General features: G+C 46.4%; 24 protein-coding genes. 5 read left to right on the forward strand and 19 right to left on the reverse strand.

Annotated elements, in window-relative coordinates; genetic code table 11:
• Positions 1-333 precede the first annotated feature (333 nt).
• A complete protein-coding gene (locus tag H6F52_RS00965; protein WP_190531317.1) occupies positions 334-873 on the reverse strand; it encodes a retropepsin-like aspartic protease in 540 nt (179 codons plus the stop codon).
• 98 nt (positions 874-971) lie between these two features.
• Between H6F52_RS00965 and H6F52_RS00970 the strand changes: the two genes are divergently transcribed.
• A complete protein-coding gene (locus tag H6F52_RS00970) occupies positions 972-1,109 on the forward strand; it encodes a hypothetical protein (protein WP_190531319.1) in 138 nt (45 codons plus the stop codon).
• Here the strand turns inward: H6F52_RS00970 and H6F52_RS00975 are convergent.
• From H6F52_RS00975 to H6F52_RS01010, 8 genes are all read right to left on the reverse strand, one after another.
• Positions 1,102-1,944, reverse strand: a complete 843-nt coding sequence (locus tag H6F52_RS00975; RefSeq protein WP_190531321.1) for a sulfite exporter TauE/SafE family protein — start codon at positions 1,942-1,944, stop codon at positions 1,102-1,104. The two genes, H6F52_RS00970 and H6F52_RS00975, sit on opposite strands and share 8 nt — an antisense overlap.
• A 169-nt stretch (positions 1,945-2,113) precedes the next feature.
• On the reverse strand, positions 2,114-3,640 hold the full coding sequence (locus H6F52_RS00980) for a glycosyl hydrolase family 57 (protein ID WP_190531323.1): 1,527 nt from the start codon (positions 3,638-3,640) through the stop codon (positions 2,114-2,116).
• Between the two features lie 200 nt (positions 3,641-3,840).
• Positions 3,841-3,981, reverse strand: a complete 141-nt coding sequence (locus tag H6F52_RS00985; protein ID WP_190531325.1) for a hypothetical protein — start codon at positions 3,979-3,981, stop codon at positions 3,841-3,843.
• A gap of 282 nt (positions 3,982-4,263) precedes the next feature.
• The gene (locus H6F52_RS00990) at positions 4,264-5,301 is read right to left on the reverse strand and encodes an LD-carboxypeptidase (RefSeq protein WP_190531327.1); all 1,038 of its coding nucleotides are present in this window, start codon (positions 5,299-5,301) and stop codon (positions 4,264-4,266) included.
• A 15-nt stretch (positions 5,302-5,316) separates the two neighbouring features.
• Positions 5,317-5,952 (reverse strand): dihydroxyacetone kinase subunit DhaL, encoded by a 636-nt coding sequence (gene dhaL / locus H6F52_RS00995; RefSeq protein WP_190531329.1) that lies wholly within the window; start codon positions 5,950-5,952, stop codon positions 5,317-5,319.
• A 56-nt stretch (positions 5,953-6,008) separates the two neighbouring features.
• Positions 6,009-7,082, reverse strand: coding sequence for a dihydroxyacetone kinase subunit DhaK (gene dhaK, locus H6F52_RS01000; protein ID WP_190531331.1), 1,074 nt, complete (start codon positions 7,080-7,082; stop codon positions 6,009-6,011).
• A gap of 60 nt (positions 7,083-7,142) precedes the next feature.
• The gene (locus H6F52_RS01005) at positions 7,143-7,568 is read right to left on the reverse strand and encodes an HNH endonuclease (RefSeq protein WP_190531333.1); all 426 of its coding nucleotides are present in this window, start codon (positions 7,566-7,568) and stop codon (positions 7,143-7,145) included.
• 6 nt (positions 7,569-7,574) lie between these two features.
• Positions 7,575-7,979 (reverse strand): hypothetical protein, encoded by a 405-nt coding sequence (locus H6F52_RS01010; protein WP_190531335.1) that lies wholly within the window; start codon positions 7,977-7,979, stop codon positions 7,575-7,577.
• Between the two features lie 315 nt (positions 7,980-8,294).
• On the opposite strand from H6F52_RS01010, the gene H6F52_RS01015 reads away from it, so the two are divergent.
• The 4 genes from H6F52_RS01015 to H6F52_RS01030 all read left to right on the forward strand — a co-directional run bounded on the left by H6F52_RS01015 (position 8,295) and on the right by H6F52_RS01030 (position 13,750).
• The gene (locus H6F52_RS01015; RefSeq protein WP_347276175.1) at positions 8,295-9,326 is read left to right on the forward strand and encodes an iron ABC transporter permease; all 1,032 of its coding nucleotides are present in this window, start codon (positions 8,295-8,297) and stop codon (positions 9,324-9,326) included.
• Positions 9,323-10,366, forward strand: coding sequence for an iron ABC transporter permease (locus H6F52_RS01020; RefSeq protein ID WP_190531337.1), 1,044 nt, complete (start codon positions 9,323-9,325; stop codon positions 10,364-10,366). The genes H6F52_RS01015 and H6F52_RS01020 overlap by 4 nt, the downstream gene beginning before the upstream one ends.
• 8 nt (positions 10,367-10,374) lie before the next feature.
• Positions 10,375-11,208 (forward strand): ABC transporter ATP-binding protein, encoded by an 834-nt coding sequence (locus H6F52_RS01025; protein ID WP_190415802.1) that lies wholly within the window; start codon positions 10,375-10,377, stop codon positions 11,206-11,208.
• Positions 11,209-11,581: 373 nt separating this feature from the next.
• Positions 11,582-13,750, forward strand: coding sequence for an acylase (locus H6F52_RS01030; protein ID WP_190531339.1), 2,169 nt, complete (start codon positions 11,582-11,584; stop codon positions 13,748-13,750).
• 93 nt (positions 13,751-13,843) lie between these two features.
• Here the strand turns inward: H6F52_RS01030 and H6F52_RS01035 are convergent, their stop codons facing one another.
• The 10 genes from H6F52_RS01035 to H6F52_RS01080 all read right to left on the reverse strand — a co-directional run bounded on the left by H6F52_RS01035 (position 13,844) and on the right by H6F52_RS01080 (position 57,437).
• Positions 13,844-14,629 (reverse strand): thioesterase II family protein, encoded by a 786-nt coding sequence (locus H6F52_RS01035; protein ID WP_277881879.1) that lies wholly within the window; start codon positions 14,627-14,629, stop codon positions 13,844-13,846.
• Complete coding sequence (locus H6F52_RS01040; RefSeq protein WP_190531341.1) at positions 14,571-19,040, reverse strand: non-ribosomal peptide synthetase; 4,470 nt, start codon at positions 19,038-19,040, stop codon at positions 14,571-14,573. The genes H6F52_RS01035 and H6F52_RS01040 overlap by 59 nt, the downstream gene beginning before the upstream one ends.
• A 226-nt stretch (positions 19,041-19,266) precedes the next feature.
• The gene (locus H6F52_RS01045) at positions 19,267-24,939 is read right to left on the reverse strand and encodes a non-ribosomal peptide synthetase (protein ID WP_190531342.1); all 5,673 of its coding nucleotides are present in this window, start codon (positions 24,937-24,939) and stop codon (positions 19,267-19,269) included.
• The gene (locus tag H6F52_RS01050; RefSeq protein WP_242033807.1) at positions 24,936-28,295 is read right to left on the reverse strand and encodes an amino acid adenylation domain-containing protein; all 3,360 of its coding nucleotides are present in this window, start codon (positions 28,293-28,295) and stop codon (positions 24,936-24,938) included. Before H6F52_RS01050 ends, H6F52_RS01045 begins: the two co-directional genes overlap by 4 nt.
• 23 nt (positions 28,296-28,318) lie before the next feature.
• Entirely contained in the window at positions 28,319-29,368 is a 1,050-nt protein-coding gene (locus H6F52_RS01055; RefSeq protein WP_190531344.1) for a TauD/TfdA family dioxygenase, read from the reverse strand.
• 157 nt (positions 29,369-29,525) lie between these two features.
• Complete coding sequence (locus H6F52_RS01060; RefSeq protein ID WP_190531346.1) at positions 29,526-35,450, reverse strand: non-ribosomal peptide synthetase; 5,925 nt, start codon at positions 35,448-35,450, stop codon at positions 29,526-29,528.
• Positions 35,440-40,248: a non-ribosomal peptide synthetase gene (locus tag H6F52_RS01065; protein ID WP_190531349.1), complete on the reverse strand. Its 4,809-nt coding sequence runs from the start codon at positions 40,246-40,248 to the stop codon at positions 35,440-35,442. The genes H6F52_RS01060 and H6F52_RS01065 overlap by 11 nt, the downstream gene beginning before the upstream one ends.
• Before the next feature lie 3 nt (positions 40,249-40,251).
• Positions 40,252-46,926: a non-ribosomal peptide synthetase gene (locus H6F52_RS01070; RefSeq protein WP_190531352.1), complete on the reverse strand. Its 6,675-nt coding sequence runs from the start codon at positions 46,924-46,926 to the stop codon at positions 40,252-40,254.
• Positions 46,927-47,221: 295 nt separating this feature from the next.
• Complete coding sequence (locus tag H6F52_RS01075; RefSeq protein WP_190531354.1) at positions 47,222-51,853, reverse strand: type I polyketide synthase; 4,632 nt, start codon at positions 51,851-51,853, stop codon at positions 47,222-47,224.
• The gene (locus tag H6F52_RS01080; protein ID WP_190531356.1) at positions 51,846-57,437 is read right to left on the reverse strand and encodes a non-ribosomal peptide synthetase; all 5,592 of its coding nucleotides are present in this window, start codon (positions 57,435-57,437) and stop codon (positions 51,846-51,848) included. Before H6F52_RS01080 ends, H6F52_RS01075 begins: the two co-directional genes overlap by 8 nt.
• Positions 57,438-57,671 lie beyond the last annotated feature (234 nt).

The following is a 57,671-nucleotide window of genomic DNA, read 5'->3' on the forward strand; positions in this document are numbered from 1 at the left end:
TGAAGTTCGTCTGACTACTGAGCAAGTATTGACAATAATCCAGTTTGCTAAAGGTCATGAGACGGTCGAGCGCTGCCAGCAATGGAGCTACTGTACTGGTTATTCTTTGGATTGGCTAGACCCTACCTATAGCGGACTTGCGTAAGTCCTGCTCCTCCGATTGCAACCTCTACTCCAACAACAGGGGATTCATATCAACATTTCTTGGTGCAAGATGTAAGTTGACTCAAATACAAAACCTAACCCCCTTCCCTGCTAGGGAAGGAGGAATATGTCGCTACTATCACCGTGCCGAAAGAGCGATCGCTTAAAATTCAGCCTCACCGTACAATATTAGCGACGGTGGAACTCGACGACATCGCGTTTAATCGTGACATCGTAATTGCCAAAGAAGTCGTGTCCTAACAATCCCATATCTTGTTCTGGGCCAGCGATCGCAACTAGCACTTTGTTAGCGACAGCACCATCCACGGCAATTGATTGCACATAGCCGACGGGAAACTCGACTCCCACCGCACTCGCCGTATCAGCTTTAACAGTCTTCACCGGCACCACTCGCAACGCTGATGCCATCCGGCGGGTAATCATCGTGCCGCTAGCCCCGGTGTCTACAATCATCTCAAAAGTCTGCCCGCCATTAAACATGACATCAATGACGGGTGTGCCACCGGCGCGGCGTTTGATTCTGGCTTGAAAGACTCGTTTGTTCGCCTCATCGGTGCCGCAGAGACTCCCCAAGTCTATCGTTCTGCCCCCCGGTGCTACCATGAAGCAAGCCGCGTCCTGAGCCTTAGCCGCCTCTGGCACCCCCGCCACGGCTGCGTAGGAAACCAGCCCAGTTAGAGAAACTACCACGGTTAAAAATCGTTTCATCTTGCTTTCCTGTCTCATTAATTGAGCGCCCCGCAGATTGATTATTGCTCAATTCGTTAATTTCTGATGGCTGCTGAATGGTGTTACAACTCTGGCTTATGGCAAGTGCTTTTGTCGAGGGCGATCGCGCAGCTTATGAGCTTCTAGTCCGCCTCCCCTGTAGAAACGCGATTAATCGCGTCTCTACTAATGAAAAATACGGTTTAAGCTCTCTAGAGGAGTGGTACTTTATCTAGATTTGTGAAACACTCGAAACGCTGAAATATTTAAGATCACTCCTAGAGTAAGCTTTAGAGCTGACGCTGGAACGATTCCAGCCAGCATTCCTCCGATAATTGCTCCAATGACTGACCCGATACTCATGGGAGTAATCGTATTTTTCAGCGGAGAGCGATCGCGGAATGCTCCCCGGCTGGCGTATTGAATCAACCCGACTAACACAGTTGGAAAACTGATGAGCAAACTTGCTGTTCCTGCCGTCTTCATATCTACACCGAAGGCAAAAACGAGTGTGGGGATGATAATTTCACCCCCAGCTACCCCTAATAGGCTGCTAACCAGCCCAATCGCCAAACCAAACAGAATTCCGGCTAAAATACGCCAAGTCAAGGCAGCAGGTAAGAGGGCGGCTATCTGCTGAGGTAAAAAGCTCTCAACAATTAGAGCAATTCCAACTCCGACTAGCAGCACTAAGATAGTTCGCTCAAGCTGTTTATTTGACAGCCGTCCTGCCAAAGCTACGCCCAAAAAAGCCGTGATGATCGCTCCAGCAATCAAGGACAGCACCACAGGCAATAAAGGGATCGCTGAATCGAACGAGAGTGTTTTACCTCGAATTGCTAGGGATGCAGCAATTGTAATTAAGCTAACAACCAAATTCAGCGGGACAGCCTGACGGACTGAATAGCCCAGCACACCAGCCAACATAGGTAATCGAAACTCCGCACCTCCTAAACCAATTAGTCCTCCCAGTGCCCCAATAGGTACAGCATAGAGAAATGCAAGTTGGGGATGATGTCGGACAAGAGAACTTCTGTTTGTCTCTACAACGGGTGCGTTGGGCTTCTCCATCGATTTTTCCCCACTACTCTTTCACTCAGATTAGTTGAAAGATGAGGGTTTAAGTGATTGGGCAAGTACAACTAACTTACTTTTACTGACCTTCTAAATCTGGCAGCGTAAGTTGAGGTATCTCTCAACCTTGGCATCAGCCAGCACAAAATCTCGCCTTAGATTCACCTTAAAAAGTATCCTGAAGAATTGTCTCACCGCGTCGGTATATTTCACGAGCGTAGTCAGTCCAAACTCCTTGTCCCCAGTAGCGAAAACAGCTTGTTTGAAGCAAAAGATTATTCATCAGTGCCTCCCGATAGCTGGATTGTTGGGTAACAGATTCCCCAGAAGAAATCTGGCTTGATTCGGCTTCTCCTTGGAGCAATCGGTCGATTTTATCGTGAAATAAAGCACTGAGTTTATTCATCGGAGTCAAGACATTTTCATATCCCTTCACCCAACTCAGATGATTTGTCCAAGAAGCGCCATCCATGTGAAAGTTTGGATTAATCTGCTTTAATTCTGCAATCGCATTAGCAACTGCTTCGGGGGTACAATTTTCGGCGGGTACTCGCTCCCAAATTTGGTGTTGACCAATTGCTTGACAAGTTGGATAATCTTCAGGCGTGCAACCTGCGGCTTCTATGAGTTCCAAGTATTCTGTACCTGTCATTCCGACAACGCCTGTTTTTCCTCCGCCTTCATTTGCCATTTGATACCAGGCTTGGTTGAAGGCGCTAGGAAATTCATTCATCATCACGCCGCCATTTTCACCATCTCCAATCTGGGTAACAATGGGCGGTACCGAAACATTTCCTAACTGCTGCCGAGATAGGGTTTTAGCTTCGTAGTAAGGCTGCATTTGCGCCACTAATTTTGTATCGGAACCTTGAGTCTTAATCAGTGCCGTAATACTAATCGTTTCGCCATTAGAATTTCGCGCCACCAAGCGGTGAGGCAAATGCTTATAGGGCAAAGATTGACCAGTTAGGGTTTCAACAGAATGCTCTTGAACCATTAACCAACGGTATCCACATTCTTTCAGGGCTTTTACAAATTCATACAGCGTATCTGGGTGGTTGGGGAGGTGCATTTCTGGAGGAGAAAATCCTTTCACTCGCGCCAGTGCATCCCATCCAAAAATGGCTGCAAAATGATGTTGCCATGCTTGAATATGTAATTTGATATCGGGAATCGGGGTAGAAGGAACAACCGCATGACTCCACATTGTCCCCAGCCATTCTACATAAGGCTGGTAAGTGGGGTTACAGGTGATGCGCTTGAGATTTTCTAAGATGTCTCCTCGTCCCATTTGTCGCAGTCCCCAGAATAGATTCCCGGAGAAATCTAGCATGACGCGGGGATTGCAACCATTCGCAACCAATTCGGGAATAAAATCTGCCATACGGCTATAACAATAGGCAAATGGCCCTGCATTATGGTTGTCTCCTTCGTAGGGATGCTCAAACATATATTGCAGGTTGCTCTGGAGTTCGCCATTCGCCCCAGCGGGGATGGTAGGCTGGTGCATATGGAGCGCGATCGCAAATCCAGCCGTTACATCTTCTAACCGAATATTCGTAGTAGGTAAAAATACAGGGTTATCCTGGTTTACGACAGCACTAACTTCTTTTTCCCATCCGGAAATGTTAGGCAATCCATCAATTACTTCGGATAAAACGGGAAGCGTCGTTTTAGGAGATGAGGAAACCATTACAGATTGCTCTAATATTAGATGAATTTATTTAATTATTATATAAAGGATTAGTCAAATAATTATATTGTCTTTGGTACTCTAAATAGTCAAAAAGAAATTTCTTCAACCACTTACAGTACCAAAAACTATCCAAAAATCGCACTAAGATAAGGCGCGGTAAGGGAGTCGATGCTGAAAGCGATCGCTCTCAGATTGCTTTAACCTTTGGTTCGGCGAACATGATCGGAAATTCGCTGCTTGCGTTCCTCAGAGTTTTTGGGAGATGGCTTGATAAAATCTCCTGAACTACGGGATAAATGTTCCATAATTCGCTTCTTCCGGTCATCTGCACTTGCCATAATTTACCTACTAACTAAAAGTGTTATTGTGGGCTTTACTGTCTATTGTTACTAATAAATTTAAAATTCGCATCCCGCTAAGGGGTTAAACCCCTTGTTAACCGTTTTTCGTTCCAATAAATTTAATGTTAAAACTTCTACTCAGTTTTAACCAAGCTCTTGCCTCAGCAAAAGTTCTCCAAAGAAAACTGTCGGGAAATTTAGAATTTCAAACACATTCAAGTAGTATTTAGCGATTAGTCTATTTAAGCGGCAACCCGAATAAGAGCAACCTAAGCCGACTCATTTAACAGATGACTCTAACATCCGAATCGTATTCCGATTCGCATCAATTTCTACTGGCACGCCAACTGGCAAAGTAAATTTATCTTTAATATGACCAATCTGCGAACCATACCAAGCTGGAATTCCTAAAGGTTGAATGTGTTCTCTCAAGACTTGCGATAAAGTTAGGGAAGGTTGATTATCTTTGGGTTGACAATCGGTACATTGCCCAAAAATAAAACCAGAAATTTGCTCTAGAATACCGGCGAGTTTTAGCTGAGTCAGCATCCGGTCTATCCGGTAAGCTTCCTCCCCAATTTCTTCTACAAATAAGATACTTTGTCTCCAATCTGGCAGATAAGATGACCCCACCATTGCCACCAGCACTGATAAATTGCCCCCGACTAATTTTCCCCTAGCCTTTCCAGGCGTAATTATCTCTGCTTTAAAGCTAGCATTCGGGGGATTTTGCATTGTGACAGCTTCCCCATTAAATAGAATGCGTTTAACATAATCGACTGTAAACGGATTCCAAGTGGATGTGCCCACGGGGCCATGAAAAGTGACAACGCCACTTTTGGCATAAATTGCTAACAGCAGCGAAGTAATATCGCTGTAACCAATGAGGATTTTGGGAGAAGCTTGGATGAGGGGATAATTCAACAGTGGCAAAATCCGATTGCAACCCCAACCGCCACGCACAGCAACAATCGCTTTTACAGAAGCATCGGCAAACATAGCGTTTACATCAGATGCGCGATCGCGATCGCTTCCTGCCAAATAACCATAACGGTCGAGAAGATGCTTCCCTAACTTAACCTTTAACCCCAAACTTGCTAGGGTTTGCTGTACCTGTGCAATGTCTTTCGCGTCAATGGGACTAGCGGGATTAATTAATCCCACCGTATCGCCAACTTTGAGGCGGGGTGGTTTTGAGGGGGTTTTTAAAAATGGATTTGCGATCGCAATCTGCCGGAACTCAGTTGCGATCTCAGTTGCAATCGCGGAAAGCGCAACGGTTTTAAGAAACTGGCGGCGATTAATAATGAATGACAAATGACGATTAACAAATCACGACTGGCTATTGACAGTTTCCCACAGCGTCTTGAGAATCAGATAAGTAGACGTGGCACCCGGATCTTGATGACCGACACTGCGATCGCCTAAATAACTCGCCCTCCCTTTCTTCGCCACTAAGGGAATCGTCTGTTTCATCCCTTCCTCAGCGGCAGCTACGGCTTGTTGTAAGGCTTCTGGGGTGCTTGCACCAGCCTCGATAGCTTGCTGAAAAGTATCCGCAGCAGGTGATAGAGAATCCAGCATGGTTTTATCACCCAAATTCGCCTTACCCCGTTGTACAATGCCCTCTACAAACGCTTGAAAAAGCGTCACCATCTCCTCATCGGTCAGTTCCGACTTGCCTGCGACTGCCGTACTAGCCCGTAGGAACATCGTGCCATACAACGGCCCGCTGGCACCCCCGACACTGGAAATGAGCGTCATGCTGACAGTTTTGAGGATGTTGCCAATATCCTTATCTGCCACACTGGGTAGCTGAGTCGCCACTTTTTGAAAACCCCGGTTCATATTGATGCCGTGGTCAGCATCTCCAATTGCCGCGTCTAGTTCGGTTAGATAATCCTTATTTTGTTCTAAAACTACTGCTACGGCTTGCAACCATTGCAGGATTTGTTCTTTACTGACCATATTCAAAACTCTAAACTCAGACGCGATTTGTTGCGTCTCTACAACTCTAAACTCTTTTATATTCCCCACCTTAAAGCTGGTGTCTTCACGGGTGCATCCCAAAGTTGAATCATCTCATCATCTAACTTCAGTAGAGTGATGGAACATCCTTGCATATCCAAAGAGGTGATGTAAGGGCCAATCAAATTACGAACAATTTGAAGTTTTTTCTTTTCGCAGATTTCTGCTAATTTTCGATAGACAATGTACAACTCAGAAAGGGGAGTGCCGCCCATACTGTTAACAAAGGCAAGAACGCGATCGCCACTTTCAAACGCAGGGTCAATGAGTTCCTGTTCCACCCATTCTCCCTTATCTGCATCCCACTCGCGCACAGTGCGGGTGTAATCTCTGTCTTCGATGATAGAAACCGCTAGCATCTCGGTAATTTCATCGGCTGACTTCAAGGACATTCGCTGTCGTCCCGGTTCTCCGTGAATGCCGATGCCGGATTCTATTTCATCATCCCCCAAACTAAAAGTCGGGCTACCTTTGGCAGGGACGGTGCAAGAAGTCAGCGCCATTCCCATGCTATGCCCGTTGAGGTTAACTTGGCGACAGAGGTTGGCAACCTGCTTGAGATCGTAACCTTGTTGGGCAGCAGCACCGCAGATTTTTTCAGCAAGTACCGTCGCGCCGACACCCCGACGCCCTTGAGTATAAAGGCTATCTTTGACAGCGATATCATCATCAATCAAGATATTGCGTACCGGAATGTCCTCTGAGTGCGCGAGTTCTGCTGCCATCTCGAAGTTCATCACATCGCCGCTGTAATTCTTGACGATATTGAGGACACCCGCACCCCCCGTAACCAATTTGGCAGCTTCTAGCATCTGATCGGGGGTGGGAGAAGTGAAGACTTCACCCGGACAAGCCGCATCCAGCATCCCTAAACCGACAAAACCGCCATGCATCGGTTCGTGTCCGCTACCCCCCCCGGAGATGAGGGCGACTTTGCCAGGAATGGGTGCCTCGACGCGATAGATAAAGTGGGGGTCAAAGTGGACTTTAATTAAATCGGGATGCGCTGCTGCCATTCCTTCCAGGCTTTCGCGCACTACATTATCGGAGTTGTTGATGAGTTTTTTCATATCGTCTTAATTTCGCTGGGAATTAATTTTTAAGTTAATTAAATTAGCTTTTGTTCAAGATTAGTCAGTCGGAGGATGCCAACCACTGACTGCCCAACGCCTCCTAGCGGCAATGATAACTGGGTTATTCATTCGCAGACGAACAATTGTAGCCCGACCAATCACTGTAAGACCTTCAACCCTTGTGCTGTCAGGACTCCAGGCAAAATGGTCAGACCATATTTGCGTGCGTGGGTTGAAAAAAGTCACAGTTTCGCCCGTCAAAGGATCTATCGCCTCGGTTGAGTCACCCTTAAATTCATTGCATGAACGGCAAGCTAAACAAATGTTCTCAAAGCTTGTCTCTCCACCTTTAGAGACAGGCTGAATATGATCGTGCGTCATGGGAATTCCACTATTGGCTTCACTGGTTAAGCAATAGCAACAACGCCCGCGATCGCTATCCGCGATTTGATTTCGTAAACTTTCCGGTATGTATGCAGACACGATATCTTAAGGGGTTGGCACGCGATGTCCCCGCCATCGGAGTAATACTGCTGCGTGAGCTTTTTTTAACATGAAAAGGTCAGCCTCGTGCCGCAGCGCCATTAGTTCTAAGCGTTCTCCCTCTATCAGCGTACCGCTAGAATTGCCCTCAAGCAGGGTATTATATCGTTCCATCTCTACTGCTGTTTTGCGGCTATTAACAATCTGCCATAGCATCTTGTCATCAAGTTTATCCAAGGCAGCAATGTCAGCCTGAAACTCCTCTGGCACATCATCCCATTCCGGGGGGCTACCTATTTGTAAGGCATGAAGCATGACTTCTTCAACAGGGCGCTGCGTTGCATTAGCAGTATTAACTAAACGCTGATAGAGTATTTCTGGAATTTGAAGTGTAACAGTTTCAACTGCCATATCCAGCCTGGTGATGTTTTCTCAATGTTATGCCAGACTGCAACTTTAACTCACCAGGCAACTGTGGGGTTTGCCGTTGTTGAAATCTGGAATCCTTGTATAACTGGCAATTCAAGGATAATTTTCGCAAAGATATTGATAAATAATCGCAATAAGTCTAAAGTAATTTCTAGTTTCCTGGTTGAGCGCACCAAAGCGGCGATTTCTCATCGTTCCGAGGCGCTTGACGTTACGCCAGCATATTTAGGGTTGCAATAGCAATAAACAAACACAAGGCAGAAGGCATCGATAGAGTTGGCACCAATCCAGAAAATAGTGAAAAATCGGTTAATCGGGGAAGTTTTAGGATTTATACAGCCACGACCCTCTCTTCTTGTCGGCTTAATTCTGAGCCTCCTGATTCTCCTTATTTGCCTGGTCGTCAGTATTGGCTATGGTGCAGCCGACATTTCCGCAAGCACTATTTATGCAGCGTTGACAGCATTTGATGGGTCTGCGGATCACCTGATTATTCGGACAATCCGGCTACCGCGATCGCTCATCGCTATCCTGGTTGGTGCCGCAATGGCGATCGCGGGTGCGATTATGCAAGGCATCACCCGCAACCCCTTGGCTGACCCCGGAATACTGGGAATCAACGCAGGTGCGGCAATGGCAGTGGTCATCGCGGTATTTGCTTTTCAACCACCCGATTCAAGTCTCTATGCTGGGTACGCCTTTCTGGGTGCCGGTGCTGCTGCGATCGCTGTCTATTTCCTCGGTTCCTTGGGTCGCGGTGGACTCACCCCACTCAACCTCACCATCGCCGGTGCAGCGATTAGTACCTTCCTGTCTTCAGTGACAACCGGCATCCTGATTTTCAGCCAACGCACCCTTGATGAAATCCGCTTTTGGATGGCTGGATCGATTGCGGGGCGGGATTTCACGATTGTCTGGCAAGTGCTGCCCTATATCACCCTCGGACTGATATTAGCCTTCGCTTTAGGTAAACAAATCACCACCTTGAATCTCGGTGAAGATATTGCCAAAGGCTTAGGTCAACGAACCGCATGGGTAAAAGTTGCCGCTGCTTTCAGTGTCATATTACTGGCAGGCAGTGCCGTTGCCGCCGCTGGTCCGATTGGATTTATTGGTTTAGTTGTCCCCCACGTTGTCCGCTTGTTGGTTGGCGTCGATTACCGCTGGATTATGCCGTATTCTGCGGTTTTTGGAGCCATTTTACTGTTAACAGCGGATATCGGAGCCAGATTGCTGATTAAACCCCAAGAACTTCCAGTCGGAGTCATGACTGCTTTCGTGGGTGCGCCCTTGTTCGTTTATCTTGCCCGCTTCAAGGTGAAAAAATGAACAACTGGTTGGTCGTTCGTTCTAAGGCGCTTCCGGTATCCTTCCGTATCGATCGGCGTATTCCTAGTATCCTGAGTATTCTGGTCTTCGTTACCCTGGCGGCGATGGTTGTCAGTGTTTCTTACGGGGAATATCCGATTCCCATCATCTCCGTCATCAAAACCTTACTCGGACTGGAAACCGGAAACCCTGACTATCCCTTCATTATCAATACACTGCGACTGCCTAGAACCTTAGTCGCGGCTCTTGTCGGAGTGGCATTGGCGGTTTCCGGTACGATCTTGCAAGGCATTACCCGCAATCCCCTAGCAGACCCAGGCATCATCGGGATTAACGCGGGTGCAAGTCTGGCGGCGGTTAGTCTGATTGTTTTGTTTCCCAGTGTCCCGATTGCAATCTTGCCGGTGTCTGCCTTTGGGGGAGCATTAACTGTCGCTTTTCTGATTTACTTTTTGGCATGGGATAAAGGGAGTTCTCCGGTTCGCCTGATTTTGATTGGGGTCGGGATTGCCGCAGTCATCGGCGCTTTGACTAGCTTGATGGTGACATTCGGTGAGATTAATAGTGTGAGTCAGGCGTTGGTGTGGTTGGCGGGGAGTGTCTACGGTCGCAGTTGGGAGGAGGTATGGTCTGTTGCACCTTGGTTCGCGGTGTTGGTGCCCTTGGCTTTGGGGAAAGCGCGACAGCTGAATGCTTTAAATTTGGGCGATGATGTTGCCAAAGGGCTGGGTAGTTCGGTGGAATGGGAACGCGGCTGGTTACTCGCGATCGCTACCGCGTTGACGGGTGCGGCGGTGGCTACGGCTGGTACGATTAGCTTTGTTGGGTTAATGGCACCGCACATCGCACGTCAATTAGTGGGTTCAACTCATGAGGGGTTAATTCCTGTCTCGGCAACAATTGGGGCAATGATTGTAGTGGTTGCGGATTTGCTAGGGCGATCGCTATTTGCTCCGACTGAACTTCCCTGTGGTGTCATTACAGCCGCGATTGGCGCTCCTTATTTTATCTATCTGTTGGTGCAAAACCGCAAACGATGAACCCAAAGATGAACCGACTCTCCACCCGCAGGCTCACCTTGGCTTATGAAGGTGTGCCAATTATCAAAAACCTTGATTTGGCGATTCCGGAAGGGAAAATCACCGCTTTAGTGGGTGCCAACGGTTGCGGTAAGTCTACACTGCTGCGGGGTTTAGCGAGATTGCTCAAGCCACGGAACGGGACGGTTTATCTGGATGCGGCTGATTTGTTCAAGTTATCCACAAAAGAGGTCGCTAAGCAACTGGGAATTCTTCCCCAAGGGCCAGTGGCACCAGAAGGGTTAACCGTGCGAGATTTAGTAGCGCTGGGGCGTTATCCTTATCAGAACTGGTTGCAGCAGTGGTCAAAAGAAGATGAGCGGTTGGTCGCGTTAGCCTTGGCGACGACTGGGATGACCGAATTGGCAGAGCGATCGCTAGATACTCTTTCGGGTGGACAGCGACAACGCGCTTGGATTGCAATGGCGCTAGCTCAGGATACAGAGATTTTACTCTTAGATGAACCCACAACTTTCTTAGACTTGGCGCACCAAATCGAGGTGTTGGATTTGCTTTTGGAGTTGAACCAGACGCAAGGACGAACGCTGGTAATGGTGTTGCACGATTTAAACCAAGCTTGTCGCTATGCAGATTACCTAGTAGCGGTAAAAGAAGGTTGCGTTTATGCCCACGGAACCCCGATGCAGGTGATGACCGAAGAAATGGTGCGCCAAGTATTTGGGCTGGGTTGTCGCATCGTGGAAGATCCCGTAGCCGGAACACCGATGTGTATTCCGCTGGGGCGGAAGCTGAAGATAAGCCAAGAGGCTGCCTTAAAGGGCGATCGCTTTACTGGAAACTGAGGGCGTAGAAACAAGTCGCGATCGCCCTTGGCGCAAGCGAAGCTATCGCGCTTTCACTTCCGCGTGCAACTGCGCCACAACACATTAAACTTTTGCAGTTAACGAGAATAATTTTCAACTATTCGTTAGGAAAATGATGATAAAATTTTTCATCAAGTATTTGCAAATCGCCCACAGCAAATCTCCCACAAGCTGGAATGGGGCTACACAAACAAAGCCTGCTGACCCAGGCTGAATTGAGTCCGCGCAGGCGGACTTGTTTGAATAGAAGCGAAGCAACTTCTGCCCCCCTTCTAATCACACTTGTTAATACAAAAATAAAATTTGAAGCCGTATTTTTTGGTTTTTCAATTATCAATTTGCCAAAGACATAATGTTAAATTTTCTATCAGGGTGGGGTTTTATTAAAGAGCGTTTGCGTTCTCTTGATAAGTTCCAAAAAAATAGTAGGCGCTACGCAATCGGAGGTTTTAGAGGAAAATCTTTGCGAATTTTCCCATTAATATTAGGTTTCATCTTTACTCTATTTTTGGGGAGCCAGAGTCTAAGCTTACCAGCAGCCTCGACTGAAATTCTCTGGGATACCTACGGCGTACCGCATATCTACGGCAAGGATGCAGGAAGTGCATTTCGCGCCTTTGGTTGGGCGCAGATGCAAAGTCATGGCAACCTGCTGTTGCGCCTCTACGGTCAGGCACGGGGACGAAGTGCCGAATACTGGGGAGAAGAGTACCTAGAGTCAGATAAATGGGTACAAACAATGGGAATTCCCGAACGTGCCAGCGAGTGGAATGAATCGCAGAGTCCCGCTTTCCGCAGTTATCTGGATGCCTTTGCCGCAGGAATCAATGCCTATGCTAAGGAACATCCCCAACTGATTGATGATGAAGTGAAGGCGGTGCTGCCAGTCCAGCCAGTAGATATCCTGGCTCACGAACAGCGGGTGATGAATTTCACATTTATTGTGAATCCGCAGATTGTTCAAAGCCTTGCCGATAACAAATCAATGGGTTCTAATGCGTGGGCGATCGCGCCTAAGCATTCTGCAAGCGGAAACGCGATGCTACTGGCAAACCCGCACCTGCCTTGGTCAGATTTATTTGTCTGGTATGAAGCCCAGATTACCGCACCAGGAATCGATGCTTACGGGGCGACACTGGTTGGACTTCCCGTACTCGCGATCGCATTCAACAATAACCTTGGCTGGACTCACACCGTCAATACCCATGACGGGTGGGACGCTTACGAACTGCAACTAAAAGATGGCGGCTACCTCTTTGACGGGAAGGTTCAAGCCTTTGAGACAGAAAAGAAAATCTTGAAGGTAAAGCAAGATAACGGCATACGCTCAGAATCACTGGTTGTACAACGTTCTCTTCACGGCCCTGTTGTCGCAGGCAAGGAGGGAAAAGCCGTCGCGTTGCGGGTTGTGGGGCTTGAGCAGCCCGGTGCGTTGGAGCAGTGGTACTCGATGGCACGTGCCACTAAACTGCCTGAATTTGAGGCTGCCCTAAAGCGGTTGCAGATTCCGATGTTTACCGTGATGTATGCAGACCGCGAGGGGCATATCATGCACCTATTTAACGGTCAGGTGCCAATTCGCACATCTGGAGATTTTGACTACTGGGAAGGCATTATCCCTGGCGACACCTCTAAAACCTTGTGGACGAAAACTCATCCCTACCGCGATTTACCCCGTGTAATTGACCCACCTAGCGGCTGGTTGCAAAATACCAACGATCCACCGTGGACAACGACTTTCCCAGTAGCGTTAAATCCAGCAGATTTCCCATCTTACATGGCACCGCATTTCATGCACTTTCGAGCGCAACGCTCTGCAAGGATGCTGGATGAGGATAAACAAATTTCTTTTGAGGAAATGATTCAGTACAAGCACTCGACACGCATGGAACTGGCAGATCGTTTCCTGGATGATCTAATTCCCGCTGCACGGCAGTATGGAGATAAATTAGCGCGTCGAGCCGCTGATGTGCTGCAAGCTTGGGATCGAAATGCGGATGCGGATAGTCGGGGTGCGGTACTCTTTTACCTTTGGGCGGAAGAGATGGAATTCGATAATGCATTTAGTAGTCCCTGGAACGAGAAGTCCCCGCGCACCACACCCGACGGCTTGGCAGATCCTCAAAGCGCAGTTAAGGTGCTTTCTACCGCAGCAGCAAAAGTAGAGGCGGCTTATAAAGCCATAGATGTACCTTGGGGTGAAGTTTTCCGGCTGCGGTCTAATGGTGTGGATCTGCCTGCCAATGGTGGTTCTGGAGACCTTGGCATCTTCCGCGTTGTCAATTATGCCCCGACGAAAGATGGGCGCTTTCAAGCGGTTGAGGGCGATTCTTATATTGCTGCGGTCGAGTTTTCCAATCCAGTCAAGGCGATGACACTCATTAGCTACGGCAATGCAACTCAACCCAGATCGCCCCATCTTAGCGATCAGTTACCGCTAGCCGCCCGAAAACAGTTGCGTCCGGTATGGCGATCGCGTCAGGATATCGTTGCTCATTTGGATGAGCGCAAGGTATTCTGAGGCGCATTCATGAAAATAAAGGCCCTAGCATCAGTGCTAGGGCCTTTATGCTTCCAGAAGCGATCGCTCCTCATCAAAAGCGAAGTCGTGATGTTACTTTCCAACCGTGCTGATTGAGTTCAGTTCTCTAGAAAGGAATTGAAGCAGCAGGGGTTGAGCTGATTGCACAAAGAAATGGTCGCCGGGAAGCATTTGTAGCGAGAATTTAGCACTTGTCTGCTGTCGCCAAGCCTCAAGACGATCGACGCTGACTTTGACATCCTGTAAACCACCAAAAGCAGTGATAGGACACTGAAGCGGCGGTTCAGCAGCATAAACATAAGTTTCGAGAACGGCAAAATCTGCCCGCAGGATGGGCAGAAGCAGTTCCATCAGTTCCACATTCTCTAGCACTGCTTTGGGAGTCCCGTTAAGACGGCGCAGTTCCTCGATAAACGCGGGTTGTGGCAGGGAGTGGATGGGCGGCTCTTGTAGCGGGAGTTGAGGGGCGCTGCGACCGGATACAAACAGATGGACTGGACTCATCCCGTACTCTCTGCGGAGTAGACGAGCCACCTCGAAGCTGACGAGTGCCCCCATGCTGTGACCGAAGAAGGCAAATGGCTTGTCTAAGTATGGCAAAAGGGCGTGCGCGATCGCCTGCACCAGAGGTAAAGCCTGAGTAAATGGCGCTTCCAAAATCCGCTTTCCTCGTCCGGGAAGTTCGACAGCACAAACTTCGACACCCACAGGTAGACCCTGAGACCAGGTGCGAAAATTGAGCGCCCCACCACCAGCATAGGGAAAGCAGAACAGGCGCAGGCTGGAGAGAGGATTTGGCTTAGGACAATACATGATTGTTAAGGGTTGTTGCAGCGAATTCACCCACTGGGGGAGCATCCAGCAAACCGTTATCAATTAGGTAGGAAAAGTAGGGCGCAAACAACTCAGCCTCTAAGGGCGGACAAACAATAGAAGAACCGGCAAGCCCGTCTAGGGTATTCTGACAGTCAAACTGTAAAATTGCCGGAGTGGAGGCTGGTTCTTGTGATGTTGGTTGATTCATAAAATCCACTAGCGGAGACAAGGCATTTCCTGAAGATGTTTTAGCCGCCTCCAATAGTTCGCCGTGCCACTGATCGTATGAAATTTCCCGAAGGGGATAGCCAAACGAGCGAACCCAATTAATAACCTGGTTCCAATGGGCGGGATAGGGATTGACGATGTGAAAATCCTTGTTTAAGGATTCTTGCTGCTTGGATAGATAAGCGATCGCTCTACTCGCATAATCTATCGGAACTAAATTCACCATTGCATCACGCTTGGGAACGCTACCGAGTTGGATACAACCTTTTACCCATCTGAAGGTATTATCGCTTTTGTTGCAAAGCCCAGTTTGGCTATGCCAGGATATCCGTCCGGGTCTGTAAATACAGACCGGAATTCCGCGATCGCGTGCAATCGTTGCTAACTTTTCGGCAACCCATTTACTCTGAGCGTAACCAGTATCTATCACTTCCTCAGAATTGATAGAATCCTGTTCTCGAATGACCCTGACTCCAGAACCGCCCGCCGGAGAAACAGCATTAGTGCTAGAAATAAAATGCACTGGCTTAAGTTTAATTAAACTTGCCAATCTCAAAACTTCCTGAGTTCCCAGTACATTGGCAGCTTTAAGGGCAGAGTATGGGTAGGTAAAATTAACTAAGGCACCATTGTGATAGATGACATCGATTTGACTAGCCATGTCTCGAAATTGTTCATCCGAAAGCCCTAAAAGCGGTTTAGACAGCTCTCCCATAACCGGGATAATTCTGGAGCTGAAATTTTCATCCCAAAGTGAGTAAGATTCCAGGCTATTTTGTAGCCGTTCTTTCCCAGACTCTGCATTAGTAGCACGTACCAGACAATAGATATCTGCTTGTGTTTGTTGCAAAAGTTCGGAGAGTAAAAAAGCTCCTAAAAACCCAGTTGCTCCAGTCAAAAAGATGCAACTTGGTTCAGTGACTAACTCAACAGGTATAGAGTCAGGGCGAATTGTCGGATCTAGGACAGCTTCAGCGTCTAGATTTAAATTCGAGGCGGGAGAAACAAAAGGAATGACTCCCTGTTTCATTTCGATGTTTTTCCCTAAATCGGCGATGGTAGGAGCATCAAAAAAATCGCGCAAGGTCAGTTCTATCTGGAAAATTTCTCGCACCTTGGCAAGTAACTGAGGGATGAGTAAAGAGTGTCCTCCTAGGTCGAAGAAATTGTCATAAATCCCTACCTTTTCCAGTTTGAGAAGTGGAACCCAAATTCCAGCCAGTAGCTCCTCAACGCTATTGCGAGGAGCTACAAACGTATCTGTTTCGGGTTTTATTGTCTCCGGTGCTGGCAGTGCCAAACGGTCTATTTTGCCATTTGGAGTAAGCGGGAAAGCTTTCAAAACGACGAAAGCAGAAGGTACCATGTATTCCGGTAGCTTCTCTTTGAGGAAGGAACGCAGATCGTGAGTTAGTGCTGAATTTGAAACGATATAAGCCACTAAACGCTGTCCCAGTTCATCCTCTCGCAGCAAAACAATACTCTGACGTACCCCAGGAAATTGAGACAATACCGCCTCAATTTCCCCTAACTCAACCCGGAAACCCCGAATCTTCACCTGGTCGTCAATTCGTCCGAGAAACTCGATGTTTCCATCTGGTACATAGCGAGCCAAGTCTCCAGTTTTGTAAAGGCGGGATTCAGACCTCTCCCCCAACCCCTCCCCTACTAGGGGAGGAGAGCAATTCTCCCCCTTCCCTGCAAGGGAAGGGAGTTGGAGGGTTAGGTTTTGATTAAACGGGTTGGCAATAAACTTTTGCGCTGTAAGTTCCGGTCGATTCAGATAACCACGCGCCAAACCAGCACCGCCGATGTATAACTCACCCGGTACGCCAATTGGAACTGGCTGAAGATGAGCATCCAGGATATAAATCTGCGTGTTCGGGATTGGACGACCTAGAGGAACTGTTTCAGAATTACGATCCGCTTTCTGACCCGGTACCTGATAAGTAAGTACGCCTACTGTGGCTTCTGTTGGCCCGTAATGATTGAAGATTTGGCAGTCGGAAGCTAGTTTTTGAATTGTCTCAATTAAATTCCAACTTAAAGCTTCACCACCCAGAATTAATCGCTTTCTAGGTAAGATGTGTGCAGGGTTAGAAGCTGTTAGTAAAGCAGATAAGTGAGAAGGAACAATTTTGAGGCAATCAATCGGATGGTTTTGAAAGTAATTTGCCAGTGCTTCTGAGTCAGTTGCGCGTTCTTGGGAGACTATATGGAGACACCCACCCGTACACAAAGCCGGGAAAAGAACTGTATGACCTAAATCGGCAGCGAAGGTGGAAATAATGGCATAACTGGCACCTGCTGGCAAATCTAGTCTATTGATAATACCGTTGAGATAATTCAGCAGTTGTTGATGCTCAATCGCAACTCCTTTGGGTGTGCCAGTAGAACCGGAGGTGTAAATTACATAAGCGAGATTTTGCACGCTTGCCTTAGCAGGCAAATTTTGGTCACTTGCTTGAGTGATGGTATCGCCATCTGTATTCAAACAAACTATTTTTCTTGCTTCGCCGCTAAATTCATTAACCAAATCCTGCGTGGTTACAAGCACTGGCACTTGAGCATCTTGCAACATCAAGGCGAGGCGTTCTTTTGGCATTGCCGGATCTAGCGGTAGATATGCACCGCCTGCCTTGAGAATGCCTAGCATTCCCATCACCATTTCTAGAGAACGTTCAACGCAAATACCAACGACAACCTCTGGTTTAACTCCCAAATTTTGCAGGTGATGCGCTATTTTCTTGGCACGATCGTTGAGTTCGCGGTAGGTTAATTGTTGATTTTCAAATACAACGGCTATGTTGTCTGGGGTGCGTTCTGCTTGTTCTTCAAACAGTTGGTGGATGCACTTGGATTCGTAGTAATTAGTTTGAGTGTTGAATTCAACTAATAATTGGTGTCGAGAGCGATCGCTGAGTATATTTAACTCACCAACTGCTGTTTCTGGGTTGTTAGCAGCACTTTCCACTAAGGCATGAAATTGTTCCGCTAAGGATTGAATCACCTCTACACTGATAATGCTGGCATCATAGTGAAACTCTGCACTCAGCGACTCCTCTCGACGCACGCAAGAGAGTTTGACTTTGAAGCGATCGCAGCAGACGTACTGCTGGTAAATCGCAAATGATAAATCGCCAGTAGAATACGTGTTTAGCTGTTCTTCAAACTCGAAACCAAAGGGAAAGCCGGATAAGCTGGCAGTGCTAATATCTTCCCGACAGAAATACTCTTGCCAGTTATCGGCATCACTTACAGACTGCTGAACTTGCTGTACGATTTCACTAAATCTCAAGCTGTCTTCTAGATGAGTGCGAAGCGGTAAAAATTTGGCAAACAGTCCTAGCGATGGCTCTAATTCTTCATATTTTCGACCACTAAAAGCAGTGCTAACGATGATATCTGACTGTCTAGTTAGTCGCCAAAGTAGAGTTTTCCAGCAAGCGAGTAAGACGGCTGAAATAGAAGTATTGTATTTTTGCGCGATCGCTGTAATTTTGGCGACCAAATCCGGCTCAATCTGACACTCGATAGAGTTGAGGTCAAAATTAGCGGGTAAGGTAAGCAATTTATTCTCTAAAGGCAGCTTTAAATTAGCCAATTTAGAGAAATCTTGTTGCTTCCAGTATTCTTTACCTGTTAAATCCTCCTCATCCTCAAGCAATTGATTCTGCCACTCGGAAAATTGCACGTATTGCACAACTTCTTCTTCGGCTATTTCCTCACCTCGAAGACTAGCGGTGTATCCTTTGCTAATTTCTTGTACCAGATTCTTCAATGTCCAACTGTCGGCGCAAAGGGAAGGCAAAGTAACAATTAAAATATGTTGGTCATCCGACAGAGTAATTAGGGATGCACGCAGTCGCGAACCAGTAAGTTCGGAAGTAGAAATTGAGCATCTTTCTTCTTGAAGAATTACCTTTATTTTTGCTTCTTGTTCCTGGGAATTACAATCGCTTAAATTGATAGAACACCAAGAGGTTGCGTCGATGCGATCGCTGATGACTTGGATCGGTATTTTTATCCCTGGTTCTCGATGGAAACTTGTCCGGAGAATTTCGTGCCGATTGATAATTTGCTGAACAGCTTCTTTTAAAGCTGTTGTCTTGAGATTGCCTTCTATCAAAATTGCACATTGGGCGCAATAAGCGGTGCTATCTTGTTGCAATAGCCAAAGATAATTTTGTTGAGGAGATAACCGAAATCCATTTATGGTTTGCATTTTTTAATTTTCTCACTATGCACGCTACTTAATTTGTAAAAGAAGTTAGACTCGTTACCAAATAAAATTTGGTTGTGAAACCGCAGATGAATTTTTAGATCCTTTGCGAAAAGTCGATTTAGACCTTAAGCCTAAAAACGCAAATGTCTAAAGTAAGGTCACGCTGAGTTTGCTTTGCGTTCCCTTTGCGGTTTCCTTTGCGCTCCTTTGCGTTAAAAAACTCTCTTTAAATGTCCGTGTCAGTCATCATTTCTCCCATAGCAACCACAATCTTCCGCGAACCTATAAATGGGTTGCGGCTGTGTGCAGCCAACATATTATCTAGCATTAATATGTCTCCTTCCTGCCAAGGGAAACTAACAGATGTCTGTCGATAAATATCTTGAAGTTCGGCTATTACAGAATCTTCAATGGTCGTGCCATCTCCGTAATAGACATTCCGGGGCAGGTTTTCTTCTCCAAATACAGATAATAGAGCGGCGCGGACTGCTGGATCTAAGCAGGAGACATGGTGCAAGAAAAGTTGATTAAAAAATACCGTTTCTCCCGTTTTTGGATGCTTGGATATCGCCGGACGAATTTGGCGAGTTCTCAACCCATTGTCTTCTCTCCACTCAAATTCGATTGCAGCTTTCCGGCAATAATCTTCTACTACACTTTTATCGGTCGTTCTAAAAAACTCTTGCCAGCTAACATCTAATCCATCTGTATAGTTACGGACGTACATAATTTCCTTTTCGGCAAATCTTTCTTTAAGTTGGGAGTCGAGTAGCTGGTACACTTTGCGACAGTCAATAATGGGGGTTTCTCCGCCTTGCTGTGCAGCTTTGACACAGAAGAACCAAATTTTTAAAGGCCAGCGGTGTAAATGCGAACTCTCGTTATGAAATAAGATAGCTTTATCCGCCGGATAAGGGGTGGAACCGTAAACTTGCCCGCTAACTCCTTCGCGGGGTAAGTCTCCGTATTCCCCAAATAATTGGGGACAAATGGCTTGGGCAAATTGCTCAAAAATAGAAACTAAAGGTTCGTTAAAGCCTCGGAATAGAATTGCTCCATGTTGTAATAACTTCGTTTGGATTAATTCTTGGTTATTTTTTGCCCAGTCAACGATATCAACCTCGTTTACCGCAGGTTTGAGAACTAAGGGGAATGTTTCCCCTGCTTGTAAATATTCGGTTTTGACTAATTCGCCTTTGGGCAGAGTAACTGCTTTTGGTTTGATGTTTTTGAACTTGCTGAAGTTACTCTTTTCGCGTTTGACTTCTTGCATGGCTTGTTGTTTCTTTTCAGCTTCGGTAAGTATTTCTAAACGATTAAGGCGCGTATCCGGCTGCACGACGATGCTGTTCAGGAGGGTTTCAAAATGAGCGGATAGGCGCGCGATCGCATCCGCATCAAATAAATCAGCGTTGTACTTCCAACTGCCAACAATGCCATCCTCTGTTTCTGACACGAATAGCACTAAATCAAATTTCGCTGTCCCGCCCTCTACTTCGATTGGGGTTAAAGTTAAACTCGAAAGCTCTAAAGTGGGTACGGGCGTATTTTGCATCACGAACAACACTTGAAACAGGGGAGTGCGGCTCAAATTCCTTTCAGGACGCAGTTCCTCGACCAACTTCTCAAAAGGCAAGTCTTGATGGACATAAGCTTTTAAAGTAATGTCATGCACTCGCTTGAGCAACTCACGGAAACTGGGGTTGCCACGCATATCGGTGCGTAAGACCAAAATGTTGACGAAGAACCCAATCAACGATTCAGTTTCAACTTGAGTGCGATTGGCGACATCGGTGCCAACAATGATGTCATCCTGACTGGTGTAGCGGTGCAGCAGCGTCTGAAAGGCTGCCAGCAGTGTCATGAAGAGAGTTACACTCTCTTGGCGACTGAGTGTATTCAGTGCCTCAGATAGGGTTGGAGATAGCTCAAAGGATTGAATGGCAGCTTGAAAAGTAGAAGCCGCAGGTTGTTTGGTCGGTAGTTTCATCTGGGGCGGATTGTGACCTAACTGCTGCTTCCAGTAATCAAGTTTGGCTTCCAAAACTTCTCCTTGCAGCCATTGTCGTTGCCAAACTGCATAGTCTGCGTACTGTATGGGCAATTCAGGCAGTGGTGAGGGTTTCCCGGCGCAAAAAGCTTCGTAGAGTGCCGCCACTTCCCGGATCAGTACCCCCATCGACCAGCCATCAGCAATGATGTGGTGCATGGTCAGCAGTACCGCATTCTCTGCCTCATCCAGTTGTAATAAAGTGACGCGCAGCAAGGGCAATTGAGTGAGGTTAAAAGGTCGTTGCGCTTCCTCCGTGGCAAGTTGCAGCACAGAGGCTTCTCTTTCAGTCGGCGGCAATTTTCGCAGGTCTATTACTGGCAGTTTAAAAGTCGCAGAGGGGATAATTACCTGAATGGGTTGTCCTGCTTCTGTCGCAAAGATTGTCCTTAAAGCTTCGTGACGCTGGATAATCGCCTGAAAGCTTTGCTCTAGCGCTATGATATTGAGCGCACCGACCAGACGCACTGCGGCGGGAATGTTATAGGCATCGCCCGGATTTAATTGGTCGAGGAACCACAATCGCTGTTGAGCAAAGGAGAGGGGCAGTTTCCCCTCCCGCGCAACTGGCATCAGAGGCGGAACCTGAAGATTTTCTTGGGCGCGACAAGCTGTTTCAATCCGTTCTGCCAAACCTGCTACCGTAGGCGACTCAAACAGAGAACGCAGGGGAATTTCAACTTGAAAGGCTTCCCGGAGGCGAGAAATTACCTGAGTTGCCAGCAGCGAGTGTCCGCCTAAGTCAAAGAAGCGATCGCGCATACCGACTTGCTCTAAACCGAGAACTTGAGTCCAAATCCCTGCGACAACTTCCTCAATGGCGGTGCGGGGAGCGATATAGGCGCTTTCTAACTCTGGTCTAGCGGTGTCGGGTTCTGGCAATGCGCGACGGTCAATTTTTCCGTTGGGTGTGAGAGGAATTGCCTCTAGCAGTACAAAGCCAGAAGGCACCATGTAATTAGGTAGCTTCTCCTTGAGAAATGAGCGCAGTTGTACGGGTGTCGTTGCAGCTTCTTGCTTCAGTACGACATAAGCAACCAAACACTTGTCGCTAGAATTGTCTTCTCTAGCAATCACGACAGCTTGCTGCACGCCTGAATGTTGGCTCAGTACCGCTTCAATTTCGCCCAGTTCGATACGGAAGCCACGCACTTTAACTTGGTGGTCAATGCGTCCCAAATATTCCAATTCACCATTCGGCAGATATCTCGCTAAATCTCCAGTTTTGTACAGTAATTCAGACTTTTCTGACTTCTCTAAAAATGGATTGGGAATGAACTTCTCGGCTGTCAGTTCAGGTCGATTTAGGTAGCCTCTGGATAAACCTTTGCCGCCGATATACAGTTCACCCGTAACACCCACTGGGACAGGCTGTAGATGGGTATCGAGTATGTAAACTTGCGTGTTGGCAATGGGACGCCCGATGGAAACGCAAGCGTCGCTACTTTCAACTGGATGAATAGTAGACCAAATCGTGGTTTCGGTAGGGCCGTACAAGTTCCACAAGCGATCGCCTCGTACGAGCAATTGAGCGGCGAGTTGTCGCGGTAAGGCTTCGCCACCACAGAGGATTTTCAAGCCCTTACTACCCTGCCATCCCCCTGCCAAAAGCAGTCGCCAAGTAGCAGGCGTTGCTTGCATGATGGTCGCCCCAGAATTGGTTAATGTTGTTAACAACTGTGCGCCGTCAGAGGCAATTTCACGGGGTACTACGACAACGCGAGATCCTACAGTTATGGGGAGGAATATTTCCAGCGCCGCAATATCAAAAGATAAGGAGGTGACAGCTAGGAAAATATCTGGCTGGGTTATTCCTAGTGGCTGGCGCATGGAAATTAGAAAGTTGACTACACAGGCGTGGGAAATTTGTACGCCTTTGGGTCGTCCGGTTGAGCCGGAAGTGTAGATAACGTAAGCTAAGTTGGAGGAATTTTTAACTGAATTTGGACTGCCGATTTGTAGGCTTTCCCAATCGTCCAAGCATACAATCTCGGCATTATGCGAGGGTAGGGTATTTAACAGCCGCTTTTGGGTTAATAACACCGAAACTTGAGCATCCTCTAACATGAAAGCAAGACGCTCTGGGGGATAGGCTGGATCTAGGGGTAGGTAGGCTCCACCTGCTTTGAGAATGCCCAGCAATCCCACGACCATTTCTAGGGAACGTTCTACACAAATTCCCACTAAAACTTCTGGCTTCACGCCGAGTTTTTGTAGATGATGCGCTAGGTGATTTGCCTTGGCATTGAGTTCGGCATAGGTGAGTTGCTGGTTTTTAAAAATAATGGCGATCGCGTCTGGTGTTCGTTCCACTTGTTCTTCAAACAACTGGTGCAGACAGCGATCCGTCGAGTCGTTCGTGTGAGTATTGTTCCACTCCACTAACAACTGATGCCGTTCGGGTTGCGTTAAAAATGGCAAAGTGGAGATAGAGCGATCGCTATTGGCAACAATACTTTCTAACAACGTTTGAAAATGTCCTGCCATCCGCTGTACGGTGCTGGCATTAAACAATTCTTTGTTGTATTCAAATACTCCTGTAAGACCTCCCGCTTCCTGAGATAAGTTGAGTACCAAATCAAATCTTGCCGTTTGACTCTCCATCTCTTCAAGACTGAGAGAAACTCCCGGCAATTCTAAAGTTTGTGTCGGCACATTACGGAGAGCAAATAACACTTGAAACAGCGGATTACGGCTCAAATCCCGATCCGGCTGCAACACTTCTACCAGTTTCTCGAAGGGCAAATCCTGGTGGCTGTATGCTCCCAACGCCACCTCGCGCACCCGTCCTAACAACTCCTTAAAAGTAGGATTATTCGATAAATCAGTCCGCAGAACTAAAGTATTCGCAAAAAAGCCAATAATTCCTTCTAGTTCGGCACGGTTGCGGTTGGCAATTGGCGAACCAACTAAAATATCCTCCTGTCCGGTATAACGATAAAGCAACGTTTTGAACGCCGCCAGCAAAACAATGAATAAAGTCGCTCCTTGCTGCTGACCTAGTTTAGTCAGTGCCTCAGTCAGCGCCTTGGACAAAACAAATTTTTCCTCTGCACCTTGGAAGGTTTGCACCGCAGGTCGCGGTCTGTTTGTCGGCAAATCTAGTACGGGAAGATTGCCTCCTAATTGCTTTTTCCAATAAGCAATCTGGGTTTCTAAAACTTCTCCTTGTAGCCACTGTCGCTGCCAAACTGCAAAGTCTGCATATTGGATACTTAATTCAGGAATTGGCGAGGAATTGCGACTAGAGAAAGCTTTATAAAAGGTGGCTAACTCTTGAATAAATATCCCCATTGACCACCCATCTGAAACAATGTGGTGCATCGTAAATAACACCACATACTCAAATTCGCTCAGATGCAGCAGGCTAACTCGCAGCAAAGGTGCTTGTGTGAGGTCAAAGGGTTTTTGCGCTTCTGCGGTGACGAATTGCCGTACTGCTTGCTCTCGTTCGGTGTTGGGAAGTTTCCGCAAATCGATAACTGGAAGCGTTAATTTCAAATCTGGGGTAATGACTTGGACAGGTTGCCCATTTACTGTTGTGAAGGCAGTCCGTAGGACTTCGTGACGCTCGATAATTGCGTTGAGACTTTGTTCGAGAGCGATCGCATCCAACGTTCCCTTAAGCCGCACAGCCGCAGGGATGTTATAGCTGGTATTTCCCGGCTCTAATTGGTCAAAAAACCACAACCGCTGTTGAGCAAATGACAAGGGAAACGAGTTATATTCCCGGTTTTGGCGGGGGATTTTAGTTAGTGCGATCGGCTCTTTTTTCTGATTAAGCCGTTTTAGCAGCAACTCGCGTTTTTCGGGAGAAAGTCCGGCGATGCGCTCGCTTAAATTACTCATTTGCCTACTCCTTCCTTAGCCAAAACTTCTCGAACTTCTTCCTCCGATATTTCATCTAGCTCTGCTAACATCTGAGCCATCATTTCCTCATCGGTTTGTTCAGCTATTTTTTGAGCGATCGCGACTGCTAAATCCGCGACAGTGGGAGAGTCGAAAAACTGCCGCAAGGGAAACTCCACATTAAAGGCGTCACGTAATCGGGAGATTACCTGAGTTGCTAGCAGCGAATGTCCTCCTAGCTCGAAAAAATTGTCGTAAATACCCACTTGTTCAATCCCAATTGCTTCAGCCCAAATTCCAGCTATTACCTCCTCAACATTGGTGCGGGGAGCAACAAACGTTCCTGCTAACTCTGGGCGAATTTGCTCAGGTGCTGGCAGTTTTTTTCGATCCACTTTCCCGTTAGCCGTTAAAGGCAGAGTCTTTAAAATCACAAAAGCAGAAGGTATCATGTATTCCGGCAACTTCGCTTTTACAAAAGAACGTAAGTCACCCATTAGATTTGATTGACTGGCTTCTTCTCTACTCCCCTGCTGCTGACTCAAAACCGAATAAGCAACTAAACGCTTGTCCCCAGGCAAATCCTCGCGAACTACAACCACAGCCTGTTCTACGGCGGGATGCTGCCTTAGCACCGCCTCAATTTCTCCCAATTCGATGCGGAAGCCCCGGATTTTTACTTGATGGTCAATTCGTCCCAGAAAATCAATGTTTCCATCCGGTAAATAGCGAGCCAAGTCTCCGGTTTTATAAAGTTGTGAGTTGTGAATTGTGAGTTGTGAGTTAGGCGGAATATCGTTTAACTCAGTCTCATCCCTCTCTATAAAGTGGTTAAAAATGAATTTTTTGTCGGTTAGTTCCGGCTGATTTAAATAACCTCTTGCTAAACTCTCTCCGGCAATGTAAATTTCACCAGATACACCAATCGGTACAGGCTGGAGATGATTATCTAGGATATAAATCTGGGTATTTGCTAGCGGACGACCCAGCGGAACTGTCCTTGAAACATGAGCTATATTCCCAGCTTCTACCTGATAGGTAAGGACTCCAACCGTTGTTTCTGTTGGCCCGTAGTGATTGAGAATGTGGCAGGATGGAGCCAAGTTCTGGATTTTCTCAATCAAACCCCAACTAGATGCTTCCCCACCTAAAATTAATCGCTGACGAGGCAAAATAAATTCTGGTTGAGAGGATGACAGTAAAGCCGATAAATGCGAAGGAACAATTTTGAGGAAATCAACTGGATGCTGTTGAAAATATTGCGATAGTGCTTCAGCATCAGCAGCGCGATCTTTGGAGATGATATGCAGACATCCTCCCGTACACAAAGATGAAAATAAGACTGTATTTCCTAAATCCGCAGCAAAGGTAGAAACCATTGCAAAACTGGCACCATCGGGAAGATCCAATCTTTCACAAATGCCATTGAGATAGTTAAGAATTTGCCGATGTTCAATCGCAACACCTTTGGGTGTTCCCGTAGAGCCAGAGGTGTAAATTACATAGGCAAGATTCTCCGCTGTTACAACTGATTCTAAGTTGCGATCCGAAGGCTGCGCGGTAGCGCGATCGCTCTCTGGTTGCATTTCCGAGTCGGAATCTAAGCAGAAAACGGTAGCTCTCGAGTTGGGAAGGTTGGTGACTAACTGTTGTTGCGTTAACAACACCTTTGCCTGAGTATCTTGCAGGATGAACGCTAGGCGATCCGATGGCAAGGTGGGTTCAAGGGGGAAATAAGCTCCCCCAGCTTTCAGCACTCCCAACAGTCCAACAACCATCTCTAGGGAGCGTTCTAGATAAAGACCGACTAAAACTTCTGGTGCGACACCCAGCTTTCGCAAGGAATGAGCGAGTTGGTTAGCGCGTTGATTTAACTGCTGATAAGTGAGTTGTTCGCCTTCGTAAACCAGTGCGATCGCGTCCGGCGTTTTTTCAACTTGTTGCTCAAATCGTTGATGTATTCCCTGAAGTTGAGGAAAATCAATCTTTGTATTGTTGAACTCAATCAAAAGTTGCTGGCGTTCTACCTTGCTGAGAATTTCCAACTCGCTAATCGCAACATCTGGAGTTTCGAGGATACTATCAACCAAAGTAAGAAAATGTCCGGCTAAACGCTGAATATCCGTTTCAGCGAATAAGTTTGCGTCGTAGTGGAACTCGATACTCAAAGAGTCATCCCGCTCAACGCCAGCCAGTTTGATTTTGAAGCGGTCAATACAGGTGGAAAGCCGTTCAATTGAAAAGGTAACACCAGCAGCAGAACACTTAGCAAGTGACTGATTAAATTCAAAACAAACTGGAAAAAAGGATGAATCAGCCGAGGCATTCAAATCCCAGCTAAAGTATTCTTGCCATTGGTAAACTTCTTGCTGCGCCTGATGAACTTTTTGCAGTAAGTCAACAAATGAAAGCTTTGGTTCTAAATGGCTTTGAATCGGTAAATATTTGGCAAACAATCCCAGCGCTGATTCCAATTCCTCGTATTTTCGACCATCGAAAGCTGTCCCAATTACCAAACAGCCAGATTTGGTGAGCCGCCAAAGCAAAATTGTCCAGCAAGTCAGAAGGAATGACGACACAGTTGCATTCTTACTCACGAATGCTGTTATTTCGGCTACTCGGTCGGGATTGATTGTCTTTGTAATAAATCGCGGTTGAAAATTTGCTGGTTCTGAAACTAATTTTTCCAGCGGTAGGGCGATATTTAACAGTGCAGAAAAATCTTGCTTTTGCCAATAGTTTCGTCCGACTTCCGTATCTTCTCCTTCTAGTAATTCATTCTGCCATTCAGAGATATCGGCATACTGCATTATCTCATCGTCGAGTTCCGTACCGAGACAACAAGCAGCGTATGTACAACTAATTTCTTCTGCTAAATGCTGTAAAGTTGCAGCATCGGCACAAAGAGCCGGTAAATTAATCAGCAAAATATGCTTCTGCTCTGACAGAGTAATGAAGGATAGATGTAATAGCGAATCTCGCTCAAAATTGCAGTGTTCATTACTTATTTTGTTAAAGAGCGCTTCCAGTCGATTTTTTTGCTCTTGGATATTGCTAGAACTCAAATCAATAGATTGCCAGTTAATAGTGCTGCTATCTGAAATAACTTGTAGGGGAATCGTCATTCCCGGTAGACAGCGAAAATGGGTACGAAGAATTTCATATCGATTAACAATTTTTTGTAGGGAGGCCTTCAAAATCTCTACATTAAGAACGCCTTCAATTGAAAGAAAGCACTTCACTTGATAAGCTTGAAGTGAATCAAGCTGCTGCAAACCCCACAGGCGCTTTTGTTGAGGAGAGATTTGGAAGCCTTGAATGATTCCGTTTTGCATTTCTAGAACTTTATTATCCATTTTTAAAACTCATTTATTCTGGATTAAATATGTTTACTGCTAAAAGGTTCAGCCATACCTACAACAACTTTGCGCGAACCAATGAAGGGTGTTCTTCCATGAGCCGTTAACATATTGTCAAGCATCAGAATATCTCCTGCTTGCCAAGGAAACATCACCGTTTCTTGGCGATAAGCAGAGCGAATTTCCTCCAAAGCTTCCGGTTCAATCGGGGAACTATCTCCGTAATAAGTGTTGTAGGGAAGCTCAATTTCCGAAAATGCTAACAATGCTTGACGAACTTTTGGTTCTAGAGTTGATACGTGAAAGAAAGCTGCATGATTAAACCAAACTGTTTCGCCAGTTTTCGGGTGGTTAACTACCGCCGGACGAATTTGGCGAGTTCGCAGCTTGTCGCCTTCTTCCCACTCCATCTCAATACCGTTCTCATGACAGTATGCTTCGACAACGGTTTTATCTGAAGTTTGAAACGCTTTTTGCCAGGGAAGTCCGAGTCCACCGCTAAAGTTGCGAACATACATCACTTGTTTTTGCAGAAAGCGATCGCGTATCTGGACAGGAATGCGATCGCATACTTTCCGAATGTCCGCTATTGGCGTTTCTCCACCTTGTTCGGATGGCTTTACGCAGTGAAAGTAAACTTTTAAAGGCCAGGTATTGGCGTAGGAAAGTTCGCTGTGAAGAAAGATAGTTTGGTCGGCCGGATAGTCGGTGGAAGTATAAACATTGTCCTTCACCAGAGTCCGCGGCGACGAACCATCTTGATACGGTAAAAGTTTACCATCAGAAGTGGCTTTGACGAACTGCTCGAATACTTCAATCCCCTTAATTTTGAAGTTGCGGAAGAGTATTCCCCTGTACTTGAGAAGTTGAGTTTCTAGGAACGAACGATTATTCTGCGCCCAAGTAATTAAATCCAATCCGTCTACCATTGGTTCGATAACGAGCGGTAAAGGTTGGTTAGATTGTAGAGGTGCTGCTTTAATCAATTCATCCTCAGAGACAGTAATTGATTTTCTTTGGGCAGTTCCTACTTTTTTAAGGCTGAGTTTGGGCGATTCTGAGGGTTTCATTAGACTTCTTACAAAAGTGTGCTTTTTCCGTAGTACTGCCAGGAATTTAAATTCCTGGCTCATAGCCAAAGTCGGTTTAAAGCGACTAAATCTTGAATGTATTAGTCCGTTTTAATGGACTTCTGCTATTAGCTCGGAAATTTATTTCCGCGCGTTTCTATCCGTGCATTGCCTTGCGTTTGACTCGCTTTAACTTTTGCAGACTTGTCTGTGCTAGTTCTTTTTCTTGGGCGATTTGCTGTTGTTGTTCAGCTTGCGCGATCGCACTTGCAAGTTGTTCTAATCGAATGTTTGGTTGGGCCACGGCTTGTCGCAGAATAGCTTCTAAATTTCCGACGATTCGAGCAATCGTTGCAGCATCAAATAACTCGGCTTTGTACTCGAATGAGCCTTTCAAACCTGTGGGTGTCTCCGTTAAACCCAGCCTTAAGTCGTATCGCGCGATACCGCTGTAAAACTCAACTGGACCCAGGGTTAAATCTGGAAGTTTTACGTCTGGGATGGGGGCATTTTCCAGCGCAAACCAGACTTTAAATAAGGGAAATTCACTTTGTTTGCGATTGGGCTGTAACGCTTCTACTAGCTTTTCAAACGGCAAATCTTGGTGAACATAAGCGCCTAAAGTGACTTCGCGCACCCGCGCTAATAATTCTCGAAAGCTGGGATTTCCAGATAAATCAGTGCGGAGAACTAAAGTATTGACAAAGAAGCCAATTAGTGATTCTAGTTCAACGCAATCGCGATTAGCAATCGGCGAGCCGATGAGGATATCTTGCTGTCCCGTGTAGGCATAGAGCAAGGTTTTAAACGCCGCCGAAAGCGTCATAAATAAGGTAGCTCCTTCCCTCTGACTGAAAGCTTGAATTGCATCGCTCAAATCTTTGGGGAAAGCCAAATAATGGATAGCACCTCGATTTGACTGAACGGCGGATCTAGAGCGATCGCTCGGTAATTCTAAAACTGGTAAGTTTCCGCCTAACTGTTGTTTCCAATAACTTAAATGTTTTTCCAGTACCTCTCCCTGGAGATATTGCCGCTGCCAAACCGCAAAATCGGCGTATTGAATCGGTAATTCAGGCAGCACAGAAATTTCCCCAGTTGTAAACGCTTTGTAGAGTTCAGTCACTTCTTGCAGCAGCACCCCAATTGACCACAAATCGAAGATGATATGGTGCAGAACTAAAACTAAAATATGTTCTTCCTCACCGAGTTGCAGCAGTTGAATCCGAAACAGCGGTGCTTGAGTTAAATCGAAGGGTTGTAATGCTTCTTGGGCAATTAGTTGTTGAATTTTTACTTCTCGATCCGCCTCTGGAAAAGCTTGCAAGTCGATAATAGGAAATGTCACTTTCATAGCAGGAGCAATTTCTTGAATCGGTTGCCCTTCCATCACAAAACGGGTGCGAAATATTTCGTGTCGCCGCACAATTTCGTTAAAGCTTTGCTCTAGCGCCGCAATGTCTAATTGCCCTACCAGGCGAACTGGTGCAGGAATATTATAGTCAGGCGAACCGGGTTCCAGGTTATCGAGAAACCACAGCCGTTGTTGAGCAAAAGATAGCGGTAGTGGCTGATTCCGGGAAACACGCGGAATAGAACTAGAATCTAAACTTTGTTTTGCTTGCTGAGTTGAGGAAATTACTTCAGCTAATTCCGCAACAGTTGGTGACTCAAATAAAGTCCGTAGCGGTAATTCGAATTGGAATGTTTCTCGCAACCGGGAAGTTACTTGCGTAGCGAGTAGCGAGTGACCGCCTAATTCAAAGAAGTTATCAGAGGAACCTACCGGCTGCAGATTTAGAATTTGGGCATAAATATTGGCAACTGCTTGTTCAATTGGTGTACGTGGCGCAACAAAGGTTTTTTCCAGTTCTGGGCGGAATTGGCTGAGAGTAATAAGCGATCGCCTATCGATTTTACCATTCGGAGTTAGGGGAAATTCTTCCAACAAAATAAAGTTGGAAGGCACCATATATTCCGGCAGCTTTTCCTGTAAATAATCACGCAATTGAGGAACCAATTCACGAGTTAGTTTTCCTTGCAGCGGATTATTCGCATAGTTTCTCCAAGGTTTTACTTTGGCACTTGTTTCCAAGAATGCTAGAACTTTGTCTGGAGATGCTAATGTCTTTTGTACAAACACTACATCGTAATGGTCGCCGGAATAATTAAGGTGAATGCAGTAAGATAAGTCTTGACCTAGAGCCTGAATCTCATCCGGTTCAATTCCATATTGCGTATTGCTTTTTTGCAGTGATTTTCGCAAGTCTGCAACAGTTCCTCCCCCATCATTTTTAGCTAGCAATTCTAAAGTTTTCATCTCAAATACCAGACGCGCATTAGGAATTCCCGTGATTCCCAAAATCTCTGGGTTGGTTTCTTCCAGTAAGTGACGAATACCAAGAGTCGAATTTTGCTTCTGCCAATTTAGCCAAGGGAAATCTTGCAGACAATCGACTTCAGCGCCGATTCTAAGAATTACATCGTAGCGAAACTTGGTCAATTCATTCTGGTATTTACCTGGTTTTGGTTGAATTTGGACGTGACTAATTTTGGAAAATTCATGCTTCAGTGCTCTGAAAAATTCCGGATCGGTAATTAGTTCCTGCTCTTGTTGTAAGCGTTTTTGGATGCGCTGCCGTAATTCAGTTATAGAAAGGTTAGAGGGAGCTTGATGCAGTTGTACAGAAGCATGGAAAGCTTCTAATAGCGGCAAGCTACGCACATCCCCAATGAAGATAGAACCACCTGGCTTCACAGCATTTACAGCGCCTTCCAAGACGCGCAACAGATAGTCAGTGCTGGGGAAATACTGAATCACGGAGTTAATAATCACCACGTCGAAGGCACCCGCTTCTATTCCCTCAAAGTTATCTGCCAGTCGTCTATCTAGCGTTACCTGGGGCAGGTTTTGCGTTGTTAATTGCTGCTGAACATAGTCAAGTGCAGATTGAGAGAAGTCGGTGCCCAAGTAATGAGAACAATGAGGGCCAATGGGAAACAAAAGTAGACCCGAACCACAACCAATTTCAAGAACGCGAGAGGGTTTTAAGGCGAGAATTTGCTCAACAGTGCAGTCAACCCACATCCGCATTTCTTCGGCTGGAATTGGTAAGCCTGTATAGCTACTATTCCAACCACTAATATTCAAAGTATCTTCTTGAATATTGGAATTTTGGTGATAAGTCTTTTCAAAGACTGTTTCCCATTCCGATACCTGCTCAGAATGCCATTGTGTTTCTGGCAATTTATCTAAATCTTGAGGAAGTTGTTTTGTTGTCAAATAAGCAACAAGACGCTGAGTATTCAGGTCGTCCTCTTGAGCCAATACAACGGTTTGCTCAATCGCTGGATGTTTAGCCAATACAGCCTCAATTTCCCCTAGTTCGATGCGGAAGCCGCGAATTTTAACTTGATGGTCAATTCGACCTAAAAACTCTAGGTTGCCGTCAGGAAGATAACGAACTAAATCTCCTGTTTTGTAGAGGCGCAACCTCTCCCCCAATCCATCCCCTAGTAGGGCAGGGGCGTCAGGCTCCCCCTTCCTTCGTAGGGAAGGGGGCAGGGGGGTTAGGTTTTGATTAAATGGGTTGGCAATAAACTTTTCGGCTGTCAGTTCTGGACGATTGAGATAACCTCGCGCCAGTCCTGCACCGCCAAGATAGAGTTCGCCAGCAACGCCGATGGGGACAGGTTGTAGAGAGTTATCCAATACATAGACTTGTGTATTGGCAATCGGGCGACCAATAGGCGGAGTGCCTTGGCTACCGCGTTCGATTAAGGCGTATGTTGAATAGGTAGTATCTTCCGAAGGCCCGTAGAGATTAAATACCTGCTGGATGTGGTTTAGCTGATAGAGTTGCTGCACCAGGTGATTTGGCAGGGGTTCGCCAGCAAGATTCACGGTGCGGACTGTTGCGGGGATAGCGTTATCTCGGAGTAAGCACGCGATCGCACTGGGCACAGTATTGATTAACGTCACCCGATCCGCCACTGGTAAAGTCGGCAAATACAAGGCGTTTTCAGCCAGAATGACCGTACCACCACAGCTTAAGGGCACAAACAATTCAAAAACTGACAAGTCGAAGCAGATAGAAGTAGAAGCCAAAACCCCTGCCATATCCGCTGGTGTAAACACTGTTTTCGCCCAATCAATTAGCGCCACAGTGTTGTAATGTGCGATCGCAACCCCTTTCGGTTTGCCAGTAGAACCAGAAGTATAAATGATGTAGGCGAGGTTATCTGCGCTTACTTGAGTGGCAGGATTTTCCGGGTTTGACTGAGCAATCATGTCCCAGTCAGAGTCTAGAGAAACAACCTTCGCATTGTGTTTAGGAAGACTCTCAATCAGTTGCTGTTGCGTCAACAATACCGATGCTTGCGTATCCTCTAACATGAACGCTAAGCGTTCTTGGGGATACTTGGGATCTAGCGGTACATAAGCACCACCTGCTTTGAGAATCCCCAAAAGTCCAATCACCATTTCCAAAGAGCGTTCCATGCAGACGCCAACCAAAACTTCTGGTTTCACGCCGAGTTTTTGCAGGTAATGCGCTAATTGATTCGCTCGACTATTGAGTTCGGTATAAGTTAGCTGTTGATTATCAAAAATTACCGCAACCGCATCAGGTGTCTTTTGTACCTGTTGTTCAAATAACTGATGAATCGATTGTAGAGATGCGATTAATCGTGTCTCTACATTATCCTGCGCCTGAATATTGTTCCAGTCCAACAACAACTGATACCGTTCTGCGGCGGTCAAAATTGGTAAGTCGCCAAGACGCTGATTAGGATTAGCTGCAATACTTTCCAACAATGTTTGGAAATGCCCCAGCATCCGAGTAATTGTGGCGGCATCAAAACGGCGATCGTCGCATAAAATCCTGATCGACAATTTCGCTCCCGTTCCTGCCATGATGGTTAGGGGATAGTTTGTCTTCTCAAAAATCCGCAAATTGTCTATCTTCAGGTTCCGATTCTCTTCCCATTGCTCAGGCTCGACGGGATAGTTTTCTAAGGTGACAATGCTCTCAAAGAAAGATACGTTGGCAGGAATTTCACTCCATCCCTGAATTTTGACGAGAGGGCTATACTCGTACTGACGCATTTCTGCTTGTTGAGCCTGAAAACGATTTAACCAGGGCAAAAGTTCGGCTTCGGGATTGACATATACCCGCATTGGCAAGGTGTTGACAAACATCCCGACAATCGATTCCACCCCCACTAAATCGGTTGGACGCCCAGAAGAAATCGCCCCAAAAATTACATCCTGTTCGCCACTGTAGCGACTCAGCAGAATCGCCCAGGCTCCTTGCACTAAGGTGTTAATCGTTAAGCGATGCTGACGTGCTAAGGCTTCCAGAGCAGCGCTGACAGCCTGCGATAGCTTCATTTGCTGCTCGTTCTCGTTGTTTTCTAGACTCGCCTGATTGTGCATCCGGTCTAGTCCTAGAAGAGTCGGTGCGGTAAAGCCTTGCAGTGTCTTTCTCCAGAATGCTTCCGCTTTCGACAAATCTTGCTGCTGTAGCCAGGTAATGTATTCCCGGAAGGGACGGGGGCGTTCTAGGTGTAATTCTTGACCTTGGCAGAAGGCTTGATAAAAGGCGTAAACTTCCTGAAATACCAGGGGACCCGACCAACCATCTAAAAGGATGTGGTGATGGCTCCAAACCACTTGATAGGTATCATTTGCCAACCGAATCAAGGCGAGACGCATCAAGGGGGCTTGGGAAAGGTCGAAATCGCGATCGCGATCTGCCTGCAAAAACATTTCTAAGCGTTCTGCTTGCAACTCCTGCGAATGCCGCCAATCTTGTTCCTGCCAAATTAGTTCAGCTTGGCGGTACACCACTTGATAGGGCTTTTCCAAATCTTGCCAAAAGAAGGCAGTCCGCAAAATCGGATGTCTGTCGATTACGCTTTGCCAAGCTTGCTTAAACGCCAAGGCATTAAAATCTCCTTGCACCGTCCAGCTATACTGCTCGAAATACATTCCCGATTCCGGGGCGTACAGCGTATGAAACAGCAACCCCTGCTGCATCGGTGAAAGTTCGTAAATGTCTTCTAGATTTTCAACTTTCATGGCGGCTGCCTTTGGTAGATTGACTAATTTGGGCAAGCAACTTATCGAAGTCGCTGGTACTAGCTTTGGCGGCGATAAAGTCTGAGGGAGTGTAGCCACCTGCTTCTGGAGATTGACAGTGGGTAATAAGCGATCGCAACGCCTCTATATATCCCTCTGCCAGTCGCTGCACTGTTTCCCGGCGATGTACCGATTCGCTAAAACTCCATTCCAGGCGCAGTTGACCGACTGCAACTAATCCATTAATTTCTAATAGATAGGCTCGGCTTCCCCGTGGGCTGTAAAGGTTTCCAGTAGATTCAGAGGCGATTTTAAATAGCGAGGATGGCGGTAAACTTTGGTCGAATTGACCAAGATAGTTGAAAGTTACCTCCGCTTGAGGCAATGCTTTTAGTGCCAAGGCGACTTCTTCGCTGCTGAGGTAGCGCAACACACCATAGCCAAAGCCACGATTGGGAATCCGGCGGAGTTGTTCTTTAACTGCTTTTAAAGCTTCTCCGGGTTTGCAATTTTTACCTACATTCAGCAGCACAGGAAAGACTGAAGTAAACCAGCCTACAGTGCGGGATAAATCGATTGATTCTGAGAACGTCTCTCGTCCGTGTCCTTCCAGATCCACGAGAACCGAATCCATCCCCGTCCATTGTGAAAAAGCTTGTCCCAAAGCGGTTAGTAACACATCGTTTATTTGGGTGTTATAAACCTTGGGAACCTCTTGTAATAGAGCTTGAGTTTCTTCTTGACTCAAGCTAACGGATACAGTTTGAGCCGTATCCATTGTATTGATTCCGTTAGCATCTATTCCGTTAGCATCTATTCCGTTAGCATCTATGGGTAAGCAAGAAATCGGTTTTTGCAATTCTGTTAGCCAATAATTTAGTTCTTGCTTTAATGCGGCTGAATTTGCATATTCTCGTAGTTGTTCAGACCACTGTTTAAACGAAGTTATTTTAGGCGGAAACTGAATTGATTTGCCTTGACTGATTTGTTCGTAACTTGTCTGTAAATCTTCAAGTAAAACTCGCCAGGAAACACCATCAACCGCTAAGTGATGAATGACAATTAGTAAACGGTTCGGCTGATTGTCGCCAAGCTCAAATAAAGCTACTCGAATCAGCGACCCTTCAGATAAATTTAAGCTAGCTTGAAGTTCATTAGCCGTATCTTCAATCGCTTGTTTTTGCTGAGTTGCTGACAGGTTAGAAAAATCAAGTTTGATGAGTGGTATTACTTCATCAACATCAGCGTGAAACTGTTGCCAACCGGATGCATCCTTAACAAAGCGCAATCGAAGTGCATCGTGATGTCTCAGTAATGCCTGTACTGACTTCTCTAACCAAGTAACATTCAATTTTTGCCTGGTTTCTAGCAAAACTGCCTGGTTCCAGTGGTGAGCATCGAGTAGATTTAGCTCAAAAAACCATTGTTGAATGGGTGTTAAAAATACCGTTCCAGTTACGATGCCTTGTTCCGCTTCAATTGTCGTCTGCGTCGTCCCTGCTACCGCCGCTAACTCTGCGATTGTTTGATATTGAAAAATCTGTTTTGGTGTTAGTTGTAGCCCAACATCACGCGCTTTAGAGATTATCTGAAGACTCAAGATCGAATCTCCACCTAACTCGAAAAAGTTATCGTGAATGCCAATTTTATCAACTCCCAGAACCTGCGACCAAACTCTTGCGAGAACTTCCTCGGTGATGGTTTGAGGTACCGTATAAGCTGCTTCGACTTGGGAACGAGTGGGATCGGGAACTGGAAGCGATCGCCTATCTAATTTGCCATTAGGTGTTAGTGGTAAAGTCTCCAACACCACAAAAGCCGATGGCACCATATAATGCGGTAGCTTTTCCTTAAAAAAACCACGCAATTCTTTAATTAATTCTGAATCTTGTAGGGACGTGCAGCCGTGCGTTTGCCTTAATTCAACATTACTAATATTCCTCACTATATAAGCAATCAAGCGTTGGTTTCCAGGTTCATTCTCGCCAGCTAAAACCACAGCCTCACGCACCGCAGGATGTTGACTTAACACCCCCTCAATTTCTCCTAGCTCAATCCGGTAGCCGCGAATTTTTACTTGATAGTCAATTCTGCCAATAAACTCAATATTCCCATCAGGCAGAAACCGCGCCAAATCTCCAGTTCTATAGAGACGGGACTCTGGCTCATTACAGATTTCTTGTCCCCCCTCTCCGCAAGCGGAGAGGGGGCTAGGGGGTGAGGTTCTGACTCTAAAAGGATTAGAAATAAACTTCTCTTGTGTCAACTCAGGACGGTTGAGATAACCCCGCGCCAAGCCAGCACCGCCAACGTACAATTCGCCAGGAATGCCGACAGGTAGTGGCTGTAAATGGGAGTCTAAGATGTAAAGCTGAGTGTTGGTAAAGGGACGCCCAATTGGTACTAACTGCTCACTCGATAAATTAGACGTCCCTTCAAAATAAGAACTATCAATCGTGGCTTCTGTCAAGCCAAAAGAGTTAATCAGTCGCGTCTGACTTCCACAAAATTTGCGATTTCTTTCATACTCTCGTACATACCAACTATCAGAGCCGCAAATTAGCAGCCGCATAAAATCGAGACGTTTTTTGTTATCTTCTACATATTGAACTAAACCCCTTAAAACAGCCGGAACAAATTCCGCACAATTCACTTTTTCCTGGATCATCAACTCATAAAGCTTTGGCGGCTCTAGTAAGAATTCGCGGGGACACAGAACCAACTTCCCACCAGAACATAAGGCGCGAACGAAGTCTCCTGTAAATACATCAAAGGAGAAATTCGCCATCTGAAGGTGACAACTTGATGCAGCGCGAAGTTGATAAGTTTCTTCCCAAGCTAGATAGATACTAACCAGGCTGCTATGCTGAATCATCACTCCTTTAGCTTTGCCAGTAGAACCGGAGGTATAGATGATATATGCCAGGTTCTCGGCAGCCACTTTGGTAAGTGGATTCTTGGTACTATTTTGTGAAATTACCTCCCAATCTGCATCCAGAGACACAACTTTTGCTTCATGTTGAGGCAGACTCTTTAACAACCAATTTTGAGTCAGCAACACAGGCACTTGGGTATCTGACAACATGAAAGCTAAGCGGTCTGAAGGATACGCAGGGTCTAGCGGTACATAAGCGCCCCCCGCTTTGAGAATGCCTAAAATTCCGACGATCATCTCTAGGGAGCGTTCTACACAGATGCCAACCAAAACTTCTGGTTTGACCCCTAATTTTTGCAAGTGATGCGCTAGTTGATTCGCCTTTACATTGAGTTCTGCATAAGTTAGTTGTTGGTTCTCAAATACAACGGCAACTGCATCTGGTGTCTTCTCTACCTGCGCTTCAAATAACTGATGAATACAGAGATTTTGAGAGTAATTCGCTTGGGTGTCATTCCAGTCAACTAGCAACTGATGCTGTTCGGCTTCTGTTAGTAATGGCAAGTGTGATAGGGGGCGATCGCAATCAGCAACAATACCTTCCAGCAAGGTTTGAAAATGCCCCACCATGCGAGTAATCGTGGTTGCGTCGAACAAATCGGTATTGTACTCAAACGAGCCAATCAGTTCTTCTCCCCGTTCGACCATATCCAGGCTCAAATCGAACTGTGCAGTGCCGCTGTCCACTTCCAAGGGAGTTAGGGTTAGTCCCGATGCTAGCTGCATGGCTGGCATCGGAGCGTTGTTAAGAGCAAACCACACTTGAAATAGAGGATTTTGGCTCAAATCTCGCTCTGGTTGGAGTTCTTCTACTAGCTTTTCAAAGGGCAAATCCTGGTGAGCATAAGCACCTAACGTTACTTCCCGAACTCGATTTAGTAACTCTTTGAAAGTGGGATTACCACTTAAATCTGTTCGCAGCACCAAGGTATTGACAAATAACCCAATTAGTCCCTCAACTTCCTCTCGATTGCGATTAGCGATCGCGCTCCCCACAATCAGGTCATCTTGGTTTGTGTAGCGGTGTGCTAGCGTCTTGAATGCCGCCAGCATTGTCATAAACAAAGTCACACCCGTTTGCTGACTTAGAGATTTGAGCGCTGCTGTCAAGGTTTTGGAGAGGACAAAAAATTGCTTTTTCCCCGTGTAAGACTGAATAGCAGGTCGAGGGCGATCGCTTGGCAGTTGCAGCACTGGCAAAGAACCGCTCAATTGTTGTTTCCAGTAATTAAGCTGAGTTTCCAAAACTTTCCCCTGAAGCCAGTCGCGCTGCCAAACAGCAAAGTCTGCATACTGAATTGGAAGTTCCGGAAGCGGTAAGGGGTTGCTATTAGAAAAGGTTTCGTAAAGTGCTGCCATTTCTCGCAGAAACACACCCAAAGACCAACCATCCGAGATGATATGGTGCATGGTCAGTAGCAACACATGATCTGCTTCATCTAGTCGTAACAGCGTGACTCGCCACAGAAGAACTTTAGTTAAATCAAAAGGTTGTTGGATTTCCTCATTTGCTCTTGCATAAATCTCAGCTTCTCGCTCACTTGCAGGTAGCGCTGTTAAATCTACAATCGGCAAGTTTAGAGTCAAGCTGGCTCGGATAACTTGCACTGGCTGACCATCTTCAACCGCAAACGTCGTCCGCAAAGCTTCATGGCGTTGCACCATTTCATTGAGACTTTGCTCCAAAGCAGCAATGTTCAGCTTCCCTGTAAGGCGGACAGCGGCAGGAATGTTGTAGAAAGGACTGCCTGGTTCAAATTGATCCAGAAACCACAATCTTGCTTGTGCAAAAGAAGTCGGAAGAACGAAAATATCGTCTTCTTGAATGTCTGTTGTAGCATCCCAGGAAGAATGCAATGTCATCGTTTACTCTCCCTTTTTTGATTGATTATGGGAACCGCGTCGAGCCGTTCTGAAAATTGGCTGAATCGCCGCTTCCTGAGCATCAGCGTTACTCTCTTTGGTTTGTGAAATGCTTTCAGCAAGTCCAGCAATTGTTGGCAACTCAAATAGATTTCGCAAAGGAATTTCTACTTGAAATGTGCGACGCACCTTAGAAATCAGTTGAGTTGCGACTAAAGAGTTACCGCCTAACTCAAAGAAGTTGTCGTGAATGCCTACCCGCTCAAGGTCGAGAACTTCAGCCCAAAGTTGCGCTAGTTTTTCTTCAAACGGATTCCGGGGAGGTATATAAGCAACTGTTGATAAAGATAGATTTTTCGGTGCAGGTAATGCTCGACGTTCGATTTTGCCATTTGCAGTTAAAGGTAACGCCTCTAAAAACATAAACGCAGATGGCACCATATAACTCGGCAGTTTCTGCTTCAAGAAGTCCCGTAGATCGTGAATGTCGGGTGCTTGTTCTTTCGGCACAATGTAAGCGACTAAACGCTTGTCACCTGGGTTATCCTCCCGCAACAAAACTACTGTTTCTCGTATAGCTGGGTGCTGCATTAGCGCTGCTTCAATTTCTCCCAGTTCGATGCGGAAACCCCGCAGTTTTACCTGATTGTCAATCCTGCCAAGAAACTCAATGTTGCCATCAGGTAGATAACGCGCCAAATCTCCAGTTTTGTATAAGCGACTCTCCCCCAAAGAGTCCCCTGCTAAGGAATCGGGCTGAATCGTTAGGTTTTTAAACGGATTAGGAATAAACTTCTGTTGTGTCAAATCAGGACGATTGAGATAGCCTCGCGCTAAGCCAACGCCGCCGATGTGGAGTTCCCCAGGTACACCGACTGGGACAGGTTGCAGGTGCCTATCGAGGATATAAAGTTGAGTATTCGCGATCGCGCGACCAATCGGAACGATAGGGAGTTCGCTTTCCCGTTGACAAGCCCAATACGTGACATCAATGGCTGCTTCCGTTGGACCATAAAGATTGTGTAATTGGGCGTCCAACCGCGCAAAGAACCGTTGTTGAAGTTCGTAGGATAAAGCCTCACCACTGCAAATCACTCGTTTGAGACATTGACATTTTTGCACTTCCAACTCTTCTAGGAAAATCTGAAGCATTGGCGGCACAAAATGAATCGTAGTGATTTCTTCCTGGGCAATCAGCTCCACTAAATAAGCGCTATCTTGATGTCCTCCTGGTTTAGCGACAACCAGACGAGAACCCGTTATCAAAGGCCAAAAGAATTCCCATACAGAAACATCAAAGCTGAAGGGGGTTTTCTGTAAAACTCGGTCAGTTTGTGTTAGTTGATAAGTATCTTGCATCCACAATAAGCGATTGCAGATACCGCGATGGGTATTCATCCCCCCTTTGGGAGTTCCTGTGGAGCCAGAGGTATAAATAACGTAAGCTAAATTTTCTGCCGTCACCCTGCTAGAAGGATTTTCTAAGCTCTCTTGGGCAATGATTTCCCAATCTGTATCGAGACATAAAACTTGAGCATTGTGTTTGGGAAGATTTTCAACTAAATGCTGTTGAGTTAACAGCACGGGAACCCCAGCATCTTCTAGCATAAAAGCTAGGCGTTCTGGAGGATAGAATGGATCTAGCGGAACATAAGCTGCACCTGCTTTCAGAATGCCAAGTAGTCCCACCACCATTTCTAGGGAGCGTTCCATACAAATACCAACCAAAACTTCTGTTTTTACGCCTAGCTTTTGCAAGCGATGCGCTACTTGGTTAGCTTGTTGATTTAATTCCCGATACGTTAATTGTTTTCCTTCAAAAACAACAGCAATATTATCTGGTGTTTTTTCTACCTGAGCAGCAAATAATTGATGGAGACACGCATCTTTCGGGTAGTCAACTTGAGTGTCGTTCCATTCTACGAGTAACTGATGTTGTTCTTGCTCAGAAAGCAGAGTGGATAACTCATAACGTGCCGAAGGTTGGCTTACCATGACTTCAAGAGTCTTAGCGTAATATCCCCTAATCGCCTCTCTTTCCTCTTGAGAAAATGAGGCTTGATATTCCAGCTTTACTTGAACGCGATCGCTTACCGGATTCAAGACAAAATTAGCAATTAAAGCAAAATTTGTTTCCTCAAAAAATGCTGCATCTACTATCTCAATCTTTTCCAAACCTAAAAAACTTTCATAAACATGAAAATGCGTAAAGTTAAAAGCTGTTTCAAAAAGCAACTGCCGATTCAAGACTTTCTGCAATTCTGGTAGAGGATAACGGCGAAAAGGAAGCAATTCCCGCTCAGAAGCAAAGGTTTGTTTTACCAAGTCTATCCAGGTTCCTCCTGGCAATTCTTGACAAAAGGGTAGGGTGTTTAAGAAAAGTCCGATAACCTTTTCACCATCTTCTTTTTCTAGTCTGCCATTAGAGACTAACCCAGTTAAAACGGCTGATTGACCGCTCAATAAACTTAATACTCGCAGATGTGCTGCAAGCAGAACACTTTTTAGGGGAACGCCTGCGGATTCAGCGAGTTGCTTTAAACCTGAGGAAGTCTCAGAAGAGAGGAAAATTTCCTCCGCGCAGGATTTCTTTTGATGCGTTTCTTCAGTGGGAGGAAACCAGCGAGGCAGTTTAGTAATCGTGCTGTCTTTTAACTTTTCGCTCCAAAAGTGGCGGCATTCCTCGGAAGCGATCGCTTCCCGTTCTAAAGATACAAAGTCTCGGAAATGACTAACGGGTGATGGCAAAACTTCCAGCGTTTCTTCGCCTTCTAGCAAGGCAGAATACTGTTGAAACAACTCGGAGAATAAAGAAGCGACACTCCAACCGTCGAGAATCGCATGGTGGAAGCTGAGAGTAAGTTGAAAGGTTGCCTCACTGCGGCGATGTACGTGAAATTTCAGTAGCGGCGGACGAGTCCAATCAAAGTTTCGGCTTTTTTCGATTTCAAACCAGTGAGTGAGTGCATCTGCTTCAGAATGACGCCAATCCTCTACTTGCAGAGGAACTTCAACTGTCTGATGAACAAGTTGTAGAGGATCTTTGAAAGTAGTTAAATCGAAGCAGGTGCGTAACACTGCATGACGACTGATTAGATATTTGATAGCTGTTCGCAATGCTTCGAGGTCAAAAGTTGCTTGCACCTGGAAGCTTACAATGTCGTGATAAACTGCTGTTTCTGGGCTGTATTCGCTATGGAACAGCATCCCCGCTTGCAACTTGGTGAGGGGATAGGCGTCCTCGATTCCATTGGGTAATTTTTGACGATCTGCTTCCGAAATCAGGCTAAAAGGTGCAACGGGAGCAGTCTTTTCAATTTCACTTGCTTCTAGATGTGGTGCAAGTTCAGAAATCGTCTGATATTGGAAGAGTTGTTGTATAGAGAAATTTAAGCCTCGGTTTTGCACAAGCGATCGCACTTGTATACTCCGAATTGAATCTCCACCCAAAGCAAAGAAGTTGTCGTGGATGCCAACTTGCTCCAGGTTGAGAACTTCGCGCCAAACTTCCGCTAACACCTGCTCTGCGGGCGTTCTAGGTGCCACAAACGCATCGTCTAAGTTGGGTCTGGCTACCCCCGGAGATGGCAATCCTTGACGATCTACCTTGCCGTTGGGAGTGAGCGGTAAAGACTCCAAAGTCACAAAGGCAGATGGGATCGAATACTCTGGCAGTTTCTGTTGTAAGTAAGAGCGCAATTCGCTAACTGTGGGGACTGCTGCTGATTTAGGAACAACATAAGCCACCAATTTAGGTCCCGATTCATCTTCCCGAATTAGCACCACCACGTCTCGAATTTGGGGGTGCTGTGCTAACACCGACTCGATTTCTTCCAGTTCAATCCGAAAGCCTCTGAGCTTGATTTGGCGATCGCATCTTCCCAGATACTCAATCGTGCCATCAGTTCGGTAACGCGCCAAATCCCCCGTTTTATAAAGGCGCGACCTCTCCCCCAGCCCCTCTCCTGCTAGGAGAGGAGAGCCGGACTCCCCCTTCCCTCGCAGGGAAGGGGGTTGGGGGGTTAGGTCTTTAAACGGATTCGGAATAAACTTCTCTGCTGTCAGTTCTGGACGATTTAAATACCCTCGCGCCACTCCTGCACCGCCGATATGTAGCTCACCAATTACGCCAATCGGGACAGGTTGCAGATTCTTATCCAAAATATAAAGTTGCGTATTCGCAATCGGACGACCAATCGGAATCGATCCAGATTGATACTTGCCTAAAGGAACTTGATAAATGCAGCATCCCACAACAGTTTCTGTAGGCCCATATTCATTTACCAATACAGTATCCGGAGCAAATTTTTGCCAAAATTCAAGGCTTTGAGCTAAAAGATTTTCGCCGCCAATGATAAAGGCTTTAGTTTGACTCGCCGCTTCTTCTGGTGTTAACTGATGACGCAGCAAATCTAACTGAGCCGGGGTAATTTTAACTAAACTAAAGTCACTACCCTGCCGTAGCGCCATACTCAAAGCTTCGATACCCTGCACTTCAGACAGCAAGATTACCCGATTCCCCACTAATAAAGGTGAAAATAACCCGGTAATCGTCATATCGAAGCTCAGGGAAGAGTGAACTGGAGTGCCTTTCCCAGCTTCGACGGCGTAAGCTTGCGAACACCAACTTAAGTAATTAACCAGTCCTCGATGGGGAATCAAGGTTCCTTTTGGCTTACCTGTGGAACCGGAAGTATAGATGACGTAAGCGAGGTTATCGGCGTTAACTTCTCTGGCTGGACTGGCTATACTTTCTTGAGCAATGCAATCCCACTCTGCATCTAAACAAATAACTTTAGCGGTGTGGTGAGGTAGCTTTTCGACCAAATGCTGTTGAGTTAACAACACGGGCATCTGAGCGTCAGACAGCATGAAAGATAGGCGCTCTTGGGGATAGGAGGGGTCTAACGGCACATAAGCTCCCCCTGCCTTGAGAATGCCGATGAGTCCGACCATCATCTCCAAAGAGCGTTCTACACAGATGCCAACCAGAGATTCCGTTGTTATCCCCTGTTTTTGCAGATAATTCGCCAGTTGGTTCGCACGTTCATTTAATTGTTTGTAGGTGAGATGTTGCTCTTCAAATGCGAGGGCGTTCGCGGAGCGTGCGGTTAGCGCGATCGCATCCGGTGTTTTCTCGACCTGCTGTTCAAACAATTGATGAAAGCAGCTATCGGCAGGGTAATCAGTCTGAGTCTGATTCCACTCCACCAACAACTGATATCTTTCAGCCTCCATCAATAAGGGCAAATCCGACAAACGCCGATCGGGATTCGCCACAATACCTTCTAGCAGCGTTTGAAAATGCCCCAGCATCCGAGTAATCGTGGCTTCATCAAACAAGTCAGTGTTGTACTCTAATGACCCTGTTAGTCCTTGTTCGGTATCCGTTATCTCTAGGGTCAAATCAAACTTCGCTGTGCCAGTTTCCACCTCCAAAAGGCTCAAACTCAGACCTGGTAACTGCAACGCTGTTTTAGGGGCAGTGTGGAGGGCAAACATCACCTGGAACAGGGGTGTATAACTGCGATCGCGACTTGGCTGTAGTTCCTCTACCAGCCTTTCAAAGGACAGATCCTGGTGAGCATAGGCTTGTAGCGCCACTTCTCGCACCCTCGCCAGCAATTCTCGAAAACTTATGTTTTCAGACAGCAGCGTGCGTAAAACTAGCGTGTTGACAAAAAACCCAATCAGATTCTCCGTTTCCCTCTGGCTACGATTGGTCATGGGAGCGCCAATCGAGATGTCTTCCTGCCCCGTATAGCGGTAAAGCAGCGTGTTAAAAGCCGCTAATAGCGTCATAAACAGCGTGCTTTCTGACTGCTGACTCAACGTTCTCAGCGATAAGGCAAGCGGTTGGGAAATGGTGAAAAATTGCCTAGCGCCCTTAAAAGTATTAACAGTTGGTCGCGGTCTATTTGTAGGCAGTTCCAGAATTGGGGAAGCACCCGTTAATTGCTGCTTCCAGTAGTTAAGCTGAGTTTCTAGAACTTCTCCCACAAGCTGCTGTCGTTGCCATGCAGCAAAGTCGGCATACTGAATCGGAAGCTCAGGCAAAGGTGAGGGCTTGCCTTGAGAAAAAGCTTCATACAATGCTGCCAATTCTTGAATAATCACACCACGAGACCAACCATCAGAAACGATGTGGTGCATCGTGAACAGCATTAGGTGTTCTGTCTCACTCAGCTGCAACAGCTTCACTCGCAGCAGTGGTTCTTGTGATAGGTCAAAAGGTCGTTGCGCTTCCTCCTTTTTCACATCTTCTAATAACTGCTGCCGTTCGTTTTCAGGCAAATCCCGCAAATCAATTACGGGCAGATTTAACGCCAAATCTGAAAGCTTTTCCTGCACGGCTTGCCCCCCCACCGCTCTAAAACGGGTTTGCAGAACTTCGTGGCGTTGCCGAATTTGATTCAGGCTTTGTTCCAGCGCTTTTACATTCAAAAATCCTGTCAATCGTATAGCGATGGGGACGTTGTAAATAGGGCTATCTGGCTCTAGCTGATGAAGAACCCACAGCCGTTGCTGATGAAAAGATAAAGGCAACGACTTGGAATCTTTTCGTTGAGAAATTGCTTGGGTTTTAACAGGAGTCAAACCCTTTTGTTTAAGTCGTAGTTCTAGTAACGCCCGTTGTTCCGGAGATAAAGCAGCAATTCTTTGAGAAATATTATTCATAATTAATCACCTATAAAAGCTTAGTGCTTGAAAAAGAAGTGAGAGCATATAGCATTTCCATTTGATTCGTGAGATTTTTTAAACGAACCGCAGAGGACGCCGAGGGCGCAGAGGAAAGAGAAGAAGAGAGAAGATGAGTTCGCGAATCAAATAGGATTGCTATATAGCACCATAAACAATTTGTAAGATTTTCCATTTCTCTTCCTCTCTTCCTGGGCGCTCTTTGCGTCTTGGCGGTTCGTTCACAAAGATAATGTTCGCAAATCAGATATAACCGATCTAATTTTTATGCTTGCTAACGAAAGCTTGCTTGTGATTCTTTAGCAACCAGCGCTTGTATTTCATCCAAAGAGAGATTTTCCACCTCCACTAACATCTTCTCAATCTCCGCCATTTGTTCTAGATTAGGCTGCTTTTCGGCAATCACAGTAGCGAGTTCAGCAATTGTAGAAGCTTCAAAAAGGAGAGTACGCAACGGTAATTCCAATTGGAAAGTTTCACGCAGTCGGGAAATCGTTTGTACAGCCAGTAAAGAATGTCCGCCCAACTCAAAGAAGTTGTCGTAAATTCCCACCTTTTCAATTCCTATCAGTTCTTGCCAGATATTAGCGATACCTTGCTCAATCTCATTACGAGGAGCAACATAGGCATTTGCTTGCAGGGGTCTGGGATGTCTTGTTGTCGATAATTGACTAGAATTCTCTGATTCTTGAGCGACAGGAATTGATGAATGAAAGTTATTATTCTGCTCAATTGCATCTGAAAAATTTTGCGTAGAAAGGATAACTTGAGGAAGGGGATTTCCCAAAATTCGGCTCAAGGCATCTACGCCTTCTGTGGGTAAAATCCCATTTTTCAAACTTTCTTCGCGCCACTGTTTGAGCTTTTCAGGAACAGCAGTATTTACCGCCATACCGACTTCTTGCCACGCATCCCAGTTAATTGAGATTGTGCGAACAGATTTAAAAGGATTGTGGTGAGTAAAGGCGTCTAAAAAGGCATTGGCAGCACTATAGTCTACCTGTCCAAATCCGCCTTGGATTGAGCTAAGGGATGAACAGAGAATCACGAAGTCTAAATTGACATCCTTGAGGACATTATTTAGCACCAAAGTTCCCATCACTTTCGGAGCAAAAACGCTTTCTACAACTTCTGGTGTTTTGAGTTGAATCATGCCACCACCCGCAACTCCGGCGGCGTGGATAACCCCGTGAATCTCACCAAAACGTTCTAGGGATTGCGCGATCGCATTCTGCATTTGTTCATCATTCGCAACATCGGCAGCGACTACCAGCACCTCAGCGCCGAATGCTTCTAATTCCTGCAATTTCTGAATCTTGCGGCTGGTAGGATCGAGTGCATCATGCGTTGCTAGCCATTGCTGCCACTGCTCTTTTGCAGGCAGTGCAGAACGTCCGATTAGAATAAGCTTGGCTTGTACTGTCTTGGCGAGGTATTCGGCGAAGACTAAGCCCATCCCTCCCATGCCACCTGTGATGAGATATACTCCCCCTTGTCGTAACCGGGTTTGGCTGGCTTTTTCTAGCGGGATTGGCTCAAATGTCTGAACCCAGCGATGATTGCCACGGTAGGCAATCATCGAGTCTTTTGAGTCTGCCCCTAGTTCTGCTAACAGTTGCTCTACTAAGCTGTTGGTTCCTGATTCCGAGATCGCCACATCAACTTGACGACAATTGATGTGAGGATACTCTTGAGGAATGACTTTGCATGAACCAATGATGGTTGCTTTTTCAGGACACAATAGCTCGTCGCCAATAATGTCATGAAGATTGTTACTGGCAACTAGAAGTTGAATGGAATTGCTAACAGGTTGTTGTCCTAGCGCTGGCGCTAAATAAATCAAACTGTAGAAACCGAGATTTTGGCTGGTTTCCAAGGACTGCGGCGGTGATTGCGTGATACTCCAGAGATGCGCGATCGCATTCGGGGCTTTCCCTTGTTCCCGCACGGCTTGAATCAAGGCGTAATAATCATCCTGGCAAGCGGGATTAATCGTGTAAGCGTTGCTATCAAGTTGCTTAAATTGCTCTCCAACCCGGACAGAAATCGCATCTTGTCCAGCTTGTTGCAATCGTTGGACGATTTGAGAACCGATCCCACACTCATCAACAAAAACCAGGTAGCAAGCAGATGAAATCTCTCCCGTTTTGACCAGGGGGATTTTCTTCCAAGAAGGAACATAAAACCAGTCAGTAATATCCGATTTCCCTAGCTTGCTTTCACCTGGACTAATTGCTGGGACTTCGGTTTGGGGTTCAATCCAGTAACGCTGACGTTCAAACGGGTAAGTCGGTAAAGGCACGCGGTGACGTTGTTCGCCAGCATAAAAACCAGACCAATTCACCGAGACTCCTGCTAGCCAAAGCCGCCCTAAGATATTGAGTAAAAAGGCAATATCTGAGTTTTGCTCCTGGGGATGGCGTAACGAAGGTAATACCACTTGCCCAATTGCTTGATGAGAATGCTGTTTAGCAAAGGTACATAAATTACGCCCCGCACCAACTTCTAAGAGGATGCGATTTGGCTGTTGCAGTAATGTAGAAATTCCCTCAGAAAAACGTACTGTCTGCCGTAGATGCGTTGCCCAATAACCGGGATCTGTGGCTTCTGCTGCTGTAATCCAAGTTCCCGTAACGTTGGAGATAAAGGGAATCTGAGGAGGATTCAGTTTAACTTTTTTCACTTCCTCAATGAATGGCTCCAATATAGAATCCATCATCTGGGAATGAAAGGCATGAGAAGTATGCAAACGCCGACACTCGACACCTTTCGCCGTGAGTTGCGCTTCAATTGCATCTACAGCGTCAAGGGTTCCGGAAACGACGCACAAGGAAGGTGCGTTAGTGGCGGCTAAGGATAACTTCTCATTCAGTAGGCTTTTAACCTCCGCTTCTGGCAAGGAAACGGCAAGCATCGCCCCGGCTGGCATTTGCTGCATCAGTCGCCCACGAATCGCCACCAAAGCTAAAGCGTCTTCAACAGACATGACACCCGCAAGGCAAGCCGCTACATATTCGCCAATGCTATGACCCAGCATTGCTTGGGGAGAAATGCCCCACGACATCCACAACTGAGCTAAGGCATACTCAATCGCAAACAATGCAGGTTGAGCAAAGCAAGTTTGTTTGAGTTTTTCTGCGGCGGCTTCCGGATTCGGCTGGTTCGGATAAAGTAGCGATCGCAAATCCATCCCGATATGAGGTTGAAGAAGGGTAGCGCAACGGTCTACTTGTTCGCTAAATATCGGCTCAGTCTGGTACAATTCCCGCCCCATATTCACATACTGCGCTCCCTGTCCGGGAAACATGAAGGCGATGGAGCGTTCAGTAGGCTCTTGGAAGTGAGTTAAAACTTTTTGAGGATCAGGGGTTTCCAATTGGTTTACTAACTCCTCAACCGTCTGGCAAACCAAGATCCGGCGATGTTCAAAAGCCCGACGACCTACTTGCAGGGTGTAAGCAACATCCGCCAAATTGAGATCGGGGTGCTGCTTGAGGTGAGCCGCCAAATTTGCCGTAGCCGTCTCCAGTGCCGATTCCGTTTTGGCGGAAAGCACTACTAATTGCCAGGGACGCGAAGAACCCGATGCTTTTATCGTTGGCGCTTCTTCGAGAACCACATGGGCGTTGGTGCCGCCAATCCCCAAGGAACTGACTCCGGCACGGCGCGGGGTCGAAGCCTTCCATTCCGTCAACTTGGTATTGACGTAAAAGGGACTATTGGCAAAATCAATCTCAGGATTTGGCTGTTTAAAATTTAAGCTGGGTGGAATTAACTTGTGTTTTAGTGCCAAAACCGTCTTAATGAGTCCCGTGACTCCGGCAGCTGCATCCAGATGACCGATATTGGTTTTGACGGAACCGATGGCGCAGAAATTCTTTTTCTCGGTATTGGCACCAAAAACATTAGAAAGCGCGGTAATTTCAATCGGATCGCCTAAGACGGTTCCAGTCCCGTGAGTTTCGATATAAGTGATGGTTTCCGGATCGACTCCAGCGAGGGCGAGTGCTTCTGCGATCGCGTCTGCTTGTCCGTTGACGCTGGGTGCTGTATACCCGACTTTCTCAGAACCATCGTTATTAATCGCCGAACCTTTGATTACCGCCTGAATGCAGTCACCGGATGCGATCGCATCCTCCAGCCTTTTTAAAACGACCACTCCCACACCATTCCCAATAATGGTTCCCTGTGCATCAGCATCAAAGGCGCGGCAATGACCATCAGGAGATAATATTCCCCCTTCTTGATATAAATAACCTGTTTTTTGCGGTACCCGAATCGAAACTCCACCCGCCAACGCCATATCGCATTGGTAATTTAATAAACTTTGGCAAGCCAGAGTTGTCGCTACTAATGAAGTAGAACAAGCTGTTTGAACGGTCAGGCTTGGCCCTTTAAGATTTAATTTGTAAGAAACGCGAGTCGTGAGGAAATCTTTATCGTTGCTAATCAACTTTTGGAAACTGTCCGCCGACCCAATTTGGTCGCGATTTAAATTAAAAGATAAATAATTATTTAGGCTGGCACCTGCATAAACGCCAATGCGACTTTCACATCTTTGGGTGTCGTAACCAGCATTTTCCAGCGCTTCCCAAGCACACTCTAAAAATACCCGGTGTTGCGGGTCGGTCATTTCCGCTTCTTTGGGGTTAAAACCAAAGAAAGAAGCATCAAAAAACTCAACATCTTCTAATACGGTACCAGCTTTTACATGATTGAGATTATCGAGTAAACCTGGAGTGATTCCAGCATCTATTAATTCTTCATTGGTGAAGACCGAAATTGATTCGACTCCAGCATGTAAATTTTGCCAAAATTCTTCGACATTCTTAGCACCGGGAAAGCGCCCACTCATGCCGATAATGGCAATGCCTTCCAGAGAATCGTAATTTGTAGCGCTATCCATGAATCTTTCTACCTTGCTTACTCAATAATTCTTTTTGGCGATTGATAGCCTCTATTTGCTTTCGAGCGCGCTGGACACTATCGCGTCCAACTTCGCGATCGCGCATCTCTTCAAAAGCAGGCTGTTGTTGGCTTAAATATTGCGCCAGCGAATAAATGGTTGGGTTTTGAAATAAAGTAACGACTGATATCTCTCGGTTAAAAACTGTCCGCAGTTTGTGATTCACCTGAAGCATCAGTAATGAATGTCCCCCGAGATCAAAGAAATTATCGTGAATCCCGACTTTCTCTAAGTTCAGTACCGTTTGCCAAACAGTCGCAATTGTTTTTTCAATCTCCGATTGGGGAGGTTGATAAACTGCTAACTCTAAACGCTGATTTTCCGGAACAGGTAAGGCGCGACGATTGACTTTTCCATTGGGTGTCAGGGGCAAAGTGTCTAGGAATACGAAAGCCGAAGGCACCATGTATTCAGGAAGGCTTTGTTTTAAGCGATCGCGCAATTCATTAATCGAAACAGCATCAGGATTCGGAACTACATAAGCGACTAAGCGGCGGTCGTTGGGCATATCTTCTCTGGCAAGCACCACCGTTTCTCGCACCTGGGGATGTTGTAACAACACCGCTTCAACTTCTCCCAATTCGATACGGAACCCTCGAATTTTTACTTGGTGGTCAATTCTTCCCAAAAATTCAATATTGCCATCTGGCAAATAGCGGGCTAAATCTCCGGTTTTGTAAAGGCGGCTCTCCGCTAACCCTTCTCTACCTCTCCCTAACCCTCCCCTACAAGGGGAGGGAAAAGGAATAAATTCTTTTTGCGAGAGAGGGACTTCCGGCTCCCCCTGCCCTTCTAGGGAAGGGGGCTGGGGGGTTAGGTCTTTAAAAGGATTCTGAATAAACTTCTCTTGGGTTAACTCTGGTCGATTCAGATAACCTCTAGCTAAGCCAAAACCGCCAATGTGTAACTCGCCCGGAACGCCAATCGGGACAGGTTGTAAATGCGAATCTAAGAGATATATCTGTGTATTGGCAATCGGACGACCGATGGGAACAATTCGCCGTTGGCTGTTACGCTGGCAATCCCAAAAAGTAACATCAATTGCCGCTTCTGTCGGCCCGTAAAGATTATGTAATTCTACTGCGCCTAGACGTATAAAAAAGCGCTTTTGTAAATCAAAAGGCAGAGCTTCACCGCTACAAAATACCCGCTTAAGGCTGTTACATTCTACTACCCCCAACTCCTCTAAAAATACTTGCAGCATTGAGGGAACGAAGTGCAATGTCGTGATTTTTTGCTTGGCAATCAGTCGGACTAAATAACCGCTATCTTGATGACCACCTGGTTTAGCTAAAACGAGGCTAGCACCCGTTAAGAAAGGCAAGAAAAATTCCCAAACTGACACATCAAAGCCGAAGGGAGTTTTTTGCAAAACTCGGTCGGTTGTTGTTAATTGGTAAGTGTCTTGCATCCACAGCAAGCGATTGTTTAACCCCAGGTGGGTATTCATCGCTCCCTTGGGCTTTCCTGTGGAACCAGAGGTATAAATTACATAAGCCAGGTTCTCTGGTGTAGCAGATGAAATAGGATTTTCTGTACCCTCTTGGGTAATCGTTTCCCATTCGGTATCTAAACAGATAATCGCTTGATGTTGCGGTAATTGATTAACCAAATATTGTTGAGTTAGCAGCAGTGACACTTGGGCATCTGCCAACATGAACGCTAAGCGATCTTTCGGATACGTGGGGTCTAAAGGTACGTAAGCGCCACCTGCTTTTAAAATGCCTAAAAGAGCGACTACCATTTCCAGCGATCGCTCCATGCAGATGCCAACCAAAACATCTGGCTGCACGCCCATCTGTTGCAGGTGGTGCGCTAACTGGTTCGCTCGGTTGTTTAACTCGCAGTAAGTTAGAGACTCACTGAATCCTGTCTCTACATTGTCGAAGATTAATGCAATCGCATCTGGTGTCTTTTCTACTTGCTGCTCAAATAATTGATGGATACACTGTTGGGGGTAATCAACTTGAGTGTCATTCCATTCCACCAGCAAAGTATGACGCTCAGATGCAGTTAATAGCGGCAAATCTGATAAACACTGCTCTGGATCGGCAACAATTCCTTCCAGTAAGGTTTGGAAATGCCCTAACATTCGGGTGATGGTGTCCGCGTTGAACAAATCGGTGTTGTATTCCAGCGTCCCGCTCAATCCCTGTTCCGTATCTATCATTGATAGGAATAAATCGAACTTTGCGGTTCCACTCTCAACTTCCGAAGTTTTGAAAGTTAACTCTGGTAACGAAACCGTCGAAAATGCGGGATTCTGGAGGACGAACATTACCTGAAATATCGGGTTATAGCTCAGATCTCGACTCGACTGTAATTCCACCAGCTTCTCGAAAGGCAAATCTTGGTGAACGTAAGCATCAATTGCCACCTTTCGCACCCGTCCCAGCAATTCTTTAAAGCTGGGATTTCCTGCCAAATCGGTACGCAACACCAAAGTATTAACAAAGCACCCAATCAATGATTCCAGTTCAGCGCGATCGCGGTTGGCAATCGGCGAACCAACTAAAATGTCCTCTTGTCCTGAATAACGGTAAAGCAACGTCTGAAACGCCGCCAGCAAGGTCATAAATAAGGTGACACCCTCCTGCTGACCCAGCATTTTGATTGCCTCAGTCAAGGCTTTGGGCAGCACTAACGTTTGCTGCGCTCCCCGAAAAGTCTGAATTGGCGATCGCGCTCGGTCAGTCGGCAACTCTAATACGGGAAGTTCTCCCCCTAACTGCTGCTTCCAATAATTCAGATGAGTTTCTAGCCTCTCACCGGAGAACCATCGTTGTTGCCAATCGACATAATCAACATATTGGATCGGAAGTTCAGCGAGTGGCGAAGGCTTTCCAGTCGAGAAAGCTTCGTAAAGTGCTGTCAATTCTCGGACGAAAACTTTAACCGACCAACCATCAGCAACAATGTGGTGCAGCGTGAGCAGCAGCATCCACTCTTCTGCGGTTAGATGCAGCAGTTTTGCCCGGAATAACGGGGGTTGTGCCAAGTCGAAGGGCGTTTGAGCCTCTGCGATCGCGAATTGTTGCGCTTGCGCTTGTCTCTCAGCATCGGGCAATTGCCGCAGATCCACCTTGGGTAAATTTAAGGTGACGCAGCTTTCCCCAGAAATTGCTTGCACGGGTTCGCCCTCCACTACGGCAAAGCTTGTCCGCAAGATTTCGTGTCGCCGGATAATTTCGTGAATACTGCGAACCAGCACTGGCACAGCCAGCCGTCCCGTCAGGCGAACCGCGATGGGAATGTTGTAAGCCGGAGTTCCTGGTTGCAGTTGATTGACAAACCACAATCTAGCTTGAGAAAAAGATAGTGGATGCTCGTCAGTAGTTTTCTCAACTCTGCACAAAGGTATCGATGCAGACGGAACCGCTTGAGTCAGTTGGTCGAGTATCTGCGTTGCCAGTTGGGTAATGCTAACTCCCTCGAACAAATCCGCAATGGATACAGCCACCCCCAAATCAACCTCGATCCGATTCTTCAACTCGAAAACCATCAACGAGTCGAGACCAAAACGGCTCAAAGGCTGCTCAATACTAATATTTCCTCGATGATTCTTCCTCTGCGTTCTCTGCGTCCTCTGCGGTTCGTTCAAAAAATCTATTTGTTTAACACGTAAATCTTCTAATTCAAACGACGCAACACCCAGCACCCGCGCCACTTGCCTTTGCAGATAAGCCTCTAATCGCTGCTGACGTTCTTCCGACTCAACAGCCAGCAACTCCTCGCGGGTGAGATTATCTTCATTTTCGACAGGATAGGAATTCTCTAAAATACTGCTGCCAATAACATCCAATTCGCCTGCCAGATACTCCGCACGAGTAGCGCGGCGTTGAATCTTCCCGCTAGAAGTCTTGGGAATACTGCCACCTTTAATCAGAACTACCGCATAAACTTGTATCTCATGTTCTTCTGCAACTGCCTGACGAATGGCGGCGGTGACTTCCTCAACATTCGGTTTCGAGCGAAATTCTACCTCTTGCACTACGACAAGCCGTTCTTCATTGCCGACTTCTACCGCAAAAGCTGCACCACTGCCTGAACGTAATCCTGGATGGCTGCATTCTGCCGTTCGTTCGATGTCTTGCGGATAAAGGTTGCGACCCCGGATGATAATTAAATCTTTGGCTCGACCTGTGATGAACAGTTCCCCGTTGTGCAAAAAGCCCAAGTCGCCTGTTCTTAAAAAAGGCTTTTCGTCCGTATCTGCGAGGTAGGCGCGGAAGGTTTGCACCGTCTCCTCTGGTCGATTCCAATAGCCGTGACCGACACTAGGGCCTGAAACCCAAATTTCACCGATTTCGTCTGGCGCACAGCGGGTTAAAGTTTCAGGATTAGCAATAACAATCTCCTGTTCTGGTAAGCTGTTCCCGCAACCGACGAGAAGCTGGGAATTGTCGTCATCAAAATCAGCATCAATGACTTGGTTGCGTTCTAATGCCGTTTTTTGAACGGTTTTCGTTACCGCAACCGCTGCCTTAACACCACCAGAAACGATCAGGCTTGCCTCCGCCATCCCATAACAGGGATAAAAAGCTGTTTTTAAAAAGCCGCAGGAAGCAAAGGCATCTGCAAACCGCGCTAAAGTATCTTGGCGAATCGGTTCTGCACCGTTAAAAGCGACACTCCATCTGCTTAAATCAAGGGTTTCTTTTTGCTCAGGTGTAATTTTCTGAACGCACAGTTCATAAGCGAAATTCGGGCCACCGCTGGTCGTTCCTTGGTAATCAGAAATCGCTTTCAGCCAGCGATACGGACTCAGCAGAAAAGACGCGGGTGACATTAAGTAGCAAGGGAACCCGCCATACAAGGGTTGCAGGACACCGCCGATAAGTCCCATGTCATGATATATCGGCAGCCAGGAGACAAATTTGCTACTGGGCGAATGTTCCATGAGTCGGTAAGTCATGGCGGCATTGTGCAGTAGATTGCCATGACTGAGCATGACTCCTTTCGGCGTTCCTGTAGAACCGGAGGTGTATTGCAGAAAAGCTAATGTGTCTTGATGAATGCTTGGCGGTTCCCAATTATCTTCGATGCCGTTGGCAATGTTGTCTGTAGTGAGCCAATTTAAAGCATCTGAGTCAGTTTTTTGAGCCAGAAGCGATCGCACTTTCGTAAAAATCGCCGTTGTGGTGAGCGCGATTTTCGCCTGTGCATCTTGCAAAATTGCTTGAATTCTCGGCGTGTTGCGTTGGTTGCGAGGCGGATAAGCGGGAACTGCGATCGCGCCTGCATACAAACAACCGAAAAATGCCGCTAGATAATCCAAACCCGGTGGATAAAGCAATAAAGCCCGTTCGCCACTTAAACCCATCGCTTGCAGCTGGGATGCGATCGCTCTACTGCGCCGATCCAACTCTCGATAAGTCAAGTTCTCGGCTGATGTTTCCCCGTCCTGCAAGAAGGTAAACGCCAGTTTTTCTGGTTCGTTTACGGCTCTGTAGCGCAGAATGTCTGCTAAAGTGGCAATTTTCTTAGGCGGGTTTTCTGGAAAATCTTGGCAAAAATCGACCATGTTACTTTTTCTGATTTTTCAAGCCTGACTTTTTTAACCCTGAACGATTGAATCCGACCACAAAGTTCAAACTCTCTAGTTCAAACTCTCTCGTCAAAGATTCGCGTTGCCGAACGGAAACCGCCCATCTCTAGCTCCAATCCGGGTGGTTGGATTAAAAACTGAGCGCTTCATCTGTATTTGCTGTTAAATCGACGTTTTTGGGAGTTTTAGGAACCCTCGGCAGGGCAAAAA

The sequence above is a fragment of the Coleofasciculus sp. FACHB-542 genome, from assembly GCF_014695825.1.
Taxonomy (GTDB): domain Bacteria; phylum Cyanobacteriota; class Cyanobacteriia; order Cyanobacteriales; family FACHB-T130; genus FACHB-T130.

Excerpts from the sequence above, each read along its gene's own strand:
- H6F52_RS01060 (WP_190531346.1), bottom strand. The coding sequence starts at position 35,450 with ATGAAAGTTGAAAATCTAGAAGACATTTACGAACTTTCACCGATGCAG.
- H6F52_RS01070 (WP_190531352.1), bottom strand. The coding sequence starts at position 46,926 with ATGAATAATATTTCTCAAAGAATTGCTGCTTTATCTCCGGAACAACGG.
- H6F52_RS01080 (WP_190531356.1), bottom strand. The coding sequence starts at position 57,437 with ATGGTCGATTTTTGCCAAGATTTTCCAGAAAACCCGCCTAAGAAAATT.
- H6F52_RS00970 (WP_190531319.1), top strand. The coding sequence starts at position 972 with ATGGCAAGTGCTTTTGTCGAGGGCGATCGCGCAGCTTATGAGCTTCTA.
- H6F52_RS01025 (WP_190415802.1), top strand. The coding sequence starts at position 10,375 with ATGAACCGACTCTCCACCCGCAGGCTCACCTTGGCTTATGAAGGTGTG.
- H6F52_RS01040 (WP_190531341.1), bottom strand. The coding sequence starts at position 19,040 with ATGCAAACCATAAATGGATTTCGGTTATCTCCTCAACAAAATTATCTT.
- dhaL (WP_190531329.1), bottom strand. The coding sequence starts at position 5,952 with ATGGTCAGTAAAGAACAAATCCTGCAATGGTTGCAAGCCGTAGCAGTA.
- H6F52_RS00975 (WP_190531321.1), bottom strand. The coding sequence starts at position 1,944 with ATGGAGAAGCCCAACGCACCCGTTGTAGAGACAAACAGAAGTTCTCTT.
- H6F52_RS01075 (WP_190531354.1), bottom strand. The coding sequence starts at position 51,853 with ATGGATAGCGCTACAAATTACGATTCTCTGGAAGGCATTGCCATTATC.
- H6F52_RS00965 (WP_190531317.1), bottom strand. The coding sequence starts at position 873 with ATGAAACGATTTTTAACCGTGGTAGTTTCTCTAACTGGGCTGGTTTCC.
- H6F52_RS01055 (WP_190531344.1), bottom strand. The coding sequence starts at position 29,368 with ATGAAACCCTCAGAATCGCCCAAACTCAGCCTTAAAAAAGTAGGAACT.
- H6F52_RS01045 (WP_190531342.1), bottom strand. The coding sequence starts at position 24,939 with ATGAGTAATTTAAGCGAGCGCATCGCCGGACTTTCTCCCGAAAAACGC.
- H6F52_RS01035 (WP_277881879.1), bottom strand. The coding sequence starts at position 14,629 with ATGCTCCCCCAGTGGGTGAATTCGCTGCAACAACCCTTAACAATCATG.
- H6F52_RS01010 (WP_190531335.1), bottom strand. The coding sequence starts at position 7,979 with ATGGCAGTTGAAACTGTTACACTTCAAATTCCAGAAATACTCTATCAG.
- H6F52_RS01050 (WP_242033807.1), bottom strand. The coding sequence starts at position 28,295 with ATGGATAATAAAGTTCTAGAAATGCAAAACGGAATCATTCAAGGCTTC.
- H6F52_RS01065 (WP_190531349.1), bottom strand. The coding sequence starts at position 40,248 with ATGACATTGCATTCTTCCTGGGATGCTACAACAGACATTCAAGAAGAC.
- H6F52_RS01020 (WP_190531337.1), top strand. The coding sequence starts at position 9,323 with ATGAACAACTGGTTGGTCGTTCGTTCTAAGGCGCTTCCGGTATCCTTC.
- H6F52_RS01030 (WP_190531339.1), top strand. The coding sequence starts at position 11,582 with ATGTTAAATTTTCTATCAGGGTGGGGTTTTATTAAAGAGCGTTTGCGT.
- dhaK (WP_190531331.1), bottom strand. The coding sequence starts at position 7,082 with ATGAAAAAACTCATCAACAACTCCGATAATGTAGTGCGCGAAAGCCTG.
- H6F52_RS00980 (WP_190531323.1), bottom strand. The coding sequence starts at position 3,640 with ATGGTTTCCTCATCTCCTAAAACGACGCTTCCCGTTTTATCCGAAGTA.
- H6F52_RS00985 (WP_190531325.1), bottom strand. The coding sequence starts at position 3,981 with ATGGCAAGTGCAGATGACCGGAAGAAGCGAATTATGGAACATTTATCC.